Consider the following 57671-nt stretch of genomic DNA (forward strand, 5'->3'; position numbering starts at 1 on the left):
CTCGGGACGCGCTGACCGCCACCCCGTGGACGTGGAACGCCCTGTCGTTGTCCTGGTGGCCTCGCGGGTGGGGGCCGTCCGGCGCAAGCCGTTCCGGCGTCCAGGAGTCAGAGCTTCTGGACCGGCCAGTCCAGGAGGCGGGCGCCTATCACCGCTGTCTGGAGGGTATAGCGGTGCATCGGGTCGGACGGGTCCGAGCCGGTCAGTTCGTGGATGCGGGCCAGGCGGTAGGTGAGGGCGCGAACGCTGAGGGAGAGGCGGCGGGCCGTCTCCGCCGCCACGCAGCCCGCGTCGAAGTACGCGGAGAGGGTGCGCAGCATGGGCTCGGCGCCGCCGCGGGCCTTCTCCAGCGGGCCGAGCGTGGTGCGGACCAGGTCGGCCATCGCCTGCCGGTCGCGGCTCAGCACCGGGTACACCAGCAGGTCGGCGGCGCGCAGCAGGGGGCCCGGGAGGCCCATGCGGTCGGCCAGTTCGAGGGCGGTGAGCGCCTCCTCGTAGCTGTGGACGACGCCGCCCGGCCCGGGGTGGGAGCGGCCGACGGCCACCCGCTCCGTACTGCCGCCGCCCATGGCGACGTGGGCCTGCTTGGCGAAGTGGCGGACGACCTCCTCGTGGTTGCCCGGTGCCACCAGGACGATCCGGCCGTCCTTCGTCGTCAGCAGGATGCGCCGGTCCCCGAAGCGGGCGAGCAGGGCCGCCTCCACGCGGCGCGTCACCGGGTGGGTCTCGTCGTAGAGGTCGGGGCCGTCGGCGACGGCGACGGTGTGCTCGTGCGCGAGGCGCAGGCCGAGCCGTTCGGCGCGTTCCGCGAGGCGGCCGAGGTCGCTGCGGCCGTAGAGGAGGTCGTCGATGAACTCCCGGCGGGCCGCCTCCTCCTGGCGGACGGCGAGGCGCTGGGCGCGTTCGTAGCCCTCGGCGACGGCGTCGATGGTCTGCTGGGTGGCGGCCAGGACGCAGTCCACGACCGTGCTCAGTTCCCGGACGCCGTTCGCGGCGGCGGCGCCGGGCAGGGCGGACCACGTGGCGCGGGTCGCGTCGAGGTGCTCCGCGACCAGCCGGCGCAGCCCGTAGCCCCGTTCGGCGGCGCGTTCACCGGCCCGGCGCCGGGAGGCGAGTTCGTCGCGGGTGAGGCGGCGTCCGGTGGCGGAGACCTCGGCGAGTATCCCGGCGTAACCGGCCAGGAAGTCGTCCCGGTCCGGCTCTTCCTCCACGGGTGTCACAGGCCCCCCTCTGCTGTGCGTCCGGCGCACCGGTGTTCGCGGAGCGGTGGCTCCCCGGCATGGGATCAACCCTAAAGGTTGCCGGAAACCGGCAATGTGCCGGGTCCGGGTCGGCTGTCAGGATGGGTGCCACGGGGAAACGGGGGCTGCCCCGGTGCCGGACTCCGGAAGGGATCCGGCACCGGGGCTGTGCTTCCCCGCTGACGGTGCGCGGAGTGAGAGGACGGAACCCGGTGGCTGAATTCCTGGCGGCGGCAGTGGCCTTCCCGACCGTTCTGTTCAGCTCCGCGGTCATCGTCATCGCCGTCTTCTGGCTGCTGGTGGGGATCGGCACGGCCGAGCACGACATCTTCGACGGGGACGTGGACTCCGGGGCGCTGGGCCTCGGCGGGGTCCCGGTCGCGGTGGCCTTCTCCCTGCTGGTGCCGGTCGCCTGGCTCACCTGCCTCACCGGCACCGTCCTCCTGGACCGCACGGGCCTCGCCGGGCTCGGCCGCGGCGCCGCCTCCGTGGGGCTGCTGGTCGCGGCGCTGCTGCTCTCCTGGTGGGTGACCGCGCTGCTGGTGCGGCCGCTGCGCCGGGTCCTCGGCGCCGGGCCCGAGCCGTCGCGGCAGGACTTCGTCGGTCTCACCTGCACCATCCGCACCGGCTCCGTCGGACCCGGCTTCGGCCAGGCCGAGGTGGCCGCGCGGGACGGCTCCACCGCTCTCGTGCAGGTCCGGCAGACCGGCCGGGATCCCGGCCTCACCGCCGGGTCGACCGCGCTGCTCTACGCCTATGACGAGGAACGGGAGTTCTTCTGGGCCGCGCCGTACGATCCGGCGCTCGATCCCCGCAGTACGGCCGCCTGACGGCCGTAGCGCGAACGCCGGTTCTCCGGCCCTGAGGCTCTGACCTCCGGGGCCCGCCCCGGCCTGTCCTCCTCCGCCCCGCCGGGAGCGCGTGCCGTGCCGGCCTCCGCCCCGGGCCGCCTCCCCCGCTTGTTCTTTCCGCTCACCTCATCTCTGCCGCAAGGGACTTCCGATGGATGCCATCACCCTGGGCATCGGCGTGTTCATCGCCGTCGTGCTCCTCGTCGTCATCGCGCTCGTCTTCGTCATCAGCCGGCTGTTCCGCAAGGTGGAGCAGGGCAAGGCGCTGATCGTCTCGAAGATGCGCAAGGTCGACGTCACGTTCACCGGGCAGGTCGTGCTGCCCGTGCTCCACCGTGCCGAGATCATGGACATCTCGGTGAAGACCATCGAGATCGGCCGCACCGGCCGTGAGGGGCTGATCTGCCGGGACAACATCCGGGCCGACATCCGGATCTCGTTCTTCGTCCGCGTCAACAAGACCGTGGAGGACGTCATCAAGGTCGCCCAGGCGATCGGAACCGAACGCGCCAGCGATCGGGCGACGCTCCAGGAACTCTTCAACGCCAAGTTCTCCGAGGCGCTCAAGACCGTCGGCAAGCAGCTCGACTTCGCCGACCTCTACACCAAGCGGGACGAGTTCCGGGACCGGATCATCCAGGTCATCGGCACCGACCTCAACGGCTACAGCCTGGAGGACGCGGCCATCGACTACCTGGAGCAGACCCCGCTCCAGCAGCTCGACCCGGCCAACATCCTCGACGCCCAGGGCATTCGCAAGATCACCGAGCTGACCGCCATCGAGCACGTCCGCACCAACGAGTTCCAGCGGCAGGAGGAGAAGGAGATCACCCGGCAGAACGTGGACGCCCGGGAGGCCGTCCTCGAACTGGAGCGCCGGCAGGCGGACGCCGAGATCAAGCAGCGCCGGGAGATCGAGACCGTACGGGCCCGCGAGGAGGCCGAGACCGCCCGCGTCATGGAGGAGGAACGGCTGCGCTCCCAGGCCGCGTTCCTGCGCACCGAGGAGCAGCTCGGCGTCCAGCGGGAGAACCAGCAGCGCGAGGTGGAGGTCGCGGGCAAGAACCGCGAACGGGTCATCGCCATCGAGTCCGAGCGGATCGAGAAGGACCGGTTGCTGGAGGTCATCGCCCGGGAGCGGGAGACGCAGCTCACCCGGATCGCCGCCGAGAAGGAGGTCGAGGCGGAGAAGCGGGACATCGCCGAGGTGATCCGGGAGCGCGTCGCCGTCGACCGCACCGTCGCCGAGCAGGAGGAGAGCATCAAGCGGCTGCGCGCCGTCGAGGAGGCCGAGCGGGAGCGGCAGGCCCTCGTCATCGCCGCCGAGGCGCAGGCGCAGGAGAAGCTCGTCAAGGACATCAAGGCCGCCGAGGCCGCGGAGCAGGCCGCCGCGCACCGGGCCGCCGAGGAGCTGACCCTCGCCGAGGCCCGCCAGAAGACGGCGGAGATGGACGCCCGCGCCAAGGCGCGCCTCGCCGAGGGCATCCAGGCGGAGGAGGCCGCGGCCGGGCTCGCCCGGGTGCAGGTGCGGGAGAAGGAGGCCGAGGCCATCGAGAAGACCGGGCTGGCCGAGGCGCAGGCCACCGAGGCGCGGCTGCGGGCCGAGGCGGAGGGGGCCCGGGCCAGGGCGCTGGCCGAGGCCGAGGCCATCGGCGGCAAGCTGAAGGCGGAGGCCGAGGGGCTCACCGAGAAGGCCGCGGCCATGGCGGCGCTCGACGCCGCGTCGCGGGAGCACGAGGAGTACCGGCTGCGGCTGGAGGCGGAGAAGGACATCCGGCTGGCCGGCCTGGAGACGCAGCGGCAGGTGGCCGAGGCCCAGGCGACGGTGCTGGCCACCGGCCTGGAGAGCGCGGACATCTCCATCGTCGGCGGCGAGAGCGCCTTCTTCGACCGGATCGCGGGCGCGGTCACGCTCGGCAAGAGCGTCGACGGGTTCGTGGCCAACTCCGGGACGGCGCGGGCGCTGGCCGGGCCGTGGCTGAACGGCGAGGCGTCCTTCACCGAGGACCTCACCCGCGTCCTGGGCTCGGTGGGCTCGGCCGACGTACGGGATCTGACGGTGTCGGCGCTGCTGATGAAGCTGATGAAGGCCGGTGGCGGCGAGGGCGCCCGGGCGGGCGGCCTCCGGGAACTCCTGGACACCGCCGAGCGGCTGGGCCTCGCGGACCTGCCGGTGGCCGGCCCCGCTCTGAACGGGGCGGGGACGAAGACCGCCGCGTAGCGCGGCACGGCGCGCGCCCCGGACGGGGGTCGGGGCGCGCGCCGGTCCCGGCCTGAGAGGGGGCGTGCACGGCGGGAGGCGACGGGGGTGTCGCCCGCCGTGCCGCCTGCTCAACGGGACGGTGGATCCGCACGGTTGTCCGTTCGCGGGTCCGGCGCCGGGCGGTACTCCAAGTCCTCCCGGAACGGTGGGCGGGGCACCACGGGGGTGTGCCCCGCCCACCGCCGGGGCGGAGATCGGCGCCGGCCCGGTGGCCGAGTCCCGGCCGGTGGCCCGCACGGGGCCGGTGACGGCGCACCGTCGGACGTGGCGGAACCGGCCCGGTGCAGGGGCCGGAGCCCGCCGGCGGTGGCGGGACCACACAGCGGAGCCCCGCACGGAATGTGCGGAAGGCGGCGGGTGCGGCCCCGCCGTGACGGAAGCAGGACCCGGCCGGGACGGACCGGCGGGTGGAACGGGCTGAGAGGTCGATGTGGGCACGGAGCGGGAGCGGCGGCAGAGCGGCGCGGGTGGCGCGGGTGGCGCGGGTGGCGCCGGCGGCGCGACGGAAGCGGTGGACGCCGGCAAGGAAACGGCCGGCGCCCGGACGGAAGCCGTCGACGCCGGCACCCACGAGGTGCTGCGGGCCCGGCTCGCGGCGCAGGCCCGGGAGCTGGCGCGGCGTGCCGAGGCGCTCAACGAGCGGCGCGCGGCCGTCTTCGGCACCGGCGGGCTGCGGCTCCTCGGCACCGGGACGGTGCGCACCCGGCAGCCGGGGGTGGTCCGGGACGTCGTCGCGGTCGGCGGCCGGCTGCTGGTGGGCGCCAACACCGCCGCCGACGGGGCCGTCCTCACGGCGTACGGGCTCGAACGGCACGGCGACGGCGGTGACGGCAGCCACGGCGGCGACGGCAGCGGCAGCGGTGACGCCGGCAGCAACGGCAGCGGTGACGGCCACGGCGGCCACGGCGGCCGCAGCGGTGAGGCCGGCAGCGACGGCACAGGCGACGCCAGCGGTGACGGCCACGGCGGCCACGGCAGCGGCTTCGCCCTCGCCGAGCGGGACGCGGACCCGGTCCTGGACGACCCCGGCTTCGTACGGGAGTTCGCCGAGCTGCGCCGTTACTACCGTGACGCCGAACTGCTGCGGCTCCGCCGGACCGGGGAGAAACTGCTCGCCGTCTTCCGCACCGGCCCCACCGACACCCGCGTACTGCGGTGGCGGCTGGCCGACGGCGGTACGGCCGGCGGAACAGCGGACGGAACGGCCGAGTTCCTCGACGGGCGCGGCGACCGCGACGACACCGCCGAGCCCGCACACGACGTCACCTGGACCGAGGCCGGCCGCGAGGACCACGTCCTCGGCCGGCACCCGCACGTCCGCGTCACCGACGGCCTGTACGTGTCCTGCGTGGGCGGCGCCCTGGTGCTCAAGACGGCGGACGACACGGAGACCCCCGGCGGCATCCTGAGCGAGCCCGTCGACGAGCCGCTGCAGTCGCTCGCCGACGCGGCGGTGGCGCACGCCCGGGTCGGCCCGCTGGTGCTGCTGCGCGTCCGCCCGTACAAGGAGGAGACCGACCGGTACTACGTGTTCAACAGCACCACCGGGAGCGCGGTGCGCCTCGACGGCATCGGCGACGCCTGCCGCCGCCTCCCCGGCGACGAGGGCATCGTCTTCCCCGGCGGCTACTGCCTGGCGACCGGCACCGTGCGGACGTTCGACGCCGCGGACACCTCCGGCCTGGCCTTCGAACGCACCGTGCGCTCCCCGAACGGCGAGGACGTGCTGTACGCGTTCCGGGACCGGGCGCGGGGCCGTGCGCTGCTGCTGTCGTACAACGTCATCCGCAAGGAGGTCGCCCCTCCGCTGGCTTGCCGCGGCCACGCCCTGTTCGACGACGGCACCCTCGTCGTGCTGCGCGAGCGGGAGGACGACGAGGCCGCCCGCGTGCACCCGGTGCAGCTCTGGCACACCCCCTACACCTCCGACACCCACGCGGCGTCCCACCCGCCGGCCGGGGGCGGTGCGCTGGCCCGGATCGGCAACGCCGATCTGGTGGGCGGCATTTCCGCCTGCCTGGGCGTGGTGCGCGCCGTTGAGGACAGCGGCCCGGCCGCGGCCGTGTACCGCACCCTGGCCGAGTCCTGCGAGCGGGTCGCGGACCGGTACCACTGGCTGGCCGCCGGCGACTGCGGCGCGCTGCACGAGCCGCTGACCGCGCTGCGGGACACCGCCCGCCGGGCGCTCGGCGAGTTCGAGGCCGTCACCGCACTCAAGCGGCGGGCCGCCGAGGCGCTGGAGGAGACGGCGGAGCACATCGCCTCCGTGGTCCGCAGGGTGCGCGGCGAGTCCCCGGCGGACGCCGGCGAGTGGATCGCCCGGCTGACGGAGCTCCGCCGCTGCTGGGGCCGCCTCGAAAGCGTGCGCGAGCTGCGGTACGCGGACGGGGAGCGGATCACCGAGCTGGCCGCCGCGCTGGAGCACGATCTGGAGTCCGCCGGGCAGCGGGCCGTCGCCTTCCTCGGCCGCCCCGAGGCCTTCGCCGCCCAGCACGAGGAGACCGCCGCCCTGACGGACGCCGCCGACCGGGCCGGAACGGTCGCCGAGGCGGAGCCGCTCGGCGCCCGCCTGGACGCGCTTGCCGAGGACCTGCGCACCGTCACCGAGGTCGTCGGCGGCCTCGACATCGCCGACGCCACCGTCCGCACCGTCATCCTGGAACGGATCGCCGAGACCCTCGGCGGCGTCAACCGCGCCCGCGCCGTGCTCGCCGCCCGCCGCCGCGCACTGCTGGACCACGAGGGCCGGGCCGCCTACGCCGCCGAGTTCGCCCTCCTCGGCCAGGCCGCCACCGCCGCGCTGGCCGCCGCCTCCACCCCGGAGAGCTGCGAGGAGCAGCTCGCCGGACTGCTGCTGCGGATCGAACAGGCGCAGGCGCGGTTCGCCGCGTTCGACGACTTCACCGCCGAACTGGACGCCAAACGGGCCGAGGTGGAGGAGGCGTTCGCCGGCCGCGCCCAGAGCCTGCGGGACGCCCGCGCCCGGCACGCCGGACGGCTGGCGGACTCCGCGGGCCGCGTCCTCGACACCGTCCGCCGCCGCGCCGCCGCCCTGGACGGCCCGGAGGCCGTGCACACCTTCTTCGCCACCGACCCCATGGCCGCCAGGGTGCGCGCCACCGCCGAGGAGCTGGACGGGCTCGGCGACACCGTACGCGCGGAGGAGCTGCGGGGCCGCCTCAAGGCCGCCCGCGAGGAGGCCGCCCGCGCGCAGCGCGACCGCGCCGACCTGTACGGCGACGGCGGCGGCACCATCCGCCTCGGCCGGCACCGCTTCGCGGTCACCACCCGGCCCGCCGGGCTCGCCCTGCTGCCGTCCGGCGACGGGATGTCCCTCGCGCTCACCGGCACGGACTACCGGGAGCCCGTCACCGACCCGGAGTTCGCGGCCACCCGGCCGTACTGGGGCCAGACGCTGCCCTCCGAGACCCCGGAGGTCTACCGCGCGGAGCACCTCGCCGCGACCGTCCTGCACACGGAGGACGAGGACCGGCTGCGGAAGGCGGCCGCCGAGGAGGGCGGGCTGCTCGCGCTGGTGCGCGAGGCGGCCCACGCCGCGTACGACGAGGGCCACGAGCGCGGGGTCCACGACCACGACGCGGCCCTGCTGCTGGCCGCCCTGCTGCGGCTGCGCGCGGACGCCGGGCTGCTCCACCACGGCGGAGAGGCGCGCGCGGCGGCCCAGCTGTTCTGGGCGCACGGCACGACGCCGCGGGCCCGTACGGCCTGGGCGCGGCGGGCCGCGTCGCTGGCGCGCGCCCGGGCGGTGTTCGGGAGTGCGCCGGAGATCGGCGAACTGGTGGCCGAACTGGCCGCCGCCCTGGCCGCGTTCGAGGCGGAGAGCGGCGGCGCGGGGGCCGGCGTCGCGGTGGACGCGGAGCCGGGCACGGGGACGGACCGGATGCCGGGCAGGTCGACGGCCGGGGCGACGGCTGGGGTGACAGACGGAGGAGCGGCAACGGGCCCGGGCCCGGACGGGCCGCCGCCCGGCGGTGCGGCCGGGGCCCATGGGCCGGGACAGACACCGGGACCAGGTCAGGGACGGGCAGCGGGGCAGGGACAGCACCGCGGCCCGGCCGGCCGGGAGGTGGCGGGCCACCACCGGAGCGCCGCCGCGTACCTGTTCGAGGAACTGGCCGCGGAGCCGGACGGGTTCGTCAGCGGCCCCGGCGCCCGGCGGCTGACCGCCGCCTTCCGGGACTCGGCGGCCGGCCCGGGCTGCGCCGAGGACCTGGCCGCGCTCGGCGACGACCTCCCGGCCCGCCGTCAGCTCGCCGAGGCCTGGCTGCGCTCGCACGCCCGGGCCTCGGGCGGCGCGGCGGACGGCGATCTCGCCGAGGCGGTTGCCGCCGAGCTCTGCCCGGACCTGCCCCGCTACCCGTGCGACGCCGCCACGGAGGTCACCGTCCACGGACTGCTGGGCGAGCACCCGCGCGTCGCCGGCGGCGCACTGCGGCTGCGGCTGGACGAATTCCTGGACCGCACGCGGAGGTTCCGCGAGGAGCGCGTGCCGGGCTTCCGTGCCTACCAGCGGCGGCGGACCGCCCTGGTGGCCCGCGAGCGGGCCCGGCTGCGGCTGGACGAGTTCCGGCCGAGGCCGCTGACCGGCTTCGTCCGCAGCCGGCTGATCGACGAGGTGTATCTGCCGCTCGTCGGCGACAACCTCGCCCAGCAGCTCGGCGCGGCGGGCGACGCCAAGCGCACCGACAGCAGCGGTCTGCTGCTTCTGCTCTCGCCGCCCGGCTACGGCAAGACCACGCTCATGGAGTACGTCGCCGACCGGCTCGGGCTGATGTTCGTCAAGATCGACGGACCGGCGCTCGGCCGCTCCGTCACCTCGCTCGACCCGGCACAGGCCCCCGACGCGACCGCGCGGCAGGAGGTCGAGAAGATCAACTTCGCGCTGGCGGCGGGCAACAACGTCCTGCTGTACCTGGACGACATCCAGCACACCTCACCCGAGCTGCTGCAGAAGTTCATCCCGCTCTGCGACGCCCAGCGCCGGATCGACGGGGTGCACGGCGGCCGGCCGCGCCGCTACGACCTGCGCGGCAAGCGCTTCGCGGTCTGCATGGCCGGCAATCCGTACACCGAGTCCGGGCAGCGCTTCCGGGTGCCGGACATGCTGGCGAACCGCGCAGACGTGTGGAACCTCGGCGATGTGCTCACCGGCCGGGAGGACGTCTTCGCGCTCAGCTTCGTCGAGAACGCGCTGACCGCCAACCCGGTGCTGGCCCCGCTCGCCGGCCGGGACCGCGCGGACCTCGAACTGCTCGTCCGGATCGCCGGCGGGGACGGCGGCGCACGGCCCGACCGGCTCGCCCACCCGTACCCGCCCGCCGAGCTGGAGCGGATCACGGCCGTGCTGCGGCTGCTGCTTGCGGCGCGCCGCACCGTCCTCGCCGTCAACGCCGCGTACATCGCCTCGGCCGCCCGGTCCGACGCCTCCCGCACCGAGCCGCCCTTCCGGCTCCAGGGCTCCTACCGCGACATGAACAAGCTGGCGGAGCGGATCGTCCCCGTGATGAACGGCGCCGAACTGGAGGCGCTGCTCGACGACCACTATGCGGCCGAGGCGCAGACCCTCCACGGCGAGGCGGAGTTCAACCTGCTGAAGCTGGCGGAACTGCGCGGCCGGCTCACCCCGGACCAGGAGGCCCGCCGCCGGGAGATCGTGGACGGCTATCTCCGGGACCGGGCGCTGGGCGGCGCCGGGCAGGACCCGCTGGCGCGGGCGGTGGGCGCCCTGGGGCTGCTGGCGGACCGGGTGGCGGCCGTGGAGGCGGCCATCACCCGCAGCGGCCGGCCGGGGACGCCCCCGGCTCCCGCGGCGGCGGTCGCTACGGCCCCGGCGGGGGCTTCCACGACGGCTCCGGCGCCGTCCGGACCGGGGGCATCCGCGGCGGCGTCAGCGGCGTTCGCGGGAGTGGCCGAAGAGGATCCGGTACGCGATCAGCAGGACCAGCGAACCGGCGACGGCGGCCACCCACAGGGCCGGGTCGTAGAAGTCCTTGTCGATGGGGCGGTCCAGGTACTCGGAGGACAGCCAGCCGCCGATGAAGGCGCCGGCGATGCCGATCAGGGTGGTGCCGAGGAGGCCGCCCGGGTCGCGTCCGGGCAGCAGAACCTTGGCCACCACTCCCGCGATCAGGCCGAGGACGATCCAACTGACGATGCTCATGGGCGAGTTCTCCCCGTGTGATAGCGATATACGCGGCTGATCATCTCCGCGATGGCACGGTTGCGGACACTACAACGACGCTTCCGGTCGGCTTGCCGGTGCATCCGGTCAAGACCAGTGGGCAGCGGAGCAATTTCGGTTACGCATGGTGTTGGTTGATGACTCCGAGTAGTCTCAGTCCGGCACTGAAGGCAAGGAGCCCGTGCCGAACGCTGCGGATGTGAGGACGGGCGGGGCGCATCACCGCACCCGGCCACGCGGCCGTGCCCGTCCCCCGGACCCGGCGGCCGGTGCGGGGGCAGCGGCGGCCGGGCCGATGGAGGTCGAGGTGGCGAGGCCATGAGCGTGCGGACGGACGAACCACCGCGCGAACCCCGAGCGCCGCGCGCACCGTTGCTGGAGCTGTCCTTCGGCGGGGAGGACGTCCCCGGAATCCGGCATCGCGTCGGTGCGTGCGCGGAGGAGGCGGGCCTGCCGGAGCCGCGGCGCAGCGACTTCGTCCTCGCCGTCCACGAAGTGGCCTGCAACGCCGTCGAACACGGCGGGGGCAAGGGGCGTCTGGTCCTCGAACTCGCCGGCGGCATGCTCCACTGCCGGGTGAGTGACGAGGGCCCCGGCTTCACCGCGGACATCGTCCCGGCGGAGGCGCCCGGAGAGCCGGCGGGGGAGAGCGGCCGGGGCCTGTGGCTCTCCCGGCTGCTGACGGACCGTCTGGACATCGCACCGGGCGTGGTGGGCGTGGTGGTCACGCTCGTGATGGACCTGAGCGGCGGGGCGGCGGACGCGGACGGGCGGTGAGCGCCGGGCCGTGCGCACCGGATCACGGCAACCCCCTGTCCCGGCTCTGCTTGTTGGCTTCGGCCGGCGCTCAAGTCGTGGGCAGGCTCGGGAAGCGGCTCGACTCCGGCGACGGGCACCGTCCACTCACGTCCGCCTGCCGGGGCCTGAGCCACACGTACCCGCCCATACGGTCCACCACGACGCCTACGCGGTTCTCCTGGACGTCTCGCGCGAGCGTCCCCACTTTCCCTGAGCTGCATGGGGAAGCGTGTGGTGGAGGTGAGGATCAGTACGTGATGACCAAGCGGCCTGATGGCTTGTCGATGACGTGTCCGCCGGCCATCTTCTCGGCGGGAGTTCCCGCCGGGTAGGCGGTGATCGACGGCGGCAGGGTGCGGTCGTCGTCCCAGGCGCGCAGTTGCACGCCCAGTCGCTCGGCCAGTTCCTGGCCGGCCGGCCCGTACCCGGCGGCGCCCAGCCGATACCGCTTGCTGCCCTGAACGTCCACCGGTTCGAGAACCAGGTACGCCAGGGAGTCGCCTTCGACCAGGGCAGGGCTCAGAGCGGGGATGGCCGGGCGATGGAGGCCGGCGGCGCCGGCGAAGGCCTCGGGGCGGACGGTGATGCGGCAGGTCGCCGGATCCACTGCGCTGAGACGGAGCCAGATCCCGTCGAGGGGTTCGTCCGGTGCGACGGCTACGTTGGTCCACAGAAGGTGTTCCTTCGCCTCGGCCAGGCTTCTACGCAGGCTGAGCGTGTGGATGGGCTGGTCGGCGTCCCAGTACAGCTTGACCAGGCGGTCCTCGTCGACGTAGCCCTCACGTTCGCCGTCCTGGCCGATCATCGGCAGGAAGCCGCAGGTGGCCAGAGACTCCGAGCGCAGGCAATCGGCCTCGCGGACGAAGGCGATGCTGCGGGTCAGGCCGCGCCAGCGCAGCGGAAGTACCAGGCGGCCACCGACGGCCAGCTGATCCCACCAAGGTGCGGGCAGGTCCCATACGCCGACGGTGGCGATCAGCCGGTCGAACGGCGCGTGTTCGGGGGCTCCGAGGGCGCCGTCGCGCGTGAGGACCCGCACGTCGCTGAAGCCGGTCGCGTCGAGGCGCTGCCGCGCGTGGGCGGCGACGTCCTCGTGGTAGTCCAGCGTGGTGACGTTCCCGGTGGGGCCGGTGAGGTGTCGCATGAGCGCGGCGTTGTAGCCGGTGCCCGCGCCGGCTTCCAGAATGTTGTTGCCCGGCTGGATGTCCAGCTGGGCGAGCATGAAGAACACCACGTCGGGCTGTGAGGCGCAGCTGAGGGGCAGGGCGTCGGGGTCCGGGTTGTTCTTGATCGTTACGGCCTGGTTGGCGTAGGCCAGTCCCAGAGACGCCTGGGGAATGAAGTCGTGCCGGGGTACCGTGCGCATCGCGTCCTCGACCCGGGCGTCGTAGAGGCCCGGGAGGCCGGCTTTCACGATCTGGTCGACCAGGCGGTTGCGCAGTTCCTGGGGAGTGCTGTGCTCAGTCATACATGTCCTTCCGGGAGCGCCCGGCTCTTCCTGGCGGAGTGCGGGCAGAGCTTAGCTGCGTCGTGGTGGTGGGACGTGGTGGTGAATCGGGTCAGCCGCTCAACAGCAGGCAGAGGTCCCAACTCCTCTCGGGCGTTGCGAGCTTGGAGTCGTCGAGGTGGACCAGGTCCAGTCCCGCGGTGCCCTCCATGAGCGTGGAGCGGGCCGGTGGGCCGTGCTCTTCGATGTGCGTCGTGAGCCCGGCCCAGAGTCTTGGGAGCAGGTCGGAGAGCTGTCCGTCCTTCTCGTCCTCGGCAGCACGTCGGGTCGCCTGTATGAGCCCCGACCACCCGTGGCACAAGGAAGCATCGGTAAGCAGGGCGAGCTGCTGCGGGTCCAGCAGACATCCGGCGAGTGCCTGCTCCGCGTGCTCCTGGAGCGCGGTGTCGCCGAGCGCGCGCCCGGCGAGCTGCAGCGCACGGGCGATCCCCGGAGTGCCGTAGCACCACGACGGTCGCTTGGGGCCCATGCGCGCGGTACTGCCGCGTCGCTGCTCCTGCAAGTCGATCCACTCCGGCCAGTGGGAGGAGCGCCCATTGCCGGTCCTCCAGTCGTCCAGCCACTGGCAGACGCGAGTCATGGCGCGTTCCTGGCCGGGCACGGTGTAACCGCGCAAAGAGGAGGTGGCGAGAAGCGCAAGGGGCCCGGTGATGCCGTGGGCGAGACCGAAGTTGCCGTGCCCGCCTGCCGGCCACGCGGTCCCCGCTTCGCTGATGCTCCACCAGCCAGGCAGTGTCTGCCCGCCGATGGTGATGGGCTCGCAGAGCTGAACGAGGTAGGACAGGATGCCGTGCAGCTCACCGGCGTTGCCCCGGCGCAGGTGGTAGACGCCGAAGCCGGCGAGTCCGCTGATCAGGTCGAACTCGGCCGTCTTCGCGGTCCGCCCGCTCTCCAGCCGGGCGCGGGCGGCTTCCAGCCGCGAGGTCGTCATGCGCCGTACATGGCCGTCGAGGACAGACTGGAGCCGCTCGGTGGAGGGGGTGTCCGTGAAGGTGAGGACGTAGGCGACTGCTGGGGCGCCCTCGTACAGGCCGAATTGCTCGGGGACCGCCATGATCGGTATACGGAACATGGATTCGGCGCATGCGCGCATCGCTTCCGTATCGCCCACGCCCACAAGCTCTTTGATCGCTTGTAAGAGGGTGATGCCGGCGGCTCCCGAGTAAAGCGACTGCGGCCAGCCGGGCGCTGCCTGGGCCGTGGGGTTCACCGGTGTGCCTCCGACCATGCGAGGCACGCGATGGCAGTCTGGCGGGCGATGCGGCGGCAGGTGTTCTCGTCGTCGCGGTTGACGCCGCGCATCCGGTTGTGGTGCATGTGCAGCAGCGACTCCAGCACCGCATCAACGTCCATAGCGTCGTCCAGATGCTCGCGGTAGCGGGCGAGGGCCTCACCGCGGCGTTGCCACGCGTCGGCGAGGGCCGCGGACCAGCCGCGTGCGGTTGGGTTTCCGGCTCGGATGAGATCGATGGCCTGGTCGGTCGCAGCGCGTCCAGCGGCGGCTGATACCGGGCGTTCGGCCAGCCGGCGCAGGCCCTCGTCATCACCGAGCAGGCCGCAAGCGATGTCGACCATGCCGACGGCCGTGAGCGCGTGACCGTGGGCGCCTGAAGCTGTGGTGCCTGCGAGGGCCGTGACTGCGACGTACGAGTCGGCGACGAACACGGCCTCCGCGCGGGCCAAGGTGCGACCGCTGCCGTAACGGCCGATTTCGGGGGTGTAGGTGGTGAAGGCCAGGTCACTGATCAGGCCGCGGTTGTGCAGTGTCGCCGCCCAAGTGCCGATGGCCTCGGTGTAGGCGCTGCGCTGGCCGGCGCTCGCGGCGCGAACGCGGAGGCGGATGTGGTCCGCACCATGTGGGGTCCGATATCGGATGAACCACCAGTCAGGGTGATCCTGCAGACGAGTGGCGAAGGTGGCCACGCCCTGGGCGAGCAGCTCGTCATGGAGATCGGGGTGTGCGTACAGCTGCACGTTCACCCAAGGCGCGGCGGCTGAGGCGGGGAGGGGGCCGAGCGTGCTGTTGCGCTGCACGGGCAGACGACCGGCGAGGGGATTGGGTGAGGGTGGCCGGGTGCTGGTCATGGGCACGGCCACCTCGTGAACACGGCCGCCGATCCAGCCGAATCCGTCCTCCGGCCGTGCCTCGGTGAGTACGGCCTGCCCGTTACGGTCGAGGTGCTCCCGAAGGATTGCGGCATGTGCTGGCACGTCGAGCATCAGTCGGAGGGCACGGTCGTCGTCGCGTAGCTCGACGGGCCCCTGGCACTGCCACATCTTCCGCCAGGAGGTGAGGGCGTCCATCCACTGACCGCTGTTCTCCTTGGCAGGGGGAAGGCTGTCGGCGGACAGGTACCAGCGGGCCGGCGACAGGATGGTCTTGTCGTAGCGCACGCGCGGCAAGAACGGCAGCCGCTCGGCTTGCGGACCCCAGTCGAACCCGGTCCAGGCGGGGCCGAAGGCCCGGGTCAGGTGGGCGAGGAAGCGGGCAAGGAGCGGCGGCTGCTTCTCCAGCGCCATCGCGTGGAAGACCTGCGGGTCAATGACCCGGCGGCGCGAACGGCTGACGAGGTACAGGCGGTTGGCCGTGGCGGTGACGGCGAGGTCGTCGACGTCGATGACCTCGACCTTCTCACCGGCGGGGCGATGTTCTCCCAGAGAGATCACGCGAGGCAGATACGCAGGGATACGCGCGACGTTCTCAATGTGGGCGTACAGACCCGGGAAGGAGAGCTGGGCAGTGAGCGCACCTCCGATAGTGGGCGGGACTTGGCGGTACACCCCTTCGAGGCCAGAGCCGGTGGCAACCGGGGTGAACCGGGAGGTGAGCGTCCCTGCGCTTCGTGCCGGTGTGACCGTGACCGTGAAGTGGCCCTCTTGCAGGGCCTGCAGATCGCGGGCGTGGACGCGGGCGCACATCTCGACGGAGGAGGGCGCTGCATCGCTCACCGCAGGCGCCCCCGCGATCTGGTCGACCAGCTCGTCGGTGAGCACGATCTCGCGGCTGCCGACAGTGGCTGCCTCCCATGCCACGGCGAGCAGGCGCCCGTCCCGCTCGGACACCACCGGCCTCGCAGCGGGTCTCCGGCTGCCCGGGTACCCGGCCGGGTAGCCGAGCCCGGCCACCGGGTCGATGACGTCCTTGACCGGCACGAGGGTGCCGCTGCCGTAACGCTCCCAGAACGCGGCGTGATAGTCCCGCCACACGCCTTGGCCGGCCGGCTGTCGCGTGAGGCGCAGCAGCGCGTCGGCAGCACGTTCCATCTGCCGTACGACGCTGCGGGGGATCTGCACGTCGGCGTCCAGGACCAGGTCGACGGCGATCGGGCTGCGTGCCGCCGCGGAGACGTCGCGGCAGTTCCTCACGGCTGCCTCGCGCGCGATGTGCTGGTCGCGGGCGGGGGCCGTGTTGTGCTCCCGGAAGGTTTCTTGCACGGCCAGGAGACCATCGAGGATGCCGGTCGCGGAGGGCACACTGTCCGCGTCGATGGCCTTGAGCTCGCCGACGAGGTGGCCCAGCGGATCGGTCTCGGTCATCGGGGCCCGCAGGTTCGTCAGGAGGAACTTCTGTGCCATGAGGGAGGCGATCAGCGCCCGCGCACGTGCGGGATCGGCTTCCGGGAACACCCTGTCGAGCTCGGCGAGCAGCGTGGTGACGGGAACAGGGCGAGTGGTGTGCTTCTCGATGAGTCGTACGACGCGGCTGCGTCGGACGGAGGCGCCCCTCGGACCCCCATGCTGGACGTGCAGTCGGTCCCCGCGGGGCATGGCCAGGGAGTTCAGAATGATGCTCAGGCGGTCCAGGAGCTCCGGGATGGACTCCAGGCGGGTACAGACGTCGTCCAGCCATTCGGTGTCTGCCCGGATGACGGCACGGTGAGCGTCGCCCCACCGCACGTGCGGCTCTCTGCCGATTCCGGCGGCCGCTACCCCAGCGAAGAGGCCGAAGGGCGTCGGGCGCCCGGTGGCGCGCAGAACGTAGGAGACGGTAGCGAGGTAGGCACGCCGTATCTGCCTGGGGTGTACGCGGCGTCCGCTGCGGATGTCGTTCAGCCGCGCGGCCAGATCGCCACTCGCTTGCCGGATCGCGTCGGCGAACACCCGTTGGTGGCAGACGTCTCGCAGCCAATCGCTTACCGCGTCTGTGTCGTGTGGGTCCGGCCATGACGAGGGGAGTGCCGTCAGCGGTGCCGCGGCGGCGCGCAGCAGCGCTGCCCCTGTGTGCTGGTAGACCCTGGTGTGCTTGCCCATCGGTGTCTCCGCCGTTGTGTTCGGAAGGGGGTGGGGCCGGGGGGGAGTGCCCCCGGCCCCACGTCAGCGGCCGTACGTCACACGGCGCTGGCGCACGAGGACGCGCAGGTGGACTTGCAGCCGTCGCCGGTGCCGCAGGCCTGCGGCAGCTGCTCGGCGTCGATCTCGGTGACGACCTCCACCTGGACGTCGAACGGGTCCTCCGTCGGAGCCGTGGTGGTCTCCGTGATCGGCTTGGTCAGAACAGCAGCAGGAGCCATGCCTACATCCCTTCTGGGTGATGATTGCTGTCGGCCGGCTGGCCGGTGCAGCCCTTCCCCGGCCGGCCCGGGCCCCGGGGGGAACGAGTCGGATCGATGGCCGAGGAGGGGGACTTGATGCCCGTCGAGTGGGCTACCGCGGGTGGCCGAGATACAGAGCCGATACAGAGCCGTGAGCAGGCTCCCGGTCGTCACCGCGGGCAGAACGAGGATCTGGAACGTGCCGAAGCCGCACCGGCGGGCGTACCAGCGGGGGTGACGCAGCACATGCCAGAGGCGGGCCAATGTGGTCAGTGAGGCAGCCGCCGGTTTCTCCGGCTTCACGCTGCCCCCTGTGTGAGTAAGCCGTTCGCCTCCGGCCTGTATCGCTCTGCTCGTCATTCGGTGCTGCCTCCGCCCGGCGTGGACTGTCGTGTGGTTGAGAGCGGGGTTGCGGCAGAGCGCCGTCGGCATGCTCACGGGGCGGCCTTCGGCTCGCGAGGGCTCAGCAGGGTGAGCCAGACGTCCTTGCCGCCACTGGGAGTGCGGGACACGCCGAACTGGTCCGCGATGACGCTGACGAGCTGGAGACCGCGGCCGTCCTCGTCCTCATCGCCGGCGCAACGGCGCTCCGGCAGCGATGGGTCGTCGTCGTGCACGCAGAGCGCCACCCCATCGGAAGTGCGGGTGACGGTGATGAGAGCGCTGCGTCGCCCATCGCGGTCCGGCCGAGCGTGGTGCAGGACATTGGTCAGCAGCTCGGAGACGACAAGAGCCCCTGTGTCGACCAGCTTCTCCATGCCCCACAGGCGCAAGTGCGCGCTCACTATGACCCGCGCGATCCGCACCGACAGCGGCGTCACGTCGTAGTCCATCTCCAGCATGCCCGCAGTGGCGCGCGTCGTTCCGCGCACGCCGGTTGCAGCGGTGGGGTGAGCAAGGAGACTGGCCATTCCAGATCCACTTCGTTCTGGGCGAACCTCACGCGAGAGGCCCGACTGCGGTGTGTACTGGTGCGTGATCGGTCAGCAACCATTGAGTCAGGCCGAAGCCCGAACGTGCAGATGCAGAAACGGAAAGCTCGACTTTCCGTTTCAGGACCCAGGGAACCCCCGTGCCGCGACCCGAAAAGCAGCTGACTCCCGACGCCTCGCCGCGCGACTGGTTCGGCCACGAGGTGCGGTACTGGAGGAAGAAGCGTGGCCACTCGGCGTCCTCGTTAGGCCCGTTGGTGCAGGCCAGCCCCTCCCTCATCGAGAAGGTGGAGAAGGGCCAGGCCTCGTGCCGCCGCGACCTGGCGGAGCGTTTGGACGAGGTGTTGAGGACCGGCGGCGTGCTCACCCGCGCCTGGGGGATGGTGTCCGGCGAATCGGAAAAGCGCCGTCGTGAAACGGAAAAGAATGCCGGCCCCTCGATGGAGGGCACCGTTCAGGCACACCAAGGCCGCATCCTGGGCAGAGAGACTTCGTCGCCGCTGGGGAGCACTGAGCCTGTGGACCGTCGCGCCTTCCTGGCCAACAGCAGTCTGGCCGCCATCGCATCGATAGACCTTGCCGCGCTCGTCGCCTCCACCACCCCGCACGAGCCACCCACCAAAATTCGCCCCAAGGACATCACGGCAGTCCTGAGCGTGGCGGAAGACATCCACCGCCGGGACAACGCGCACGGCGGCGGAGGGCTCGTTGGCGTTCTCGCCGGCCGAGCCATGGAGTGGGCAGTCCGTCTGCTCACCGTCCCCTGCCCCGAGCAGCTCCGCGCCCCGCTCTACACCGCTGTCGCACGCCTGGGCGTCGTGGTCGGCGCATCCCGTTTCGACGCTTACGCACACGATGACGCCCGCATCGCTTTCAAGATCTCCGCAGACTGTGCCGAGGAGGCCAACGACTGGCACCTGCGCGCCAAGGTGTTCTCCTTCCTCGCTCGACAGGCCGTCTGGATCGGCGACCCGGACACCGGCCTCACCTACGCGGAGAAGGGCCTCGTCCGAGCCGACCGGCTCACACCGACCATCCAGGCCATGCTGCACACGGCCCGCGCTCGCGCCTTCGGAAAGATGGGCGACATCGCCGGCGCCACGGCGGCCGTCGGCGCCGCCGACGACGCCTTCGCGAGGTCCAACCCGCAGGACGATCCACCCTGGATGGCGTACTACAACGAAGCCCAGCACCACGGGGACACCGCACACGCGTTGTACGACCTGGTCCTGTTGAAGGACCAAAACCCCGGACAGGCCAGTCGGCGCTTCGAGACCGCCATCGAAGGCCACGACGACGCATACGCCCGCTCGCGCGCAATCTCCGGTACGAAGCTGGCGAGCCTTCTGATGACCAAAGGCGACCCGCAACAGGCCACAGCCATCGGCCACCAAGCCCTTACGGACGCCGGCCACCTGACCTCCCGGCGGGCCGCGGATGACCTGAAGGAACTCAACCGGTTCGCCGCCCGGCACCGTGGCGCCCCCGAAGTGGCGTACCTTCGCGAACGAATCGGCGCTACGTTGCAGGCGTGACGATCTCGGCCCACGCTTCATCCGCGGTCCTGGCCGCAGCCTGCTGTGCGGCCGGGCTCGATCCTTCTGCCGCCGAGCCGATCCGCATCGCCGAGAACGAGATATGGCGTCTGCCGGGTCAGCGCGCCATCGTACGCATCGCGCGCCCCGGTCAGTGGGCGGCAGCTGTCCGAGAGGTGAGCGTCGCACAGTGGCTGGCCGACAATGACGTGCCAGCCGTTCGCGCGCTGCCGGTCGACCAGCCGGTCGAGGTCAGCGGGCGCCCGGTGACCTTCTGGGAGGAACTACCAGCGCATACGAACGGCACCGTCCGCGACGTGGTGCAGCTCCTCAGAAGGCTTCATCCGTTACCGGTTCCCGACCACTCACTGGGCGACCTCGACCCATTCGTCCGTGTCTCGGAGAGGACCGACGCCGCGACGTCCCTGACCGAGGACGACCGGTCGTGGCTCCGGCAACGGCGTGATGAGCTGCAACGCCAGTGGGTCCGGCGTCCTTCCGGACTTCCCGACTGCGTCGTGCATGGCGACGCGTGGGTGGGCAACGTCGCCCGGACGGCCCGCGGTCCGATCCTGTTGGACTTCGAGCGGGTGTCTGTGGGTCCACCGGAGTGGGACCTGGTCTCCACCGCGGTGAAGCTCACCACGACCGGCGCCGTGAGCCCTCCAGAGTACGCAGAGTTCTGCGACTTGTACGGCGTAGATGTGACGGAGTGGGAGGGGTACGAACTGCTCGCCGGCGCTCGCGAGTTGCGCATGGCCACCTACGCAGCCCATCACGCTGCCACCCGACCGGAGTGGACGAAGGAAGCGCAGTATCGCGTGGACTGCCTTCGTGGCCGGCGCGGGCCGCGGCCCTGGAAATGGACGGGGATCATGTAACCGCCGTGGCTCAAAACGTGCTGCGCGACCAGTCCCCGAAGAGGACAGGCATAGCACTCTTCCCCAAGTCGGAGGACAAGACGCGGAGGGCACTCGGCAACGCAGGTGCGGCGCCGAGTGCCCCCGCTGAGCCCTCCACCGGCCTCTGGATCCGCGAAAGCTCGGGCCAGGGCTGGGAAACTACGGCAATCAGACGTTGACGCCGAAGTCCTGGGCGATGCCGCGCAGGCCCGAGGCGTAGCCCTGGCCGACGGCGCGGAACTTCCAGTCCGAGCCGTGCCGGTACAGCTCGCCGAAGACCATGGCGGTCTCCGTCGAGGCGTCCTCGCTGAGGTCGTAGCGGGCCAGCTCGTTGTTGTCGGCCTGGTTCACCACACGGATGAAGGCGTTCCGCACCTGGCCGAAGCTCTGCTGGCGGGTCTCGGCCTCGTGGATGGAGACCGGGAAGACGATCTTGTCGACCTGGGCCGGGACCGTGGTCAGCGAGACCTTGATCTGCTCGTCGTCCCCCTCGCCCTCGCCTGTCAGGTTGTCGCCGGTGTGCTCGACGGCGCCCTCGGGGCTCTTGAGGTTGTTGAAGAAGACGAAGTGCTGGTCCGAGAGGACCTTGCCGGCGCTGTCGACGAGCAGCGCGCTGGCGTCCAGGTCGAAGTCGGTTCCCGTGGTCGTACGGACGTCCCAGCCCAGCCCGACGGTGACCGCGGTCAGACCCGGTGCCTCCTTGCTCAGTGAGACATTGCCGCCCTTGGAGAGGCTGACACCCATGGAATCCCCTGCTCAATCCGGCGCGGGCCGCGCCCTTGACGATTTCTTTGCCCGTCTGTGCAACGGGCGCGGGCCGGAGACGGTTCCCGCCGCCCGGGTGAATTCCGGGCGAACGGGACCGCCGGGCGCCGGTCAGCGGAAGTACGAGCCCGAGGGGCCGAAGAACTCGATCTCGGCGATCGCCACCTGCTTGTCGGCCGAGGCTCCGAACGAGGACACCACGGTGAACCGCACGGAGACCACGTCCCGTGCCCGGAGCGGACGCTCCTGCCGGGCGCCCTGGTCGAGGTTGATCGTCCGGGTCTCCTTCTTGCCGTCCGCGGTGGTGATCAGTGCTTCCAGGCGGCTCGGCCGGGCGCTCTGGCCCTGTTCGTTCGAACGCGCCGAGACGCCGGGCGTGATGAGGACGTCCAGCGAGTCGACGGGCTGGGCGAAGCGCGCCTCGATCCACTCGCCCGCGCCGTCGCCGATGATGCCCGGACCCCAGTAGGTGTTGGAGAACTTGTCGAACGCCAGCTCGGGGCCGTGGTCGGCGTACGAGCGGGAGGCGGCGTAGGTGTCGGGGGAGATGGGCGCCCGCTTGGCGAAGTGGTCCTTCACCGCCTGGATCGCGGCCGGTGCCATGAAGACCGCCGTGACGACGAGCGCCACCACAAGGCCCCAGCCGATCAGGGGCAGCAGCCAGGCCAGACCGCGGCGCAGGCGCGGCCGGTCGCCGGCCCAGCGTGCCTGCCGCCGCCCGGCGAACAGCCGGCGCCACCAGGGGAGCCGCCCGGCGGGGCCGTCGGGCCCGCCCGCCAGGGACATGGCGCAGTGGCGGCAGAAGTGGCGGTCGGGCCGGTTGCCGGTGGAGCACCACGGGCAGACGGTGCCGAACTCCTGCGTCTCGGTGGCGGGTTGGCGCACCTGCGGGCGGGGCGCGTCGGGTCGTCCCGGCAGCACGGGCGCGACGGGGTTCGGCGCGGCGGGGGTGGGCGGCTCCGGTTCCGTCAGGGGGACGAGCAGGGCCCGGGCCCGGGCCGCGGCGTCGTCCTGCGGCGTGCGTTCGGTGGTGTCGCGCGGGCCCGGCACGGCGGGGTTGCGGAGGGTGGCCGGCTCCGGAGGGCGGTGGCCGTCCGGGGCGGGGGACGCGTGGGCGCTCCCGGCGGGCCCGGGGACGCTCCCGGCGGGCGGTGCGCTCCGGGGCGCTCCGGGCTGCCCGCCGTGGGACGGGGACGGGACGGCTCCCCCTCCGCCGTGCGGGACGGGGCCGGGTGCGTGGGCGGGGGGCGGGCCGGCGGGGCCTGCCGCCGTGCCGGGGGCGCCGGCCGGGTGCGTGGTGGACGCCGGGGCGCCCGTCGCCGGGACGACGTCGTTGCGGACGGTGGGGTCGTCGTCGGAGAGCGCCCGTGCGGAACCCGTGCCGGGGCCGGGATGACCGGATCCGTGGCCGGCGCCGCCCGCGCCACCCGTGCCGCCGGAGGCGGCGGTTGCGGCGGCCGGGTGCGGCGCTTGGGGCGCCGGGGCGCCTCCGCCCCGGCTCGCCGCGGGCTGCGGTGCCGGGCTCGTCCCCCCGGCCGCGGGCGCCACTCCCCGTGCGGCGGCGGACGGCGGTGGCGCGGCGGGCATCGGGGGTGCGGCCCCGGGCGGTGCGGCCGGTGGCGGGGGTGTGGCGGGTCCGCCGTGGGCCGCGGCCGTGTGGCCGCCGGCCGGGGCGGCGCCGCTGCCGGGGCCGGCGTCGTGGCTCCCGCCCGACGGGCCGCCGGCCGGGGCGCTCCCGGACCCGCCGGCCGGGCCGGCACCGCCGCTTCCCGAGCCGCCGGCCGTACCGCTCGCCGTCGTTCCGCTGCCGGCCGCACCGCTTCCGGCCGTTCCGGCCCGTCCGGCACCGCCCGTGCCGCCGGCCGGGTTCCAGTCGAGGACCGCTCCGCAGCCCTCGCAGAAGGGCTGACCCGGTTCCGCCCGCGTACCGCACTCGGCGCAGGTGTCGGGCCGGCCGGGGTCGTCCGTTCGGCTGTCCCTGTTCACGATCGGGTTGTCCTCTCTGCGACGGTCACGGAGACCGTGTAGGGCATGTGGGCGGGGCGGGCCGCCGCGACCAGTTCGTCGAGGCGGGGCTCGGCCCCGGGGTCCGGCTCGGGGAGCCGGATCGCTACGTGCAGACGCGGCCGGCGCTCGCCGGGTACGGCGCCCAGGGGACGCTCCGCCCAGCTCGCCGCGCCGCTTTCGGTGATCTCGGGCTCCACGCCGAACACCAGCCGGACGGCCGTGGCCAGTCCGCGCCGGGTGCCGCGCAGCCGGTGCAGGGTGGCGGCGACGGCCACGGCCTCGCGCAGCCGCGCCTCCGCCGGACCGTCGAGCGGGGGCTCCGCCGGGACACCGGCCTCCGCGCCCGCCTCCGCGCCGGCGCCCGGGCCGTGCTCCGGTGCGCCCACCGGTCCCGGCCCGGCCCCCGGCCCGCCCGACGCGGACCCGCCGACGGAGTCCTGCTCCGTCTCCGCGCCCACCCAGCCGCCCAGCCAGGTGGTGAAGTCCAGCGGGGCCAGCGACGGGTCGAAGTAGGCCTCCAGGCAGTCCAGGACGTTCAGGAAGGGAGCGAGCACCTCGTCCAGCCCGGCCGTGAAGCGCTGCGCCAGCTCGTCGTCCGCGAAGAGCGCCGGCAGCATCAGGCCGAGCGGCTGCGCGCTGCCCAGCCCGTCGATCGATCCGCGCACCGCGATCAGCCCCCGATCACGCGGACGCGGTGGTCGAACGAGAACACCAGCGCGGGCCGCTCCAGGTCGATGCGGTCGGTGGCGTCACCGCGCTTGCCGGTCAGCGGGTCCGCCGGGTACAGCCGTACCTCGTCCACGAGTTCGACCCCCGGGACGCGCTGGAGGACGGCGAAGACCTCACCGGCCTGCACCGGGTGCCCGAACCGCCATCCCTTGCCGTGCGCGCCGCCGACCAGCGGGTCCAGATGCCGGTACAGGGCGTCCAGCGCCTGCTGCCGTACCTTGTCGTGGTCGACGCCCCGGAAGGCGTGCAGCGTGGAGACCACCGTGACGCCCTGGTAGTAGGGCGGGCCCACGGCGAGCCGGGTGCCGATGAGGCGCCGGTCGTCCAGGTAGTGGGTGATCCGCTCCAGCAGGTCGTCGGCGGGCACCAGTTGCTCGAAGCGGAGCCGCCCGCCCCGGTCGGGCACGGCGTCGGGGACGACCAGCACCCGCACCGCGTAGGCGCCGTGCTCCTCGGGGTCCGCCTCCAGACAGGTGATGCGCGCGGTCTCCGGGGCGGCGCGGCGGGCCAGCTGCTCGTAGTCCCGCAGGGTGACGGCCCGGTCCTGGGCGCGCAGCGTGACGGGCGCGCGGACCTTGGCCTCCTCGATCGTCTCGCCGTCCACACCGCCGCTCGCCGCCTCGCGGTTCTCCACCCGCGTGACGTACGGCACCGAGCTGCGCAGTACCTGGATGGTGCCGCGGGCGACGTTGCCGGACCGGCCGCCGCCGGTGCGGTAGCGGCGGGCGCGGATGACGGCGCCCTTGCGCGGCACGGCGCCGTACTGGCGCAGGGTGCCGTCGGGTTCGCGGACGGACGGGCCGAAGGCGATCTCGCCGGTCGCCGGGTCGAGCGTCACATGCCGGTCGTCCGGTCCCGAGGCGGCGAAGTGCGGCACCACCTCCCAGTCGGACCAGCCGTCGTCCGCGGCGACCTGGAGGTGCAGCGGCGGGGTGTCGGCGACCACGGGCGGGCGGGCCAGCCGCAGCCGCTGCCCGGGCAGGCCGGTGGCTTCGCCGAGCGCCTCGTCCGTGATCACCTCGGCGTGCACGGCGCGTGTGGAGCCGCCGATGGTGAAGGCGTCGGCGGACCGCAGCGTCGGGGACGTGGTGTAGAAGGGCTGGTCGGCGGCGGGTTCGGTGACCCGGCAGCGCAGCCAGCCCGCCTCGTGCCGGCCGGTGCGGGAGAGGATGTGCCCGCCGGGGATGTGCAGGGTCACCTCGCCGGGGCGGTTGAGGCCGCCGGTGGTGTCCTCCTCCAGCTCGCAGGGCGCCCAGCCGTCGGCCGTCCACGCCTCCCAGGCCAGCGGCGGCTGACGCGGGTCCACGCCGACACCGTCGACGCGGCTGCCGAGTTCGAGCACTACCGCGCAGTGCGGCACGGCGGCGCTGAGCCCGATCAGCATGGCGTCGCCGGGGCGGGGCGCGGCCGCGAAGCAGGTGATGTCCTTGCCCTCGGCCACGTCGTGGGTCCGGTCGGTGGCCGTCTCCCCGCCGGGCTGCACGACGACGTGCCGCAGCGAGCAGGGCAGCACGTTGAGGTCGTCCTCGGTGGCGAAGACGACGGCCTCCTCGGTCTCCGTGCGCTCGGTGGCCACCTCCGTGCCGGCGGGCAGCAGGACCGGCTGGGGCTGCGGCGCGGAGAGCCAGAACGTGATGTCGGCGCGGGCGGCGGACGGCGGGAAGAGGGTGATGCCGAGCAGGTCGAGGAAGGCCAGATAGTTCTTCTCCGGCACCCGGTTCAGCCGGTACACGATCTGGTCGGCCATGTGCGCGACCGTCTCCACCAGCGTCACGCCCGGGTCGGACACGTTGTGGTCGGTCCACTCCGGGGCGCGCTGCTGGATGTAGCGCTTGGCGTCGTCGACGAACTGCTGGAAGCGGCGGTCGTCGAGGTTGGGGGAGGGCAGTGCCATCAGCGGTCGCTTTCGGTGGCCGGTCCGCCGTCCTCGGCGGAGGCGGACGTCGGCTCGTCGTGGGACGGGATCACATAGAAGGGGAAGACGAGGCTGCGCGGGTTGTTGGTGCCGCGGATGCGGTAGCGGACGTCGATGTAGAGCACGGCCGGCTCGCCCGCCGTGACCTCCACCTCGTCCACCTCGATGCGCGGCTCCCAGCGGTCGAGGCTGGAGCGGACCTCGCTCTGGATGCGGCCCGCCGTCGACTCGTTGACGGGCGCGAAGACGAGGTCGTGGATGGCGCAGCCGTACTCCGGCCGCATGGGCCGCTCACCGGGCGCGGTGGCCAGCACCAGCCGGATGGCCTCCTCGATCTCCCGTTCCCCGCTGACCAGGGCGATGCCCCCGGAGGGGCTGATGCGCATCGGGAACGCCCAGCCCGAACCGACGAACTGCTCAGCCATGGCGGGCCGCCCTTCCGGGGCCGGGACGGGCCCCGGGGCCGGTGCGGTGCTGCGGTGCGGTCGGTGCGGTCGGATGCATGAGCGGGGCTCCAGCGGTCACGGGACGGACGGGGGCGGACGGGCGCGGACGGACGGGCGCGGGCCGGGGACGGAGGCGGACGGTGGCCGGGGACACGGGCGGTCAGAGGGGGATCGGCTTGTTGTTGATGGTGACGACGCCGTTCAGCGGGATCGTGAGGCCCCGGATCGAGACGGCGGCGGTGGCCTGCAGGCTGATCGCCGCGGCCGACACCACGTTCACCGCGCCGGTGACCACGTTCACCAGCGAGGTCTTCACGTCCAGGGCGGCTCCGTTGAGGCTCACCGCCGCCGAGCCGGTGAGGCCGATGGTGGGCGCGGTGGCCTGGATGCGGCTCGCCGCCGTCATGGTGATGGCCGCGCCGCTGCGCATCGAGATCGGCCCGCCCGCCTGGATGTTGAGGGCCCGGCCGGCCTTGATGGTGACGTCGGTGCCGCCGGTGATGGAGACCGAGCCCTTGCTGTCCACGGTGATCTCGGTCTTCGTCCGGTCGAGATACACCGTCAGCTTGTCGTCACCGGTCTTGAGCCGGACGCCGCGCTTGCGGCCCATCGTCGGCTGGTCCAGCAGGTCCAGCCGGTTGTTGGAGCGGTCGGCCAGGGTGCGGCGGACCACCCGGCCCAGCTTGTCCCAGTACTGCACATCGCCGCGGCTCGGCTTGTCCTGGCCGTTGTACAGGCTGCCGATGACGTACGGGTGGTCGAGCGCGCCGCGGTCGAACGCCACCAGCACCTCGTCGTTGACGCTCGGGGTGATCACCCCGCCGCCCTGGGTGCCGCCGTACTGCACCGTCCGGGTCCAGTCGCTGGTGTACTTGTCGTCCAGCCAGGGGAACTTGAGCTTGACCCGGCCCCGGCGCTGCGGATCCTGCACATCGGTGACCAGGGCGTTGGCGACGCTCGGCAGCCGGCCTCCGTAGGCGTCGCCGCCGCCGGAGGCCAGGCCGTAGAACGAGCGCCACTGGCGGCCGGTGACGGTCACCCAGGTCTCGTAGCCGGCACCCGCCGCGTAGACGTGGCGGGCCCCGGTGACGGTGTACTTGCCCTCGAACGGCTTGCCGACGTCGGTGAGCGTGACGGCCACACCGGGGCGCAGCTTGGGCTCGCCGTGCACGCAGACCTCGACCTCCGCGAAGGCGCCGGTCACATCGTTCGCGAGCGCGTCCGCGGCCTTGTCCACCTGCGGCTGTACGTCGAACGGAGTGTCCGTGCGCGCCAGTTCGAACTTCTGCACCGGCTTGAAGCCCGCGAGGGCCCTGCCGGGAGTGATGCCGATCTGGGCGCCGTCGTTGGCGCGCTGGGCGGACTTCTTCTTGGTGAGGGCCTTCTTGGCCGAGACGTCCCAGCCGCGCACCTCGACCCGCGCCACCTGGTCGGAGGCGGTGACGGTGGAACGGCAGCGCTTCACCTCCCGGCCGCCCTTGAGCTCCAGCGGGTTGTCGGTGGGGGAGAGCGGGGAGCTGGCGGCGGGTGCGCCGGACGCCGGCTTGGCCTTGGCGAACTGGAACTTCCCGTCCGCGTCCACCGACATGACCACGTCGTTCTCGTCCGCGAGCCGGCAGAGGAAGTCCCAGTCGGAGACACCGGCCTGGGTGATGTACTGGTAGGTGCCCGAAGTGGGCCCGATCTTCCCGGCCGGCACCCCGGCGTCCTGGAGGAGTTCCCGCGCGATGTTGGCCGCGCTCATGCCCCGGTAGCCGGCCACCCGCTTCTTCCGCAGCAGCCGGTGGCCCGCGTCGTAGCCGCGCACAATGCTGAAGCTGCCCTGGCCGTCGTAGTCGGTCTCCAGGCCGGTGATCTCTCCGGTGAGCAGCTTCGTGCGCCGGGGGCCGGAGACGGCGGTCAGCACCACGGGGGCGCCGATCTCGGCGTTCACCAGCCGCAGCGCCTCGCGGTCCTCGTCGCGGAAGGTCAGCTGGAAGGCGCCCGGCACCCCGGCGGCGAAGTCCACCCAGCCCTCGATGAGCAGCAGGGCGTCGTCTCCGCGCAGCACGGCGCCGTTGATGCTGACCTCCAGCACATGGGAGCGGGTTGCCTCTGGCACGTCGGTGACCTGTGTTCCTTCTCGTCCTGCGGTGTTCTCGTTCTGCGGTCGTTCTGCGCTGCTCGTTCTGCGGTGTTCTCGTACCGCCGTGCTACGGAGTGCGGGTGTGGGCCGTCCGCCGTCCCGTCCGGTTACGGAACGGGCCGCACGGTGCCCGCCCGCCGCTCCGGGCCCCGGCGCGGGGAGCCGCGGCGCGGATCACGCACCCACCTCCTCGGCCGCCGGGAGCAGCAGCTCCCGGCCGGGCGGGAGCCGTGCCGGATCGTCGATGCCGTTGGCCTCCGCGATGAGGCGCCAGGCGGTGGCGTCCCCGTACTCGCGGAAGGCCAGCGACTGGAGCGAGTCGCCGGCCACCACCCGGTGCACGCGCCGGGTGGTCAGCGCGCCGGAGGTCGGGTTCTGGCCCGGCTTGCCGCTCGGGATCTCCTCCAGGTGGAGCCGGCAGGTGGCGCGCATCGGCAGGCCGCTGGAGGCGAACAGGGTGTACTCGACGTCGACCGAGCCGACGTAGGCGTTGAAGCTGACCGTGGAGAAGTTGCCCCACTGGAACTTCACCCAGGGCGTCGAGGGCCGCTTGGCGGCGATGCTGGCCTCCGTCACCTCGCAGCAGGAGAGCAGCAGTTCGCACGCCTTCTGCACGTCGTTCGAGCCCGGGTCGTCGGAGCGGTCGAGGAACACCTCCACGTCCAGTGAGCGCGGCTCCGGGCCGATGAACTCCGGCGGCGGCGCGTCGCGGACCGCCGCCGCTGCGGTGCTCTTCCAGGTGGAGCGGCGGCTCAGCGACAGCTCGGAGGGGTTGAACTGGAACTCCAGTTCCTTGATCAGCGCGCCGGGGGAGTTGCTGCTGCCGGTCGGCGGCTGGTTTACCCGGAGGGTGGCCCGCACGAGGCTCTGGCCCGCCAGGCCCTGGACGGCGCTGCCGAGTGCCGCGCCGCCCTTCCCTGCGCTTTTCCGGCCGGCCATCACTCGCCTCCCGCGTCGGTGAAGCCGTGGTGGGCGATCTCCAGCACCTCGGTGGCCACGCTCGGGTTCGCCGGGTCGAGCGTCGGGCCGGTCCAGCTGACCGGCAGGACGTCCATCAGGCCCCAGCGGGCGACGAGCGAACCGTCCGCGCGGAGGGCGGAGATCTGCGCGGTGGGACGGCTGACGCCGGTGGCGACCTCGGAGATCCAGGCGGCGACGCGCGCCGTGTCCGGGGTCAGGGGGCGGGTCAGCCGGATGTTCGAGTGGACGATCCGGGTGGGGAGCTGCCAGACGAAGTCGTTGTTGCCGCCCTCGTGCCGCTGCTCGACCTCCACGGTGGACGCGAGCCCTTCGCACCCGTTGAACGAGCCCAGGTCCTGGCCGTCGATGGACAGCGTGAAGTAGATGGTGGAGCCGGGATCCTCGGTGCTCATGGGTCGACCTTCCGGTTTCTTTCTCTCGTCGGTGGTCCGGGGCGCGGCCGTGGGGGCGGCGGTCCGGACCGTTGCCCGGGGGCGTTGTTCGGCGGTGCTGTTCCGGTGCTTGCGGGCGGTGTTCTCGGCGGGGCGGGTTCGGGCGGTGCTGTTCCGGGTGGTGCGGGTCTGTGCGGTGCGGTGCTGTTCTGGACGGTGCTTTCCGGGCGTTGCGGGTGCGGGCCGGTGCCGTCCGGGCGGCGGCGCCCGGTCAGCGGCGGGAGTCGCGGAGCCTGCCGATCCGTTCGCGCTCCTGGCGGAGTTCGGCACGCAGCAGCCGGGACATCGGACCGAGCAGCACCCGGGCCAGCTCGTCCAGTCGGCCGTTGTCCCTCAGCAGCCGCATGGTCGGGTGGAACAGCAGCCGGGCCAGCTTGTCCCTCCTCTCCTTGTCCTTGCGGATCCGCCGCAGCAGTGGTGCCAGCAACAGACCGGCGAGCTGGTCGAGTTGGTCGCTCGTCAGCGAATCCGGGGCGAAGCCGGGACCGGGGCCGCCCCGCGGTCCCGCCGCTGCGGGGGACGGCGGCCGCGGTGCTGCGGGCGCCGCTACGGCTGCCTCGCGCTGCACGACCGTGACACCGGGCGGCTGCCGCCGCTCCGGCTCCCGTCCGGCCGGTGAGCCGTCCTCCCGGGCACCGGCGTCAGCGGCGCGCTGGAGCGGCAGCGGGACGAGCGGAGCGGCGGACGCCGCCCTGAGCGGCACGCCGGACCCCGGCCGTCCGGGGCCGTGCCCGGCCCCGTGCGGTCCGGGCGCGTGGCGTCCGGGTCCGGGCGGTGTCCGGACCGGCGCGGCGAGCCCCGCGCGCTGCACCGCCGGCGCACCGGCCGGACCGACCGCTCCGGGACCGGTCCGCGCGCCGGCCGGGCGGTCGCTCCGCCCCGCTCCGGGGCCGGGCGCCGTTCCGGTACGGGCAACCCGGGAACGCGGCTCGCCGAGCCCGGCCACGGGCCGCGCGGCGCCGGCCGGGTCCGGCCGGTAGGGCGTGGTGACCAGCCGCTGCACGGGGGTGGCAGCGGCCTCCGTCAGTGCTCCCGTCGCCGGGGAAGGGGAACCCGCCGCACGGCGCGGGCCGGAGTGCGCCACGGGTTCGGAGGCGGACGGGCCCGTCCCGGGGCCGGAAGCGGACGGACCGGCCCCGGCGGTGCGCGGCGCGGCCGGCGCGGCGGACAGCCGCTGGACCGTCGTTCCCCCGGCTGCGGGTGTGGCGCCGCCGCCCTGTCCGCCGGGCGTTCCCGGGGACCGGGCCGCCCGCGACGCGTTCCCGGGGGCCGCGAGGGGTGCGGCAGGGCCGGGCGCCACCGGCCCGCCCGGCGCCCCGGCCGGGGAGGCACCGGCCGCGTCCGGGGCGGCGGCGAGCCGCTGGACGGGCAGCGGGTCCGCAGCCGGCGGGCTCGCGGGGCTGATCGGAGCGGTGAACGAGGAGTTGGCCCGGTCGGCGCCACCGGTTCCGTCGGTCCCTTCGGCGCCACCGGACGACGGCGCGTCGGCGGAGGGCGCCGGCGCCGCGCCCGGTGCGGGGACGGGGGATCCCCCGGCGGTGGACGGGCGAGGGGCGGGCCCGGCCGCGGCGGCGCGCTGCACGGGCATCGGCGTCTGCCCGGCGGACGGCACGGAGCCCTTCGGCGCCTGTCCGGCGCCGGGTGACGGGGCGGCGGCACGCGGCGCGGCCTCTCCGGCGCCCGGCACACCCGGGCCCGCAGTCCGCTCGCCGGACCGGGAGGGATGGCCGGACACCCGTCGCCGCACGCTGCCGTCCGGTCGGACGGCCGAAGATGCGTCCGGCGAAACCGACTTCGAGGGTGCGGCGCTTCCCGCGGCGTCCGCGCGGGGCCCCCGCCCGGCCGCCCGGACCGGGCCGTCGCCGGCGGCGGAACCCGGCACTCCGGACCGCCGGGAGCCGGGCGCGGTGGCGGACCGCTGCACGGCCGCCCGCCCGCCGTCCGTACCCGCCGTGTCCGTCGTCGTTGCCGGCGTCGCCGTACGCGCGACGGCCGGGCCGCTGCCGGAAAGACCCGGCCCGGCAGCCCGGTCACCCGGGCGGGAGGCTTCCGCCGCGCCGGACGGTGTGCCGTGACCGGTCCGGGGTGCCGAACTCCGCTGTACCGGGGAGGGGACGGCCGCGCCCCGCGCGCCAGGGGGCGGCGGCGGGACGCGGCCGGGGCCGGGATCACCGGCCCGTCTGGAGGGCGCCCGGTCACCGGGCTCGGCGGCCGGAGCGGTGGGAGCGGACCCCCGCGCACCGTTCGTCGCGCCGCCGTTCGCCGCACCGCCGTCCGTGCCGCCCGGCCGCTCACCCGCGGCCGAGGGGGACGACGCGTGCGCACGGGCACGGCGCTGCACGGGTGCGGCCGCGCCCGCGCCTCCGGACGGCCCGTGCGGGGCCGCCGTCGTCACGGGGCCCGGCACGCCGTCCGTGCCGCCGCGCCGGCCGAGGGCGTCACGGAGCCGTGCGCCGACGCCCCGGCCGCGCCGGGGGCCGGGGGAGTCCGGGGCCGGGGCGGGACCACCGCCGGTCTCACCGGCTCCGGACCCGCTCGGACGCGCCGCCGGAATGGAATCGGAGGCCGCGAGGGCCCGGGACGGCGCGACAGGGCGCCGGTCCGGCAGGACCGGCCCGGCTTCCGCCCGCGGTAAGCCTGTTGTGGCGGCCGTGCCCCGACCGACGGCCCCGCCCGGGGCCCGCCCCGCCGGGGATTCGTCGCGGGCCGCCCGGTACGCGGGCGCGGGGTCGAGGCGGCGCATGCGGACCGCCGGCGCCGCGGCGGAACGCTGCACGGAGGGCAGACCGGCCGGGTCGCCGCCGGCGAGCCGGATCGGCCGTGCCGTGGCCAGCGGCCGGACCGGAGGGGGCGTCACGCGGACGGCGGGCGCGGAGCGGGTGGCGGAGGGCGCGGTGGGACCGGAGCCCGGCTCCGTGGCAGCAGCGGTTCCCGGGGCGGCGGTCGGAGCGGACGCGGCCGGTGCGCTCCCCGAGCCGGAACCCGAACCCGGAACCGAGCCGGAACCCGAACCGGAGCCCGGCCTGGCGCTCGCACCGCCGCCGGCCGTGCCGGCCGCACCGGAGAGCTGTCCGGCCGCTTCCCCGCCGGACGGGCCATCGGCGCGCCGCACCGGTCCCGTCGCGGAACCGGTCGGTCCCGCAGGGGAGTCCGGGGCGGCGGCACGCTGCACCGGGGTGCCCTCACCCGTCGGGGGGCGGGTCAGCCGTTTGGCACCGGCGGGCGGGCCGGCCACCGGCGCGCCGAGCGACGGCCGTCCGCGCGCGGCCTCGCCGGACCGGTGGGCCGTCACGGGCACGGAGGGCGACGACGGCACGGAGGGGGCGGAATCCGGGCGGGAGCCGTTCCCGGCACGCGGCCCCGCGCCGGAGCCGGGGCCGCCCGGGCCCTCGGTCCTCGCGGAGCGGTGCACGGTCACCGGGGCGGCGGTGGAAGAAAGGGGCGCGGAAGGGGCGGCCGAAGCCGAAGTGCCGCTCCCCGCAGGGGTGTTCGGGCCCCGCAGCCCGGCTTCCCCCGCGGATGCCGTCCGGGCGGCGACGGGCAGCGCGCGCAGGCCGTCCGCCGACAGGGTGCCACCGCGCGCGGCGGTGGTCAGCGCGGGCCCGGGCCGGCCGGTGCCGGGAGACGTACGGACCGGAGCCACGGCGGGTCCGGTCGGCCGCGCCGCCGCCACAGCCCGCTGGACCGCCTGCTCCGGAGCGGCCGCCGGCGCGTGCGCGGAGGGTGCGGCGGCCCTCCCCGGAGCGCCGGGAGTCCCGGCGCCGGGAGAACCCGGAGCACCCTTGCCGGCCGGGCCCGGCCGCGCCGGACCGGCGGAGGCAGCCGCCGGTGCGGAGCCGTCCGCGCCGCGGCTGCTGAGCAGGCCGTGGATGATCCCCGTCGGCGCGTCGTCGAGGACCGCGTGCGAGAGGCCCGGCCCGGAGAAGGAGGGGTTCTGCCAGGTCCGCAGCGTGCGGCCGAAGTCCGTGGACGCCACCGGCCCGCCGTGGGCCGTCGTCCGCTGGATCGGCGGCAGCGCGGACCGGTCACCCGGGTGGTGCGTGCCACCGCCCGGACGACCGGCCGGGGCCGGAGCCCCGTGTCCCGGGACGCCGGGAGCCGTATCGGGTCCCCCTCCCCGCGCCCCGGAAGAAGCGGCGGAAGCCGTGCCCGGCTCCGCGCCGGCGGAACCCCCGAGCGGAGCCGACGGCCCGGAGGCCGACGGCGCGGGGGAGGACGGCGAGGGGGACGGCGCCCCCGCGCCGGTGGCCGCGCCGGCCCCGGCGCCCGCGCGGTCACCGGGACCGCCGGCACCGCGCCCCCGCAGCCGGTCGAGGATTCCCACCGTTCCCCCTCACCCCTCCGCGCCGGCGCGCGTGACGAGCTCCGCGATCCGGCGGGCGTAGGCCCGCCGGTCGCCGTGTTCCAGATCGAGAATGTCGTCCAGCGTCCAGTGGAAGTGGTAGGCGATGTACGCGACCTCCTCATGGATACGGTCGGTCGCGTACGTCACGATTCCCCCAGGCGGCTCCCGCCGAGTTCGACCTCGAACGGCTGCTCGCAGTGCGGGCAGGTCACCCCGGCGCGGGTGTGCCCCTCGGCGTTGACCTGGCGGTAGAAGTCCTGCAGAAAGGCCAGGTCGGAGGCGAAGAGCTGCTCCACGATCCCGTCGTGCACCGCCGGCAGCGTGCCCAGCCGGGTGATGACCCGGCTGAGCAGCACCACCGACAGATAGGCCGGGTTCTCCTGGACCCGTACGTCCCGCAGCGGGACCAGCTCGTCGCGGGCCGTCGCCAGCCGCATCACGCCGTGCCGGTGCACCGCGCCCGCGTCGTCCACGTAGCCGCGCGGCAGTTCGAACTCGAACTCGGTCTGCAGCTGCCGCCGCTGCTGCCGCGCGGGGGGCGGGGCCGGGGCGGTGCCGATGGCCGCCCGCTCCTCGGCGCTCAGCGCGTCGGGAGCGGAGGGCGCGGCGAGCCCGCTGACGGAACGACGCATCAGTCCATGACCAGTTCTTCGTAGGTGATGGTCACGGTCTCGGTGAGCGCGGACGCCTCGCCGGCCTTCACCGTGCTGGTGTCCACCTTGCGGGCCCACGCCTGGCGCAGGTTGTACCGCTTGACCGGGTTGTTCTCGTAGTCCATCACCACGATCGTGGCGTTCTTGCGGGCGGAGGCCATGGTGCCCGCCATGGAGGTGTCGATCCACTCGCTGAAGACGGACGACTGGGTCGCGCCGCGCACGACGGTGACCTCACCGGCCTTGGCCACGCCCGGCATCTTCTTCGTGACCGGCTTGCCCTGTTCGGACACCTGCATGTACTCGATGACGTCCTGCTCCCGGGTCAGCCCGCTGACCTCCTGCAGGAACTCGACCATGACACCGTCGATCTGGATGCCGAAATTGTGTGAGGTGAGGGCGTCACCTGGCTGCAGACTCATGGAGCTGTGGTCCTTCTACTCGTTCCGCCGGCACACGACGCGGCGGACTTCCCGTGTCCTCCCCGGGGTCCGGGAAGGTGCGACGGCTGATGGCTGACTGACGGATGGCCGGGGGAGCCGGCGCGCCCACGGCGGCGCCGCGCGGCTCACTGCTCACTCGTCGAGCTGGCCGCCGCCGTCGGAGAACTGCGCCAGCCGGAAGATCACGAACTCGGCCGGCTTGACCGGTGACACACCGATCTCGCAGATGACGCGCCCGAGGTCCACCGACTCCGGGGGGTTGGTCTCCTCGTCGCACTTGACGTAGTACGCGTCCTCCGGGCGGGCGCCGAACAGGGCGCCGCTGCGCCACTCGTTGACGAGGAACGCCGAGATGTTCCGCCGGATCCGGGCCCACAGCGCGTGGTCGTTGGGCTCGAACACCACCCACTGGGTGCCGATCAGGATCGACTCCTCCAGGTAGTTGAAGTACCGGCGGACGTTGAGGTAGCGCCAGGCCGGGTCGGAGGAGAGGGTGCGGGCGCCCCAGACGCGGATGCCGCGGCCGGGGAAGGCCCGGATGCAGTTGACGCCGACGGGGTTGAGCAGGTCCTGCTCGCCGCGGGTGATCTGCAGCTCCAGGTCGACGGCGCCGCGCACCACCTCGTTGGCGGGCGCCTTGTGCACGCCGCGCTCGGAGTCGTTGCGCGCCCAGATGCCCGACACGTGGCCGCTCGGCGGCACGAGCCGCGGCTGGCCGGAGGACGGGTCGAAGACCTTGATCCAGGGGTAGTAGAGCGCCGCGTACTTGGAGTCGTAGCCCGCGGTCTCCTGCCGCCAGACCCGCACCTCGCGGGCGTTGAGCCCCGGCGGCGGGTCGATGACGGCGACGCGGTCGCCCATCAGCTCGCAGTGCGCGATGAGGCCGAGCTGGACGGCCTTGACCGCCTCCAGGTCGATGGCGCCGCGCTGGTAGGCCGCCATCAGGTCGGGGACGGCGACCATGGAGATCTCGTCCACGGCCTCCAGACCGCCGAAACCGGTGCGGTCGGCGGAGTCACCGAGGTACTCGCCCGGTCCGGGATGGCCGTTCGCCGGGGCCACTCCGCCGCGGTCCGCGCCCCGGGTCGCCACGGCGCCGGCCGGGGCGGGCAGCGCCACGGTCTGGTTCTCGGGACGCGCCAGCTGCGCGGCGGGCGCGGCCTCCTCGACGCTGATCAGCCGGGAGCGCTCGCGCACCTGGGTGACGACGTAGGTGCGGCCGCTCTTCTTGGCCGTGACGTCGAAGGTCTCGACCGGGCGGTCGCCGTCCTTGACGATCAGCCGGAAGCGCTCGGCGGGCCCCTCGCCCTCCGGGTCGGCGACCTCGACGCTCAGCCCGGCACCGCTCTCGCCGGCGGCGATCGCGGCCACCTTGAACTTGCCGAGCTGCTGCGGCTCCCCGGCGGGCAGGGCCGCGGGACCGTCCCCGGCCGCCCTCTTCCCGTTCGCCGAGCCACCCGCGCCGGCCGTCCCGGACTCCCCGCCGGGCACGCCGCCGACGCGGACGACGTAGGCGGCGCTGCCGCCGTTGTTGAAGAAGCCGTAGACGGAGTGGGCGAGGAAGTACCCGTCGGTGAAGTCACCGAAGGCCGCCACGTACTGCGTCCAGTTGGTCACCAGCGTCGGTTCGTTGAGGGGGCCCTCCGGCGCGAGGCCGACGAAGGCCGCCACGGAGGTGCCCACCCCCTCGATGGGACGAGAGCCACTGGCCACCTCCTCCACGTAGACGCCCGGTGACAGATACGACGGCATGCTGGGCTCTCCTCGGGTACGCGATGGGACGGAGCCCAGCGTCACCGAGAACGGCCCCGCCCCGAAACGGCCACGGGTACCCGGAAGGGGGCATCCGGTGTGCCCCTTGGGGCAGTCGCGCTGCCCGGACCGGCGCGGGGGACGCCCGGCCGCCCCCGTTCCCGCCGGGGCGCGGCCTTCCCACCCCGGGCCGGGCCGCCCCGCGCGGGCCGGGATCCGCCCGCCGGGGGTGCGCGCGCGACCGCACACTGCCCTCCGGACTGCCCTCCCGGCCCTCCCCGTCCGCCCGGCCGTCCCGTAGCTGTGGAGCGGACTGCGGACGGACGCGGAAGGGCGGCGAGTGATGCACGCACGGGACCGGCGGCCGGAGGAGACGGAGCGGCGAGCGGGCCGGCGGAGCCCGGACCGCCCCGCCGCGGCCCCCGCGGCCGCGCCCCGCGGGCCCGTCACCGAGCCGGCGACGCTCCTGGCCCTCCAGGGCACGGCCGGGAACGCGGCCGTGGCCCGGATGCTGGCGGAGCGGCACACCGCGCCGGCCGCGCACGGCACGGAAGCCCTCCGGACCCCGGTGCAGCGCGCGTCGGCGGGCGCGCCACCCGCCGACCTGGCCTCCCAGCCCGCCGCCCCGGCGCAGGCGGGGCAGAGCGGACCGGTCCTGCCCCCCTTGGAGGGGGTCAGGGACTACGCCCGGAGCGGTCTGAAGCCGGCGGACCCGAAGGCCCAGCAGCAGTTGGAGAAGAGCTTCACCACCCGGTCGGACGGCTCCTTCGAGCGCTTCGCCGACCCCACCCGGTTCTTCCCGCTCGCCGGACTCGCCCAGGCCGTCAACAAGGCGAACCCCAAAGGGCCGATGGCCACCTCCGGAGGTGCCGCGGACTGGGTGAAGAACATCAACAGCCAGCGGGACGACGACCCGGGCTTCCGCCGCAACTGCGTGGACGCCGCCCGGAGTTTCCTGGCCTCCTGGGACGGGCGGCCCACCGCCGCGGCCGGGGTCGCCGGCGAGGGCGTGGAGGAGGGCGGCAACGACCGCACCGCCGCTTGGCTGGGCACCCGCTGGCGGACCAGTGAGGTGGCGGAGGCGGAGGAGGGGGCCGAGGCGGGCGGTGTGTGGTCCGCCGTGGAGGGGCGTCTGAAGAGCGGGGGACACGGTTCCTCGGCGATCGTGGTGTTCAAGCGCACCGAGACCGAACTGGTGCACGCGGTCAACGCGGTCAACTACAAGGGCAAGGTGTACTGGGTGGACGCCCAGATGGGCCGGATCTCGAAGACGCCCATGTACAACGGCTCGCTCTTCATGACGATCAGCCTCAGCCCGACCTTCGAGGCGATCGACGAACCACCGCCCATCTCCACGGGGTTGTGAACCCGGGGCGAGCACGGCCCCCCGCGGCGTCCGCGCCGCCGTCCAAAAAGGCAGCGGCGAAGCGCCCTTTGGGGCAGCGGTCCTGCCTTGTCTCCTGATGACCGGTTCCGGGGCACTGGCTAGCGTCGGTCGGGTGAGTATGTGGACCTCTCTTGAGCCGGCTTCGACGACCGTGGACGCGGGCGGCACCACGATGGTGCGGCTGCGGATCCGGAACACCGGGGACGTGGTGGACGAGTACCGCGTCGTCCCGGTGGGCGATCCGGCTCTCTGGGTGCGCGCGGACCCGGCCGCCCTGAAGGTGTATCCGGGGCAGACGGGGACGGTGGAGCTGCGCTTCTCGCCGCCGCGCTCGCCCGACGCGACCGCCGGGCCCAATCCGTACGGCGTGCAGATCGTGCCGACGGAGCACCCGGAGGCGGCCACGGTGGTGGAGGGCAACCTCACCATCACGCCGTTCACGGAGGTGCGGGCCGAACTGGTGCCCCCCGTCACCAAGGGGCGCTTCCGCGGCCGCCCCGTCCTCGCGGTGGACAACCTGGGCAACACCCGGCTGACCGCCTCGGTGACCGGCAACGACCCCAGCGACCAGCTCGGCTTCGACATCCACCCGAGCAGTCTGCAGATCGAGCCGGGCCGTGCCGCGTGGGTGAAGACGAGCGTGCGGCCGAAGGAGATCAGCTGGTTCGGGCGGAAGGAGATCCGCCCCTACGCCCTCGGCCTCCAGCGCTCGGGGACCGAGCCGCTGCCCATCGAGGGAACCTACGTCCAGCGCAGCGTCTTCCCGCAGTGGGTGCTGGCCTGCTGCGCTCTGTTACTGGCGCTGGGCATGACGCTGGCCATCCTCTGGTTCGCCCGCGGCCCGCAGGTCAAGACCCTGGCCACCGAGAAGGCCGCGGCCGCCGGGGAGCAGCCCCAGGAACTCGCACCGCCGTCCACGAGCCCCTCGGCGTCGGCGCCCGAGCCGTCGGAGTCGGCGGAGGACAAGAAGCCGGAGAAGCCCGAGGAAGGCCCGGAGAAGGAGAAGGAGAAGGACAGCGACGGCGGTGGGGGCGGCGGTGGCGGTGGCGGCGACACCGGGGAGACGGCGCCCGCGAAGAAGAACAAGGCACCGTCGGTCACCGGCACCTTCGTCAGCGACGACTCCGGCAAGTGCCTGAGCAGCACCGACGGCCAGGACGGCACCCAGCTCGTCATCGAGACCTGCCGCAAGGGCTCCGCGGGGCAGACCTGGAAGGCGGAGAACGACGGCACGTTCCGCTCCCAGGGGATGTGCATGGACGTGGCCTGGGGCAAGCACGACGACTTCACCGACATCCAGATCGCCAACTGCAACGGGCAGCCCGCCCAGCAGTTCGAGTTCCACGAGGACAGGTATCTGCGGGCCGTGGATTCCGGCAAATGCGTCGACATCTTCGACCACCAGAAGGCCGACGGCAGCACGGCCGTGCTGTGGCCCTGCAACGGCGCGACCAACCAGCTCTGGAAGTTCAACGGCCGTCTGCCGGGCTAAGACCCCGCTCCACTCGGAACGGTCGTCACCGCAAGCACCGGGTTGAGAGGCTCCACAAGCTCCTTGGCGGCGACGGCCACGAGGCGGGCGGGTGCATCACCCTCCAGCAACGCGCTCACGTACTCAAGGGCTTCCGCGGGCGAGAGCACGGGCAGCCTTTGGCGCAGTGTCCGCACGGCGTCCATCCGTCCGCGCGCAGCGGCGATTCCGCGGAGCGCATCGTGCAGATCGTCCACTGCTGTGCGCACCGGCAGCCCGCGTATCCGAGCCCGGTAGTCGGCCTCCCACTCCCCGGTTCTCGCGGAGACGACACCGATCCGATGCAGTCCCCCGTCGACGCGGTCGACCAGATACGGCCCATTGCCAACCAGCGCGTACGTCGAGTTCCGGGTGCGTACGAAGTCCTCGGACTGCCAGGAGACGATCCACACCAGCTCGTGCTCCATGATGCGGACCACAGCCATCCTCACCGCGTCCGCGCTCACAGCTCGCCACTGCTGATAGTCGCGCTCCAGCTGGTCCTCGACTGCCCGAACGGCGGCTTCTCGCTCGATCACGCATGCAGCATCCCGTACCGGTCCCTCTGCCGACCAGTGAATGCGCACGGCACGGCGCCACGTACGAGAGGGCTGAGGACGGCACCCGGGCCTGCCGGTGATCGTCAACGCGCGGACGGAGGTCATCGCCGAACGGCTGGACAGCCGGGGGGACCAGGCACAGCCGATACGAGCGAGAGTCCCGGGGAACCGAGCGGGAGCGCGCGTACTCCTACGAGGCCGGCCCGAGGATCGTCCACGCCATCATGGCGGCGATCGAAGAACGGTGGATGACGGACAGTTGGTGACGTGTCCTGTACCTCCGGCCGACGCGCCCCCTGCCGGTGACCGACCCGATGCGGGACGCGGACGCGGTGCCCGCCCTGTTCTGAGGACGACGAGCGAGGAGAAGCCGATGGCGGAGCGTACGTGGGAGCAAGTGGGCCGGCTGCGGAAGTGGCTGGACGCGGAGGTCGCCGACGCCTCGCCGGCGGATGTCCGGCTGCTGCGCGTACTGAAGATCGGGGAGGAGTACGGGGAGGTCGCGGAGGCCCTGCACGGCGCACTCGGCGCCAACCCGCGGAAGGGCCGCTCACACTCCTGGTCGGATGTGGAGAAGGAACTCGTGGACACCATCGTGACGGCCATGGTCGCGCTGGACACGATCGCGCCCGACGCGCGGCAGGCGTTCGAGGAGCGTCTGGACGCGCTGGTGGACCGTGTGATTCCCGCACCGTAGAGCCACGCGCGGGCGCCGGGGACCGGCCCCGGCCGTGCGGGAACCGGGCGCCACCGGGCCGCTGCCGGGTAGGAGGGCCGCATCGTCTCCCTGGTCGCCGTCCGGCCCGTCCCGGCCTCGTGGCCGGCCGCGCTGCGCCCGGGCGGGGGGCCCGTCACCGGATCCGGCCGGTCACCAGCCCCGGCCGGCCGAGGGCACCAGCCGGCCGGCCTTGCGGTACTCCCGCTGCGCCCCGGCCAGCAGGTCCTCCGGGCCCACCGCGCCGCCCCGGGCCGCCGCCGCGTAGGCGGCGGTGACCACGGCGCTGCGGATCGCACCGCCGGACAGCTCGAACTCCCGCGCGCACGGCCCCGCGTCGAGGCCCTCCTCGCACGGCACGGCCGCCAGGCTGTTGTGCCACAGCGCGAGGCGCTGCTCCGCGTCGGGGAACGGGAAGTCGATCACCAGGTCGAGCCGGCGGGTGAACGCCTCGTCGATATTGGCCCGGAGGTTGGTGGTCAGCAGCGCGATGCCGTCGAAGGACTCCAGCCGCTGGAGCAGATAGGCGCTCTCCATGTTGGCGTAGCGGTCGTGCGAGTCCTTCACCTCGGAGCGCTTGCCGAACACGGCGTCGGCCTCGTCGAAGAGCAGCACCGCGTCCGTGCGGTCCGCCTCGGTGAAGATGCGTTCGAGGTTCTTCTCCGTCTCGCCGATGTACTTGTCGACGACGGAGGACAGCTGGACGACATAGAGGTCGAGGCCGAGTTCGGCGGCCACCACCTCGGCCGACAGGGTCTTGCCGGTGCCGGACTCGCCCGCGAACAGGCCCAGGACGCCGCGTCCCCGGCCGCCGCCGGCGCTCAGCCGCCAGTCGCCCAGCACCCGGTCCCGGAAGCGGGAGCGCAGGGCCAGTTCCCGCAGTTGCGCCAACGGGGCCTCGGGGAGGACGAGATCGTCCCAGTCCACGGCGGGCCGGATGCGGCGGGCGTGCCGCTCCAGGCCCGAGGCGGACTGCTGGCGCGCGGCCAGCCGGACGTGGTCGGCGGTGAGCGGAGTGCCGTCGAAAGCGGCCAGGCCGCGCGCGGCCCCGGCGGCGCGCCGGATCTGCTCGTCGCCGAGCCGGTAGGCGGCGGTGACCCGGGCGAGGTCGAGCCCGTCGCTGCCGTTGCCGCTGCCGCTGCCGTTGCTGCCGCTCCCGCCGTCGCCGCTCCCCTCACCGTCGTCGCTCACGCCTCGATCCGGGCCGTCCCCGCCGTCGTCCAGGCCCAGTGCCTCGGCCCAGACGGTGGCGGCACCGGCCGTCCGCCGGGGGGCGTCGAGGGCCAGCGGCGCGGTGTGCTCGCCGGACCAGTGCGGGTCGTACGGCCGCGGCCCCGCGAGCAGCACCGGGACATCGCCCGTGGACAGTCCCCGGACCAGCGGAGCCGCCGCCTCGCCGTCCGGCAGCGGAGCCACGACGATCGCGCAGTCGCGCAGCCGGGCCTCGCGCAGCAGCGCGGTGAGCGGCGGCGGGACGGCGTGCGCGGGCGCGTGCGCCGTCGGTTCGGCGTGGTGGTGGCCGTCCGCGCCGGCCGTGCTTCCGGTCGCCGGGGGCGGGGTGAGGAGCAGCGCCTCCCGGCCGGCCGTCCGCAGCGCGGACAGGGCGCAGGAGAGGCCGTCGCCGGGACGGTGTTCGCGCAGATGCACCAGCAGGGGCTTCGTGGCAGGCCCTGCGGTCAGCCGTGCGGCGAGCCGTTCCGTGAACGGATCGGGCCGCCCGCCGCCGCCCGCGTCAGCCGCGTCGGTGGTGCCGCCCGCGCCGGTGGCCCCGGCTGCGGCCGGGTCCGGCGCCGGCAGCAGCCGGGCGTGCCCGGCGAGGGCGGCGTCGGGGGTGTCGTCGCCGAGCAGATGGGCGGTGACCCGGTCGGGCACGCGCAACGAGCGGGAGAGGAACGGGCGTTCGTCTTCCTCGACGAGAAGCAGGCCGGTCGCGCGCAGGGGCGCCGACGGATGGAGCCGGGCCCGGGCGGCGGCCGACGCGGCGGGCAGGCCGAGCAGGTCGAGCACCAGTCCGGTGGTGGCGCGGCGCCTGCCGACGTCGTCGTTGAGATAGCCGTAGAGGGGTTCGAAGGTCCGGTCGACGTCGGGGGCGAGTGCGGCCAGCAGGATCGGGACGTCCAGCCGGCCGAGGCCGAACCGTGCGGCGAGCCGGGGCAGCCGGTCGTCCGGGTGCGCGGTGGCGCCGCCGGGCGGCCGGCCCTCGTCGTCGGCGATGCCGGCGTCGCCGTCGCCCTCGCCGCCGTAGCCGTCGCCGTCACTGTCGTCGGGCGCGCTGATGCCGTCGATCTCGCCGGTCCGCGGTGTGCCGCCGGCCGTGCGGAGCGCGTGCGTGATCGCATCGGGGGACAGATAGAGACCGCGCAGCGGGTCGTCGGCGGTCGGGTCGCCGGAGCTGCGCGACTCCACCAGGGCCGCGGTGTGTTCGCGCAGGCGTATGAGCCGAGCGGCGAGAGCCGCGGCGGGGCGGGACGTCCGGGGGGCCGAGTGGAGCGATCGGTCCGTGCGGTCCGGGCGGTCCGTGCGCTCGGCGTGGTTCGCGTGGCTCAAGTGGTTCACCTGGTCCGGGTGTTCTGTGCGGTCCGTGCGCTCCGCGTCGTTCATGCGCTCGGCGTGGTCCGTGAGGCCGGGGAAAGCTGTCACCGCCGTGCTCCGCCCTTCCGGCGGCCCGCCGCTCCGGCGGCCCCGCGGTCACCGGGCGGGGTTCCGGCCGGCGATCCGGGACCGCTACCGGACCCCGGCCCGCCGCCACGGGCGCCACCGGAGGCGCCCCCGTTCGCGTCACCGCCGCCGTCCGGCGGCCCGTCCCCGCCGTCCCCGCCGTCCCGCCCGTTCCGCCCGGCGGGACGGGAGCCGGTGCCGTCCGCCGCGAGCGTGCCGCCGGCCAACTGCCGCAGATGGCGCGGCCGGTGGTGCCGCTCGGGCGAACCGTCCAGGTCGCCGTCCAGTCCGCGCACCCGGACCCCGGCGCCCTCGGTGACCGGCGGGCCGGCCGCGTACTCCGGTACGGCGGGGAAGGGCGCGGTGATCACCACGTCCAGCGACGGCTTCAGTTCACCGCCCAGCGCCGACCAGATGTCGGCGAGGGAGCGCGACTCGGACGGCGGCACCCCGATGGTGATCGGCACGGAGAGCCCCAGTTCCGCCAGCGCGCCCGTCAGCTCCGCGGGCGTCAGCACCTCGTGGGGCAGCAACGTGGCCATGACGGCCGAGAGCAGCCGGTGTTCGTCCTCCGGGCGCTTGGTCCAGGCGGTGACCAGATACGACAGCCGAAACCAGCGGGGTGGCTGACGGCGTTTCAGTACGATGCCCTGGGCGTCCTTCACGGAGACGGCGCCGCGGTGCCTTCGCTCGGTGTCCTCGCGGATGTCGTACAAGTAGGCGTCGATCGTGGGGGTGTTGCGGCGCGCGGCCCAGTCGCGGCTCGGGGCCTCGAAGGAGACCTCCACATCCGTCCCGGAGAACAGACCACCGCGCAGGAGGCCCTTCAGAACGTGGTCGACCTCATGAATCACCGTGCTGTCCGGCCCTTCCCGTTCCGCTGCCCCGCGCCCGCGCACGGCGTTCCCCCGCGGCATCCTGCCCCGGCCGCGGCCCGTGCGTCCCGTACCGGGGGGACGGCCCGGGGGCAGCGTCCGCTGCCCGTACGGCCCCCGTCGCCGGCCGGGCGGGCAACGGGGGCGGTACGGGCCCCCCGCGGCGGCCGCTCGCCCGCGGGCCCTCACGGCGGCGTGCGAGACGGCTCGCGCGCGGGCTCAGATATAGCCCTCACGCAGCGCGTAGGCGACGGCGTGCGCCCGGTTGCGGAGTTGGAGCCGGGTGGTCAGCCCGTGCAGCACGTTCTTCACGGTGCGCTCGGAATAGGACAACTTTCCGGCGATCTCCCGGGTGTCCATGCCCTCGGACACCAGCCGGAGGATGTCGATCTCCCGCGGCGCCAGTCCGGCCGGGCTGCCGCCGGGCTGCTGCGCGGCGTTCCGCTGGAGCCGTCCGACCTGATTGATCAGCCGGCCGAGAAGATCGGACGGCAGATCGCCCTCGCCGCGCGCCGCGGCCACCACGGCCTGCAGCAGCCGCTGGTCGGTGGCCTCGTGGCGCCAGAGGATGGCGCCGACCCCGCACTCGATGACCTGGAGCAGTTCGGCCTCCCGGATGACCCCCGTGACCAGGACGGCGTTGAGGCCGTCGGTCCGCACCAGTCTGCGCAGCCGCAGCATCGTGCTCTCGTCCAGCCGGTCCGCGAGGACCACGGCGACGGTGCGGACGCCGCTGCGTGCCTCCCCGGTCCGCGTCTCCCCGGCCCGCGTCTCCCCGGCCCGCGTCTCCCCGGCCGCCCGCGTCTCGCCGATGGCCCGGACGACGCCGGCCCGCGCCTCCAAGCCCCTGCTCTCGCCCACGAGTTCGATCTCGGGGCGCTGCCGGAGCTGGCTGACCGCACCGGCTCTCGTGATCGGGTCGGAGGCGTGGATGACCACGGGTATCCGGTCGACCGTTGTCGTGCTCTTGAACGTCGTACGCACGTCTTCCCCCACTTCCGGAAGTCCGGTTCACCGGCTCCATCTGCTGCTGCTCGGCGGCCGGATGGCGGCGACGGCGCCGGCTCCACTGTCCGAGGGTCCGGATGCCGCCCGTCTCACACCGTCCTCGACGGGATAAGAGCGACATCAGTTCATTTGGTGACCGGATTTGTTGCCGACACCATCGAGCACAGATTTCCCCGCGGAGACGCCTCCCTGCAATCGTGGTCAACCACGAAAAGACCACGGACTCAACCATGGGAGCGCTCCCGGCATCTCTCCACATGGCGCGGAGAGCGCGATTCCGCCCACCGGCCCCGCCGCGGAGCCATGTTCCGCCGGGGTGTGACGCAGACACCGGAAAGGTGCCCATGAACGGGAGCACGATGACGAGCGCGATCGCGGAGGAATGCGATCTCGCCGCCCTGCGCGAACGCCGTGACGTACTGGACCGGGTGTTCGCCGACGCCGACCGCGCCCGGGCCGGCGCCGGCCGCCTCGTCCTGGTGTGCGGCGCCACCGGCACCGGCCGCAGCACGCTGCTGGAGGCGGTCGCCGCCCGGGAGGAGCGGCGGGGGACGCGGGTGCTGCGGGTCCGCTGCTCCCGGGAGGAGTCGGGCACGGACTTCGCCGCCGTGGCCGGACTCCTGGACGCCGAGCTGCGGCCCCCCGCCCCGGCCTGCGGCGAGAGCCCGCGGGGGGAACCGGGCACCGGGGAGGACCACTCCCTGCACGGAACGGGCCGGGCCGCCGACCTCTGGCGGCTGCTGCGCTCGTACGCGGCCGGGGGACCGCTGCTGCTCGCGGTGGACGACGTGCACCTGGCCGACCCGGCCTCCCGCGACTGGTTCGTCAGGGCGGCCCGCCAGCTCGACCGGTTACCCGTCCTGCTGTTCCTCACCGAGCGCGCGCAGTACGACCTCGACCCCCCGCAGCCGTGCCTGCTGCGCACCCTGCCGTCCACGCTGTTCAGCGTGCACACGATCGGCCCGCTGAGCTTCCGGGCCGCGGCGGAACTCGTCCGGGAACGGCTGGGCGCGGGGCTGCCGCCCGGCTGGATCGACGGCTGCCTGCGCGCGACCGCCGGCATCCCGCTGCTGCTCCACGCCCTGCTGGACGACCTGTCGCGGCTGACGGCGGTCACCGGCGGCACGGGCCCCTTCCCGCACACAGGAGCGGGGCTGTATTCCAGCAATTACCCCACCATGCTCGCCTGGGCACTGGAGAGCGCCGGTCCCGCCACCGCCGACCTCGCGCGCACCCTCGCCGAACTGGACACCACCGGCGACACCGCCCTGCTCGCGGACGTCGCCGGGACCGACCCCGGCCGGACCGCGCGCTGGACCGACGCCATGGCGGCCGCCGGACTCCTCGTCCGCACCGCCCCCGGCGGCCCGCCCCGCGTCGCGCACCCGCTGCTGCGCGACGTCATCCTCGACGGCTGGCCGCACCGGCGCCGGCAGGAGGTGCACCGCAAGGTGGCCGAACTCCTGTACCAGCGCGGTGAGTCCGCCGACGCGGTGGCCCGCCGTCTGCTGAACGTTCCGGCCGTCGGCGACGAGTGGGCGGTCAACGCGCTGCTGGAGGCGGCGGCCTGCGCCGTGCGCGAGGGCCGGACCGGCCACGCCGGCGACTGCCTGCGCCGCGCCCTGGACGAGCCCTTGTCGCGCGAGCGGCGCGGGCTGGTGCTGACCGAACTCGGCTGCCTGGAGGCCGACGCCGGGCGCCCCGTCGCCGTACGGCACCTCACCGAGGCCGTGCCGCTGCGCCGGGGCACGGGCTCCGGCCGGCTCCGCACCACCGTCGCCCTCGGCACCGCCCTGGCCCGCGGCGGTGACGTCCACGCGGCCCTGGAGATCCTGCACACCCTCTGCGAGGAGCTGCCGGACCGCTCCGCCCAGGCCCGCGCCGCGCAGGCCGCCGGGGCACTGCTCTCCGCGTACGACCGGGCGAGCTGGCTGCGGGTGATGGCCGGGCTGCGCCATGTCGCCGCCCACTCGCCCGACCGCCTCGACCAGGCCGAACAGGCCCTGCTCATCCGCTACGAGGCGACCGCCGGGCTGATCTCCGCGCAGGAGGCGGTGGGGCGTCTCTGCGTGCTGTCGGAGACCCCCGCCGATCCCGCGCTGGCCCCGTACGTCCTGGCCACCGTCGCGGCCGTCCTCCAGTGGGCCGACCGGTACGAGGAGGTGGACCGGATCATGGAGGAACGGCTCTCCGCGCACCGGCCCGTGGCGCTCAACCCCGCCCTGCACGCCCTCGCGGACACCCGCGCGGACGCCGCCGCGGCCCGCGGCCGCTACGGCGAACTGCTGGCCGGACCCGCCGTCCGGGCGGCCCTGGAGAACCCCCGGTCCGGCGGCCCGGTGGACGACTCCGCGCCGCACGGCTCGGTCAACGTCCTGTCCCAGGCCGTCCAGGCGCTGGTGGAGACGGGGCGCTGCGACGAGGCGCGGCGGCTGGCCGGCCGCATCGCCGCGAGCGGCCCGCGCGACTCCTGGGAGTGGAACCGCTTCCTCTACGCCCGCGGCGTGCTGCGGGCCGCGGACGGCGACTACTCCGCAGCGCTCGCGGACTTCAGGGAGTGTGGCCGGCGGCAGACGGACCGCGACGTGCTGAGCCCCGTCGTCACCCCCTGGCGGTCCGGCGCGGCCGAGTGCCTGCGGCGGCTGGGGCGGACGGCGGAGGCGGTGGAACTCGCCGAGGAGGAGTACCGGCTGGCGCTCGTCTGGGGCACCCCCCGCACCGTGGGGCGGGCCCTGCGGGTGCTGGGCACCGTCACCGGCGGCCGCCGCGGCACGGAGCTGAGCCAGCGGGCCGTGGACGTGCTGCGCACCGCGCCCGAGGGGGTGGAGCGCGAACTGGTGCTCGCCCTCATCGCGCTGGGCGACCGGCTGACGGCCGCGGGGGAGCGCGGCCGGGCCCGTGCGGTGCTGCGCGAGGCGGCGGGCCTGGCGCAGGAGCTCGGCGCCCGGCGGATGGTGGCGGCGGCCGAACGGTCGCTGGTGAACAGCGGGGCGCGGGTGGTGCGGGTCCACAGCGGGCCGGCCGCGCTGACGGAGAGCGAGCGGCGGATCGCCGGGCTCGCCGCCGAGGGGCGGACCAACGCGGAGATCTGCGAGCTGCTGCACCTGGCCCGGCGCACCGTGGAGACCCATCTGACCAGCGCCTACCGGAAGTTGGGCATCCGCCGCCGCTCGGAACTGCCGGCGGCGCTCGGCCCCGCCGCGAACGGCACCGGCTGACCCGCGGCACGGACGGTCCGGGGGCCCGGCGGCTCCCGGACCCCGGCACGTCATCCGCCGACTCGTCACACCACCCCGAAAGCTTTCGGTTCGCAACCGGTAACGGTCGGACCGTCACCCCTTGCGCCAGAAGGCCCCTGAGGCGTGCGGTTCTGAGTGCGCGTCATGACCAGGCTGCGCGATCCATTGTTGTTCCGGAAAATCTCCGATAACTTTCGCGGCACCACCCCTCCACCACCGTTGCGGAGATCGCGTCATGAGATCCTTCGGAACTTCCCCGGACCCCGCGCCGATGAGCCGCCCGAGCCGGCGCACCCTGCTGGCGGCCGCCGTGGCGACCGCCGCCACCGCCGCCGCGGCCCCCGTCACCGCCCCCGCCGCCGCGGCGGCCGAGCAGGGCTCCGCCTTCGGCCGGGTGACGCCGGGGAAGACCGGCCGGGGCCGGTTCATCGCCTTCGAGGCGCGGCGCGACGCCTTCCCGCTCGTCGCCCGCGGCAAGGCCGCCGCGATCGCGGTCAGCCCGGACGACCACCCCGGCGTGGTCCGCGTCGTGGACGACCTCCGGGCGGACATCGAGCGCGTCACCGGCGTGAAGCCCGCCGTCACCGACGGCAGGACGAGCGCGAAGGCGGCGAAGTCCGCGAAGGCCGCGGAGTCCCCGCACCGCGACCTCGTCATCGTCGGCACCATCGGCCGCAGCCCGCTGATCGACGGCCTGATCGAGGCCGGCAAGCTCGACGTGCGCGGCATCGAGGGCCAGTGGGAGACCTCCCTCCAGCAGGTCGTGCGCCACCCGATGCCCGGCGTCGACCGGGCCTTCGTCATCGCCGGCAGCGACCAGCGCGGCACCATCTACGGCGCGTACGAGACCTCCCGCCAGATCGGCGTCTCCCCCTGGCACTGGTGGGACGACGTGCCGCCGCGCCGCCGCGAGGAGCTGTACGCGCTGCCCGGCCGCCACAGCCAGGGCACCCCCGCGGTGAAGTACCGCGGTTTCTTCATCAACGACGAGAACCCCGCCCTCGGCACCTGGGCGCCGGAGTTCTTCGGCCCCGGCCACGCCGAGGGCTTCCCCAACGGCTTCAACAGCGCCTTCTTCGCCAAGGTGTTCGAGGTCATGCTGCGGCTGAAGGCCAACTACCTCTGGCCCGCCGTCTGGGGCCGCGCCTTCGCCGAGGACGACCCGGAGAACCACGCCACCGCCAAGCGCTACGGCGTCGTCATGGGCACCTCCCACGAGGCGCCGATGATGCGCGGCATCGAGGAGTGGAACCGCCACGCCACCCCCGCCAAGCGCGACGAGAACGGGAACATCACCGAGCCGGGCGAGGACCCGTACGGCGGCACCGGCGAGTGGAGCTTCCGCCGCAACGGCGAGGCCATCAAGAAGTACTGGGCCGACGGCATCCGCCGCATGACCGACGAGGACTTCGAGGGCGTCGTCACGCTCGGCATGCGCGGCAACGGCGACGTCAGCCTGCCCGACGGCGACGGCATCGACCTGATGGAGTCGATCATCGCCGCCCAGCGGGAGATCCTCACCGATTTCGTCGGCGAGGAGAAGCTCACCGAAGTGCCGCAGGTGCAGACCCTCTACAAGGAGGTCCAGCGCTACTGGGACAAGGGCCTGCGCCCGCCCGAGGACGTCACCGTCGTCTTCTGCGACGACAACTGGGGCAACATGCGCAAGCTGCCCGACCAGTCGCTGCCCGCCCGCGCCGGCGGCTACGGCATCTACTACCACTTCGACTACGTGGGCGACGGCCGCAACTACAAGTGGGTCGACACCGTCAACCTGGCGAACACTTGGGAGCAGCTGCACCTCTCGCACTCCTACGGCGTCGACCGGCTCTGGGTCGTCAACGTCGGCGACATGAAGGCCGAGGAGCTGCCGCTGCAGTTCTTCCTCGACTACGCCTGGGACCCGGAGCGCTGGCCGCTCCACCGCCTGGACGAGTGGGAACGCGCCTACGCCGCGGAGAACTTCGGCCACGGACAGGCCGAGGCCATCGCGGAGGTGCTGCACACCTACGGCGTCCTCCAGGCCCGTCGCAAGCCCGAACTCCTCAACCGCCGCATCACCCTCGACCCGGCGAAGGACCCGGCCACCGACTCCGACGCCGTCGTCTACGACGACCAGGCGAGCCCCTTCCGCCTCAACCACTACCGCGAGCTGGAGCGCGTCACCGAGGAGTGGCGGGAACTGGCCGAGGAGGCGGAGCGCATCCGCCGCCGGATCCCCCGCGCCTGGCAGGACGCCTACTACCAGCTCGTGTACTACCAGGTGAAGGCCACCGCCAACCTCTACGCGCTCCGCCTGGCCGAGTTCACCAACATCCACTACGCCGGCCAGGGCCGCGCCCTCACCAACGACCTGGCCGACGCCACCGATGCCCGGTTCGCCGAGGACCAGGCCATGTCGGACTACTACAACAACCGCCTGGCGGGCGGGAAGTGGAAGGGTTTCCAGACCCAGCCCAAGATCGGCTACGGCGACAAGGAGCGCTACGGCCCCGACGCCGGCTGGCAGCAGCCGCAGACCCCGAACCACGTCGCCCTGCCCGACGAGGTGTTCCCGAAGGTCAAGCGGATCGAACTGCCGGACCGCGCCGAGATGGGCGTCGGCATCGACGGCTCCGACGCCTGGTGGCCGCACGCGGAGGAACCGGCGGTCCTCCCGGCCTTCAGCCCGTACCAGACCCGCCCCGACCAGTACATCGAGGTCTTCAACCGCGGCTCACGGCCCTTCGGTTACCTCATCGAGCCGTCCGTGCCGTGGATCCGCGTCGAGAAGGGCCGGGGCCGGGTCGACAAGCAGGTGCGGGCGACGGTGCGCGTGGACTGGTCGCGCGCCCCCAAGGGCACCACCGAGGTGCCCATCACCGTCACCGGACCGGGCGGCACCTCCGTGGAGGTCCGCGCGGTCGTCGAGAACCCCCGGCTGCCGCGCCGCGCCCGCCGCGGCTTCATCGAGGCGAGCGGCTATGTCTCCATGGAGGCCGCCCACTTCACCCGCGCGGTCGGGGCCTACGGCGTCCGCTGGGAGGTCGTGCCGGACATCGGCCGCACGGGCTCCGGCGTCACCCCGTTCCCCGTCACCGCGCCCAGCCGCAAGCCCGGCGGCCGCGGCCCGCACCTGCAGTACGAGCTGACGCTCGTCACGGCGGGCGAGGTGGAGGTGCTGGCGTACCTCTCACCGCGGAACAACGTCCTGCCGACGGAGGGCCTGCGCTACGCGGTCTCGTTCGACGACGACGTCCCGCAGACGGTGGACGTCATCGCCGCCACCGGCTCCAACGACACCGGCATGAACCGCCAGTGGGCCCGCAACACCTCCGACAACATCAACCTCACCGTCACCCGGCACACCGTCGCCAAGCCGGGCCGGCACCTCCTCAAGCTGTGGATGGTGGACCCGACCGTGGTCGTCCAGAAGCTGGTGGTCGACACCGGCGGCCTGGAGCCCAGCTACCTGGGCCCGCCGGAGAGCCTCCGCGAGGGCCGCTGACCGGAGAGCCTCCGCGAAAGCGCGGCTGACCGGAAGCCTCCACGAAGGCGCCGCCGGCCGCGCCGAACCGGAGCAGGCCGTCCGGGGCAGAGGGACCGCGCCCCGGCCGGCCGCCGCAACCGGGCCCGGGGAGGACCTGAGGGGGGTCCTCCCCGGCCCCACCGCGCTCGCCCGGCACCCGCCCGCCGGGCGAGCGCGGACCCGTCCGGGGCGGCGCCGGCCCGTTGGCCGGCTGTCGCGCCGCTGTGCCGGCGCCGGGCCGTTGCGCCGGCGCACGTCCGTTCCCCGGTGGCCGGCCCCGGAGCCGGCCACCGGGCAGCCGCACCGAGTGATGCGGTACGACGAGCCCTCGACGCCGCACGTCAGAGAGCACGGGAGAGGGAGCGGAACCAGCGCACCACCGCCGCGGTGCCCGCCTGATGCGAGCCCAGGTGCCGGGAGTTCTCGTAGTCCGGGGTGCCGAGGCCGACGGTCCGGACGTGGGCGCCCCGGGCGCGCAGGGCGGCCCGGCAGTGGGTGGTGTTCGCGGTGACGGCCTGCTCGTCGCCCGCGGCGTAGTAGAGCCGGACCGGGGCCCGCGGTGTCCAGTCTGCGCACACGCTGTCGGCCACCCGCAGGGCCGCCGCCAGTCCCCCCGAGGGGCGCTCCAGCATGGCCCGGCCACGGGGTGTGAGCAGTTCCTCCAGGCTGTCCGGGGTGCCGAGCACGACGTCCCGGCCCGGATGCGTTCCGTCGAGGAGTCCCTCGATCGTGTAGCGGTAGGGCTTTTCGAACACCTCGGCGGGGTCGTCGTAGAGGTGGTGCAGACGGTTGAAGGCGACCAGGGCGAGGGCCGTGTAGATCACACTGGCCTTCTCCTCCGTCTCCCCGGCCAGCAGCGCCGGCAGTTCCACGTCCCGGAAGGCGTAGGCGCCGCTGACCGGTGCCACCGCGCCGAGCCGGAACCAGGTGTCGGCGCGCTCCTGAAGCGCCCGCGCGAGTCCCGCCGAGGCGCCCTGGCTGAAGCCGGTGGCCAGTACTTCGCGGCGCAGGTGGCGTCCCCGGTCCGCCGCGACGGTGCGGGAGGCGCGCAGCATGTCCAGGGCCGCCGTGGTCTCGGAGGGGACGTCCATCCAGGGGTGCGGGCCGGGTCCCAGGCCGAGCCCCAGGTAGTCGGGGAGCGCCGTGGCGAATCCGGCGGAGGCATGGACGAGGGCCGGGGCCTGGTCCCACACGCTCGTCGAGACAGACGCCACGTCTCCCTTGAACAGTTCGGTGCCGGGGGTGAACGACACGGCCCGCAGCCGCCGTTCGCCGTTGCGGGGCAGGGCCAGCAGGCCGCTTGCGGTGGTGGGGCGCCCGTGCGGGTCCACCGTGCGGTACACGATCCGGTAGGTGTCCACCCCGTACCGCACGGCACCGGTGTCCCAGGCACCCGCCTCGTCACCGGCGAGTTCGGCCGCCACCTCGCCGGCGGACAGTGTCCGCAGGTGCTCGGCCGAGACGACCGCTCCCCGGGCGCCGTCCACCGCCGCCCGGGCGGGCCCGGCGGAGCCACCCCCCGCATCCTGCGCCACGGAGACGGCAGACCCACCCACCGTCAGGGTGGCGGCTACCGCTACGGCTGTCATCACTCTGCTCGTCCGGTTCATGCGACGACCGTACGAACCACACGCCGCCTCCGGCCATCCGGCCAACCCGTGGGGTTCCGGGGGGCTTTCCCCCGTCGGGCCTTGGTCGTGGCCCGAGCAGCACGGCGTCGGGTCGGGGTCCTCCAACGGCACCGGTGAATCCTCGGCAGACGGCCGAGTCCAGCGAAACCCGGTAGCTCTTCGGGGCCGGCTCTGCTTGCGTTCTGCCGCATGGCTGACGACTGCTTCGGACATCCACGACTCGCCGCGATCTACGATGCGCTCGACCCCGACCGCAGCGATCTCGATGCCTACCTGCGGATGGCGGAAGAGTGCGGGGCGCGCCAGGTTCTGGACATCGGCTGCGGCACCGGGGTGTTCGCACTTCTCCTGGCCGACCGCGGGGTCGACGTCGTCGGCATCGATCCCGCCCAGGCATCCCTCGACGTCGCCCGGGCCAAACCGGGCAGTGAGCGAGTGCGCTGGATCCGCGGTGATGCGACGGCCCTCCCGCCACTGCGGGCCGACCTCGCGACGATGACGGGGAATGTCGCCCAGGCCATCGTTGCTCCGAGCACCTGGCAGAAGACGCTGCGGGGAGCCTGGGAGGCGCTGCGGCCCGGCGGGCATCTCGTCTTCGAGACCCGTGATCCGGCCAAGCGCGCCTGGGAAGAGTGGACCCGGGAGAACTCCTACCGCGTGACAGAGATCCAGGGTGTCGGCTCCGTCGAGAGCTGGGTCCAGCTGATCGAGGTCAGCCCGCCCCTGGTGACCTTCCGCGGGACCTACGTCTTCGCAGCGGACGGACAGGTGCTGACGTCGGACTCGACCCTGCGCTTCCGAGAGCGTGAAGAGGTCGAGACGGACCTGGTCACGCAGGGCTACGTGGTGGAAGACGTTCGTGATGCGCCCGACCGGCCGGGCAAAGAGTTTGTCTTCCTCGCAAGACGCGCCTGATCCCTGATGATCCACGCCCCTCGAACCTCGATGGCACACGCTCAAGGTTCGCGTCCAGTCAGCGCGTCGTCTACCGCAACCTTGAGGGAGACGCGGGCACTGATTGCGTCCTGCACCACCCCGGCTGGGACCGCGCCCGAAGATACTCGCATTGATGGAAGTATCATGAATGCGAGTATCTCCAGTGCCCTTCGCCACCCCACCTCAGCCCTCCTGGTCAGCGGCGAACGCACCCTGGCGGCGGAGTTCCCCACCGAAGCCCAGGCCCGCACCGTTCTCGGCGCGATCGGCCACGGAGAGCGCACCTTCACCCTCATCGGCCGCGCTGCCGGCGACCTCCACCCCGGCTCCCTGACCCGCTCTCTCCAACTCCTCACCGGCCGCCGCATGGTGGACGCCGACCTGCCCCTGTCCACCCGGCCCAGCCGCGAGACCCGCTACCGCATCGAGGACCCCTACCTCCGCTTCTGGCTCTCCTTCATCGGCCCCGGGATCCCCACCGTGGAACGCGGCCGGGGTGACCGCGTCCTGGAGACCATCCGCGCCCACTGGACGACGTGGCGCGGGCGCGCCGTGGAACCCGTGGTCCGCGAGGCCCTCTGGCGCCTCATCGACGACCACCTCCCGGCGGGCACCCAGACCATCGGGGGTTACTGGACCCGCACCAACGACCCCGAGATCGACATCGTCGGCGCGGACCGCTCGCCGATCGCCAAGAGGGTCACGGCGGTGGGCTCCATCAAGTGGCTGGAGAACAAGCCCTTCGACCAGCGCGACCTCGCCCGCGGGTGGGCCCTGTGGGCCCGCCACCAGAAGATGAGGCCCCGGAGGCCCTGGCCGCTCGCGGCGCTGGAGCCGGTCACGGTGGTCGTGGGGCACCAGGTGTGGACGCGGATCGTGTCGCGGTTCATGGTGTCGTCCTTTCGTGTTGGCGTGCGGTCGTAACGGTCGCGCGACGGCGTCGAGTTGTCGTGCGTCGGTGCGGAATGGTCGGGCGAAGCAGCCCCTGGGTGGGGCCGGGCATCGGCCGTCACGACTCCTGCTCGGCAAGGGCCAGTTGGCGCCGACCCACGGCAATGAGTTGCTCCACCGCACGCGGATGGCACAGCCGTCCGGGCATCTCCATGGGCACCGGCCAGTACGAGCGGCCCGGCGAACTCCGGACACGGTCCGGGCCTGGCACTCCGAGATACGAACCTGTGCCCAGGCAAACGGCGTCCCGCTCCTCCCACCGGTGCGCTGCACGCACCGGCACCAGGGCGTAGAACTGGCGGCGGTGATGGTCGGCGATCACCGGCCCGCCGCGCAGGGCGTCACGCAGGCGGGCGTCCAGGGTTTCCTGGTCGCCGGTGCCGGCGGCGGCCTCCACGAGTTTCCGGCCGATACGGACGGCCGCGAAGCGCACACCGCATGCCAGCAGCGTGACTCCGGACTCGGCCCACTCCACCCGGGCCTGCCCGCGGTCCGGCGCCGCGCAGAGCAGCCAGTGAGCCACCGCGTTGCCTTGGCCCCGCCGCTGGGGCGCGATGGCGCCGTGGGGCGGCGGTCCGTCAGCCAACGGCAGGTGCTGGACTTGGCCAACAGGCATGCCGCTGTCCCGACATGAGGCGTGACGGGCGTCGGAACCGATCTCCACGGTGCAGCTCCCCGGGGCGTTTTACTGAGGGTGTGGAGACGGCCCGCGACCCCGACGGGAATCGCGACCGGCACCACCATCGTCAGTCACGCTATGGAGCTGCGCGGTTACATCCCAGCGGCGTAGTTCACCATTCGTCCGGTCACGGACGGGCCGGGCAGGACGCTTTGTCCTACTCCTCGTTCACAGGCTCGGGTCAACCCCGAGGCGCGCCGCCAGCCCCCGGAGCGGTGTGTTCCTGCGGCGCTCGGCCTCGAGCATTTCCCGCACGGTCGCAGCCGCCAGCGTCTGATACCTGATCCATTCCGGCTGTTCGTGCTCCACATCCAGCAGCGTGGCCAGGGCGCCGTCACCGTCCCCGGTCTGGTACTGCGCCTGAGCCACGTCCACGCGGTGCGCCGCGCTGTGCACTGGACGGGAGATCGCCGACAAATCGACACGTTCGGCAAGGGCCAGTGCCTTGTCCGGCGCGTTGTCCTCCCCGGCGAGAGCGATGTTCACCTGCTGTGTCTGCACATCCACTTGCGAGAAGGCGGTGCCATAGAGACGGACTGGACGCGAGCGAACGGCTGCTGACTCGGCTACGTTCAGCAGTTCTTCCGCTTCGCTGCGCCGACCGCGCCGTGCGGCAGGGGTCGCCGCGGCGAGCAGCAGATTCCCGTAGACAGCGAGCT

The 57671-nt window shown here is 73.7% G+C and carries 37 protein-coding genes and 3 pseudogenes (1 of these 40 running past the window's edge); 13 read left to right on the forward strand and 27 right to left on the reverse strand.

Annotated features, from left to right (window positions below; translation table 11 throughout):
• Positions 1–107: 107 nt before the first annotated feature.
• Positions 108–1211 (reverse strand): PucR family transcriptional regulator, encoded by a 1104-nt coding sequence (locus IF83_RS0103020; protein WP_107046689.1) that lies wholly within the window; start codon positions 1209–1211, stop codon positions 108–110.
• A gap of 242 nt (positions 1212–1453) precedes the next feature.
• On the opposite strand from IF83_RS0103020, the gene IF83_RS0103025 reads away from it, so the two are divergent.
• The 3 genes and pseudogenes from IF83_RS0103025 to IF83_RS0103035 all read left to right on the forward strand — a co-directional run.
• On the forward strand, positions 1454–2071 hold the full coding sequence (locus IF83_RS0103025) for a hypothetical protein (protein WP_030542436.1): 618 nt from the start codon (positions 1454–1456) through the stop codon (positions 2069–2071).
• Positions 2072–2243: 172 nt separating this feature from the next.
• Positions 2244–4313 carry an SPFH domain-containing protein gene (locus IF83_RS0103030; RefSeq protein ID WP_030542437.1) on the forward strand — a complete coding sequence of 690 codons (2070 nt, stop codon included), beginning with the start codon at positions 2244–2246 and terminating at the stop codon, positions 4311–4313.
• A 553-nt stretch (positions 4314–4866) separates the two neighbouring features.
• Positions 4867–10164, forward strand: a pseudogene (locus IF83_RS0103035) (DNA repair ATPase); the annotation flags it as partial.
• 99 nt (positions 10165–10263) lie between these two features.
• On the opposite strand, the gene IF83_RS31585 reads toward IF83_RS0103035, so the two are convergent.
• Entirely contained in the window at positions 10264–10536 is a 273-nt protein-coding gene (locus IF83_RS31585) for a GlsB/YeaQ/YmgE family stress response membrane protein (protein ID WP_030542528.1), read from the reverse strand.
• A gap of 339 nt (positions 10537–10875) precedes the next feature.
• On the opposite strand from IF83_RS31585, the gene IF83_RS0103045 reads away from it, so the two are divergent.
• On the forward strand, positions 10876–11334 hold the full coding sequence (locus tag IF83_RS0103045; RefSeq protein WP_030542439.1) for an ATP-binding protein: 459 nt from the start codon (positions 10876–10878) through the stop codon (positions 11332–11334).
• 268 nt (positions 11335–11602) lie between these two features.
• Here the strand turns inward: IF83_RS0103045 and fxlM are convergent, their stop codons facing one another.
• The 5 genes from fxlM to IF83_RS0103070 all read right to left on the reverse strand — a co-directional run bounded on the left by fxlM (position 11603) and on the right by IF83_RS0103070 (position 18305).
• The gene (fxlM, locus tag IF83_RS0103050; protein ID WP_030542440.1) at positions 11603–12823 is read right to left on the reverse strand and encodes a methyltransferase, FxLD system; all 1221 of its coding nucleotides are present in this window, start codon (positions 12821–12823) and stop codon (positions 11603–11605) included.
• Positions 12824–12914: 91 nt separating this feature from the next.
• On the reverse strand, positions 12915–14090 hold the full coding sequence (locus IF83_RS31590) for a lanthionine synthetase C family protein (protein ID WP_107046690.1): 1176 nt from the start codon (positions 14088–14090) through the stop codon (positions 12915–12917).
• The gene (locus tag IF83_RS0103060) at positions 14069–17113 is read right to left on the reverse strand and encodes a lantibiotic dehydratase (RefSeq protein WP_030542442.1); all 3045 of its coding nucleotides are present in this window, start codon (positions 17111–17113) and stop codon (positions 14069–14071) included. The genes IF83_RS31590 and IF83_RS0103060 overlap by 22 nt, the downstream gene beginning before the upstream one ends.
• A 77-nt stretch (positions 17114–17190) precedes the next feature.
• Positions 17191–17373 (reverse strand): FxLD family lanthipeptide, encoded by a 183-nt coding sequence (locus IF83_RS0103065; protein WP_030542443.1) that lies wholly within the window; start codon positions 17371–17373, stop codon positions 17191–17193.
• 455 nt (positions 17374–17828) lie between these two features.
• Complete coding sequence (locus IF83_RS0103070) at positions 17829–18305, reverse strand: ATP-binding protein (protein ID WP_244176791.1); 477 nt, start codon at positions 18303–18305, stop codon at positions 17829–17831.
• Positions 18306–18466: 161 nt separating this feature from the next.
• On the opposite strand from IF83_RS0103070, the gene IF83_RS0103075 reads away from it, so the two are divergent.
• Both IF83_RS0103075 and IF83_RS29785 read left to right on the forward strand, forming a co-directional pair.
• A complete protein-coding gene (locus tag IF83_RS0103075; protein WP_107046691.1) occupies positions 18467–19861 on the forward strand; it encodes a helix-turn-helix domain-containing protein in 1395 nt (464 codons plus the stop codon).
• The gene (locus IF83_RS29785; protein ID WP_030542446.1) at positions 19858–20742 is read left to right on the forward strand and encodes an aminoglycoside phosphotransferase family protein; all 885 of its coding nucleotides are present in this window, start codon (positions 19858–19860) and stop codon (positions 20740–20742) included. The genes IF83_RS0103075 and IF83_RS29785 overlap by 4 nt, the downstream gene beginning before the upstream one ends.
• A gap of 189 nt (positions 20743–20931) precedes the next feature.
• Here IF83_RS29785 and IF83_RS0103085 read toward each other — a convergent pair whose 3' ends face one another.
• The 13 genes from IF83_RS0103085 to IF83_RS0103145 form a co-directional block, all read right to left on the reverse strand.
• On the reverse strand, positions 20932–21507 hold the full coding sequence (locus IF83_RS0103085) for a TerD family protein (protein WP_019706684.1): 576 nt from the start codon (positions 21505–21507) through the stop codon (positions 20932–20934).
• 132 nt (positions 21508–21639) lie between these two features.
• Positions 21640–22578, reverse strand: coding sequence for an NADase-type glycan-binding domain-containing protein (locus tag IF83_RS34510; protein WP_244176792.1), 939 nt, complete (start codon positions 22576–22578; stop codon positions 21640–21642).
• Between the two features lie 932 nt (positions 22579–23510).
• The gene (locus IF83_RS0103095; RefSeq protein ID WP_030542448.1) at positions 23511–24200 is read right to left on the reverse strand and encodes a phage tail protein; all 690 of its coding nucleotides are present in this window, start codon (positions 24198–24200) and stop codon (positions 23511–23513) included.
• Between the two features lie 5 nt (positions 24201–24205).
• On the reverse strand, positions 24206–26158 hold the full coding sequence (locus tag IF83_RS0103100; RefSeq protein WP_030542449.1) for a putative baseplate assembly protein: 1953 nt from the start codon (positions 26156–26158) through the stop codon (positions 24206–24208).
• Positions 26158–26604, reverse strand: coding sequence for a GPW/gp25 family protein (locus IF83_RS0103105; protein ID WP_030542450.1), 447 nt, complete (start codon positions 26602–26604; stop codon positions 26158–26160). The genes IF83_RS0103100 and IF83_RS0103105 overlap by 1 nt, the downstream gene beginning before the upstream one ends.
• Before the next feature lie 181 nt (positions 26605–26785).
• Positions 26786–28726 (reverse strand): VgrG-related protein, encoded by a 1941-nt coding sequence (locus IF83_RS0103110; RefSeq protein WP_030542451.1) that lies wholly within the window; start codon positions 28724–28726, stop codon positions 26786–26788.
• A 198-nt stretch (positions 28727–28924) separates the two neighbouring features.
• Positions 28925–29689, reverse strand: a complete 765-nt coding sequence (locus IF83_RS0103115) for a CIS tube protein (RefSeq protein WP_078843110.1) — start codon at positions 29687–29689, stop codon at positions 28925–28927.
• Positions 29689–30123, reverse strand: coding sequence for a phage tail protein (locus IF83_RS0103120; protein WP_030542453.1), 435 nt, complete (start codon positions 30121–30123; stop codon positions 29689–29691). Before IF83_RS0103120 ends, IF83_RS0103115 begins: the two co-directional genes overlap by 1 nt.
• A gap of 250 nt (positions 30124–30373) precedes the next feature.
• Entirely contained in the window at positions 30374–30865 is a 492-nt protein-coding gene (locus IF83_RS33585) for a hypothetical protein (protein WP_158710986.1), read from the reverse strand.
• Between the two features lie 3630 nt (positions 30866–34495).
• A complete protein-coding gene (locus tag IF83_RS33995; RefSeq protein ID WP_019711337.1) occupies positions 34496–34654 on the reverse strand; it encodes a DUF6760 family protein in 159 nt (52 codons plus the stop codon).
• Entirely contained in the window at positions 34651–35139 is a 489-nt protein-coding gene (locus tag IF83_RS0103135) for a hypothetical protein (RefSeq protein ID WP_030542454.1), read from the reverse strand. The genes IF83_RS33995 and IF83_RS0103135 overlap by 4 nt, the downstream gene beginning before the upstream one ends.
• Positions 35139–35582, reverse strand: coding sequence for a phage tail protein (locus tag IF83_RS0103140; protein WP_030542455.1), 444 nt, complete (start codon positions 35580–35582; stop codon positions 35139–35141). The genes IF83_RS0103135 and IF83_RS0103140 overlap by 1 nt, the downstream gene beginning before the upstream one ends.
• Before the next feature lie 153 nt (positions 35583–35735).
• Positions 35736–37355, reverse strand: coding sequence for a phage tail sheath family protein (locus IF83_RS0103145; protein ID WP_030542456.1), 1620 nt, complete (start codon positions 37353–37355; stop codon positions 35736–35738).
• Positions 37356–37698: 343 nt separating this feature from the next.
• On the opposite strand from IF83_RS0103145, the gene IF83_RS0103150 reads away from it, so the two are divergent.
• Both IF83_RS0103150 and IF83_RS0103155 read left to right on the forward strand, forming a co-directional pair.
• A complete protein-coding gene (locus tag IF83_RS0103150) occupies positions 37699–38721 on the forward strand; it encodes a toxin glutamine deamidase domain-containing protein (protein WP_030542457.1) in 1023 nt (340 codons plus the stop codon).
• Positions 38722–38860: 139 nt separating this feature from the next.
• A complete protein-coding gene (locus IF83_RS0103155; RefSeq protein WP_051722400.1) occupies positions 38861–40234 on the forward strand; it encodes a ricin-type beta-trefoil lectin domain protein in 1374 nt (457 codons plus the stop codon).
• On the opposite strand, the gene IF83_RS0103160 is transcribed toward IF83_RS0103155, so the two are convergent.
• Entirely contained in the window at positions 40231–40791 is a 561-nt protein-coding gene (locus IF83_RS0103160; protein WP_030542459.1) for a YrhB domain-containing protein, read from the reverse strand. The two genes, IF83_RS0103155 and IF83_RS0103160, sit on opposite strands and share 4 nt — an antisense overlap.
• A 394-nt stretch (positions 40792–41185) precedes the next feature.
• Between IF83_RS0103160 and IF83_RS0103165 the strand changes: the two genes are divergently transcribed.
• Entirely contained in the window at positions 41186–41509 is a 324-nt protein-coding gene (locus IF83_RS0103165; protein WP_030542460.1) for a MazG-like family protein, read from the forward strand.
• A gap of 171 nt (positions 41510–41680) precedes the next feature.
• Here the strand turns inward: IF83_RS0103165 and IF83_RS0103170 are convergent, their stop codons facing one another.
• The 3 genes and pseudogenes from IF83_RS0103170 to IF83_RS34515 all read right to left on the reverse strand — a co-directional run bounded on the left by IF83_RS0103170 (position 41681) and on the right by IF83_RS34515 (position 46044).
• On the reverse strand, positions 41681–44167 hold the full coding sequence (locus IF83_RS0103170) for an ATP-binding protein (RefSeq protein WP_244176794.1): 2487 nt from the start codon (positions 44165–44167) through the stop codon (positions 41681–41683).
• Between the two features lie 251 nt (positions 44168–44418).
• A pseudogene (locus IF83_RS0103175) lies at positions 44419–45039 on the reverse strand (Pvc16 family protein); the annotation flags it as partial.
• Positions 45040–45279: 240 nt separating this feature from the next.
• Positions 45280–46044 carry a helix-turn-helix transcriptional regulator gene (locus IF83_RS34515; RefSeq protein ID WP_244176796.1) on the reverse strand — a complete coding sequence of 255 codons (765 nt, stop codon included), beginning with the start codon at positions 46042–46044 and terminating at the stop codon, positions 45280–45282.
• Positions 46045–46412: 368 nt separating this feature from the next.
• Between IF83_RS34515 and IF83_RS0103185 the strand changes: the two genes are divergently transcribed.
• Together IF83_RS0103185 and IF83_RS0103190 are read left to right on the forward strand one after the other, a co-directional pair.
• The gene (locus tag IF83_RS0103185) at positions 46413–49286 is read left to right on the forward strand and encodes an AAA family ATPase (protein ID WP_244176798.1); all 2874 of its coding nucleotides are present in this window, start codon (positions 46413–46415) and stop codon (positions 49284–49286) included.
• A 256-nt stretch (positions 49287–49542) separates the two neighbouring features.
• A complete protein-coding gene (locus tag IF83_RS0103190) occupies positions 49543–52794 on the forward strand; it encodes a glycosyl hydrolase 115 family protein (protein WP_244176800.1) in 3252 nt (1083 codons plus the stop codon).
• A 362-nt stretch (positions 52795–53156) separates the two neighbouring features.
• On the opposite strand, the gene IF83_RS0103195 is transcribed toward IF83_RS0103190, so the two are convergent.
• On the reverse strand, positions 53157–54425 hold the full coding sequence (locus IF83_RS0103195; protein ID WP_244176802.1) for a lipase: 1269 nt from the start codon (positions 54423–54425) through the stop codon (positions 53157–53159).
• Positions 54426–54635: 210 nt separating this feature from the next.
• On the opposite strand from IF83_RS0103195, the gene IF83_RS0103200 reads away from it, so the two are divergent.
• Together IF83_RS0103200 and IF83_RS0103205 are read left to right on the forward strand one after the other, a co-directional pair.
• On the forward strand, positions 54636–55361 hold the full coding sequence (locus tag IF83_RS0103200) for a class I SAM-dependent methyltransferase (protein ID WP_030542467.1): 726 nt from the start codon (positions 54636–54638) through the stop codon (positions 55359–55361).
• 186 nt (positions 55362–55547) lie between these two features.
• A pseudogene (locus tag IF83_RS0103205) lies at positions 55548–56306 on the forward strand (DUF234 domain-containing protein); the annotation flags it as partial.
• A gap of 85 nt (positions 56307–56391) precedes the next feature.
• Here IF83_RS0103205 and IF83_RS0103210 read toward each other — a convergent pair.
• Positions 56392–56949: a hypothetical protein gene (locus IF83_RS0103210; RefSeq protein ID WP_158710987.1), complete on the reverse strand. Its 558-nt coding sequence runs from the start codon at positions 56947–56949 to the stop codon at positions 56392–56394.
• Between the two features lie 231 nt (positions 56950–57180).
• Positions 57181–57671, reverse strand: the 3' portion of a protein-coding gene (locus IF83_RS0103215; protein ID WP_030542470.1) for a helix-turn-helix domain-containing protein. 736 nt of this gene lie beyond the right edge of the window; 491 of the gene's 1227 nt are visible here — the last part of the coding sequence; the start codon falls outside the window, past its right edge; its stop codon occupies positions 57181–57183.

This window comes from Streptomyces albus subsp. albus (assembly GCF_000719865.1).
Taxonomy (GTDB): domain Bacteria; phylum Actinomycetota; class Actinomycetes; order Streptomycetales; family Streptomycetaceae; genus Streptomyces; species Streptomyces albus_E.

Bases quoted from the DNA above. Each gene is read 5' to 3' on its own strand.
- IF83_RS0103030 (WP_030542437.1), top strand. From the start codon at position 2,244: ATGGATGCCATCACCCTGGGCATCGGCGTGTTCATCGCCGTCGTGCTC.
- IF83_RS31585 (WP_030542528.1), bottom strand. From the start codon at position 10,536: ATGAGCATCGTCAGTTGGATCGTCCTCGGCCTGATCGCGGGAGTGGTG.
- IF83_RS0103045 (WP_030542439.1), top strand. From the start codon at position 10,876: ATGAGCGTGCGGACGGACGAACCACCGCGCGAACCCCGAGCGCCGCGC.
- fxlM (WP_030542440.1), bottom strand. From the start codon at position 12,823: ATGACTGAGCACAGCACTCCCCAGGAACTGCGCAACCGCCTGGTCGAC.
- IF83_RS31590 (WP_107046690.1), bottom strand. From the start codon at position 14,090: ATGGTCGGAGGCACACCGGTGAACCCCACGGCCCAGGCAGCGCCCGGC.
- IF83_RS0103060 (WP_030542442.1), bottom strand. From the start codon at position 17,113: ATGGGCAAGCACACCAGGGTCTACCAGCACACAGGGGCAGCGCTGCTG.
- IF83_RS0103065 (WP_030542443.1), bottom strand. From the start codon at position 17,373: ATGGCTCCTGCTGCTGTTCTGACCAAGCCGATCACGGAGACCACCACG.
- IF83_RS0103070 (WP_244176791.1), bottom strand. From the start codon at position 18,305: ATGGCCAGTCTCCTTGCTCACCCCACCGCTGCAACCGGCGTGCGCGGA.
- IF83_RS0103085 (WP_019706684.1), bottom strand. From the start codon at position 21,507: ATGGGTGTCAGCCTCTCCAAGGGCGGCAATGTCTCACTGAGCAAGGAG.
- IF83_RS0103100 (WP_030542449.1), bottom strand. From the start codon at position 26,158: ATGGCACTGCCCTCCCCCAACCTCGACGACCGCCGCTTCCAGCAGTTC.
- IF83_RS0103105 (WP_030542450.1), bottom strand. From the start codon at position 26,604: ATGGCTGAGCAGTTCGTCGGTTCGGGCTGGGCGTTCCCGATGCGCATC.
- IF83_RS0103115 (WP_078843110.1), bottom strand. From the start codon at position 29,689: ATGGCCGGCCGGAAAAGCGCAGGGAAGGGCGGCGCGGCACTCGGCAGC.
- IF83_RS0103120 (WP_030542453.1), bottom strand. From the start codon at position 30,123: ATGAGCACCGAGGATCCCGGCTCCACCATCTACTTCACGCTGTCCATC.
- IF83_RS0103135 (WP_030542454.1), bottom strand. From the start codon at position 35,139: ATGCGTCGTTCCGTCAGCGGGCTCGCCGCGCCCTCCGCTCCCGACGCG.
- IF83_RS0103140 (WP_030542455.1), bottom strand. From the start codon at position 35,582: ATGAGTCTGCAGCCAGGTGACGCCCTCACCTCACACAATTTCGGCATC.
- IF83_RS0103145 (WP_030542456.1), bottom strand. From the start codon at position 37,355: ATGCCGTCGTATCTGTCACCGGGCGTCTACGTGGAGGAGGTGGCCAGT.
- IF83_RS0103150 (WP_030542457.1), top strand. From the start codon at position 37,699: ATGCACGCACGGGACCGGCGGCCGGAGGAGACGGAGCGGCGAGCGGGC.
- IF83_RS0103155 (WP_051722400.1), top strand. From the start codon at position 38,861: ATGTGGACCTCTCTTGAGCCGGCTTCGACGACCGTGGACGCGGGCGGC.
- IF83_RS0103165 (WP_030542460.1), top strand. From the start codon at position 41,186: ATGGCGGAGCGTACGTGGGAGCAAGTGGGCCGGCTGCGGAAGTGGCTG.
- IF83_RS0103185 (WP_244176798.1), top strand. From the start codon at position 46,413: ATGAACGGGAGCACGATGACGAGCGCGATCGCGGAGGAATGCGATCTC.
- IF83_RS0103190 (WP_244176800.1), top strand. From the start codon at position 49,543: ATGAGATCCTTCGGAACTTCCCCGGACCCCGCGCCGATGAGCCGCCCG.
- IF83_RS0103195 (WP_244176802.1), bottom strand. From the start codon at position 54,425: ATGAACCGGACGAGCAGAGTGATGACAGCCGTAGCGGTAGCCGCCACC.
- IF83_RS0103200 (WP_030542467.1), top strand. From the start codon at position 54,636: ATGGCTGACGACTGCTTCGGACATCCACGACTCGCCGCGATCTACGAT.
- IF83_RS0103210 (WP_158710987.1), bottom strand. From the start codon at position 56,949: ATGCCTGTTGGCCAAGTCCAGCACCTGCCGTTGGCTGACGGACCGCCG.